The following is a 57,671-nucleotide window of genomic DNA, read 5'->3' on the forward strand; positions in this document are numbered from 1 at the left end:
GTCGTGCCGCCGCCGCCGGTGCGAAGGGGCGGCAACGTACGGCATCACAAGGCAAAGTTCAACCGGAGAGCAGCTCGACCGGGCGACCGACAGGTTCGCGGCGGATAGGACGGGCCCCGGCACCAGGGCCGAGCTTTTCTGCTATCGGTGTTCTACGACGTGCGGTTCAGGACCCTCCTCTGCCTAGCCGCCGCCTCGGTGACCGCGTGCGGCGCGAGCATCAACGCGGTCTACGAGGGGGACGTACGCTTCGAGCACTGCATGGCGCTTGACTCGCTGGCCGACGTCAAGCCGACCCTGCGGCGCGCGTGCTGGGACGAGTGGCTTCAGTTCTGTACGTTCGGCCAGACGCGCGACCGTGTGGAGTACGCCACGCTGCGGGCCGGGCAGCTCAGCCACGCCAGTGATTTTGACGAAGGCGAGTGGACTCCGCCGAGCAGCCGAGCCCCTGCCGTGCCTGAGCCGACCAGCGCGCTCGCTCCGCCGCCCAGGCTCCTGACCGCCGACGTGGCCGCGCCGGCGGCCATGGCAGAGGCCCACGCAGACCCAGACGCGAACGACGGCGGCGCTGCGGCCTCGGCGTCGAGCACCGCGGAGGAGGTTGCACCGCCGGGAGCGAAGTGCAGCGCGTCGTGTCAGACGGACTGGAAGGAATGCCAGGACGACTGCAAATCCGCCGCCTGCGAAAAAGGATGCTCCGGCAAGTACACGCGGTGCATGCGTCGCTGCTTCTGATCGACGTCGTCTGCTCTCCGCGCAGATGCCTCACCTTGTCACACCAAGATGGCCTGGAATCTTGACCCGCGATCGAGCGTAGGGCTATCGGCGTACACGATGTCCGCTTCGCACGCGCCCAAAGAGCTCAGCAGCACGACTCCTGATCGCAACGGCGCGGCGTCGCCCCTCGAGGGGCTCGGCGCGAGCGCAGGTCCCATGCGGGTGCTGCGGCCACGGCGAGCGGCGCCCGCGGACGCCGTGCGGCCGACCCGCGCCGAGGTGAACCTCGCGCACCTACGGCACAACCTGCGCGTCCTCGAGCGAGGGCTGACCGGCGCGACGAAGCCGCAGATCTGGGGGGTGCTCAAGGCCGATGCGTACGGCCACGGCGCGCCAGCGGTCGCACGGACGCTCGAGCGCGCAGGGATCCCCGGCCTGTGCGTCGCGTTGCTCGAGGAGGCCATCGAGCTGCGAGACGCCGGCATCCGGCTGCCCATCCTCGTCATGGGCGGCTACTACGGCCCGCGGCGCGACGGGTTCGAGGAGATCATCGCGCGCGATCTCGTGCCCGTCGTCTACGACGCCGGCCAGATCGAGCGCCTCGCGAGCGTGGTGCGGATCGAGCAGCGCGGTCGCGTGGGCGTCCATCTCAAGGTCGACACCGGCATGGGACGGCTCGGGGCCGCGAGCTCGGAGATCGAGGCGGTGCTCGCGACGCTCGCCAAGCACCCGGAGGTGAAGCTCGACGGGCTCATGACCCACCTCGCCTGCGCGGACGCCGACGATCTCGGCGTGACGATCGAGCAGATGCGCCTCTTCGGGGAGATCGAGCAGCGAGCGAAGAGCTTCGGCCTCACGCCGCGGGTGCGGCACGCCTCGAACAGCGCGGCGATGCTGCGCCTCCCTGCGGCGTGGCTCGACATCGTCCGTCCGGGGGTCGCGCTCTTCGGAATATCGCCGTGCGCGGGGCTCGCGCCCGACCTCAAGCCGGTCATCCGGGTGCGCAGCGAGATCGTCGCGCTGCGCACGATCGCGAAGGGCGACAGGATCGGCTACGGCCACACCTGGCAAGCTTCCCGGGAGAGCGTCGTGGCCACCGTGCCGATGGGGTACGCCGACGGCCTGAGCCGCCAGCTCTCGAACCGCGGGGCCGCCCTCGTGCGCGGTCAACGCGCGCCGATCGCGGGCGCCGTGTCGATGGATCTCACGATGCTCGACGTGACGGATGTACCGGGAGCACGCCTGGGAGATGAGGTGGTGTTCCTCGGAACGCAGGACGGGCCGCTCGGGCGCGGCACGATCAGCGCCGAAGAGATCGCGGGGCTCACGGGGACGATCGCCTGGGAGGTGCTGACCAGCATCTCGCGCCGCGTGCCCAGGTTCTACCGCGAGCCCTGAACGCGCGCGGCGGCGCCCGCGCTGGCGCTGCCGGCTCGAGCGGGCGTGATACGCTGCTCGCCATGAAGACGGCCGTGAAGCAGCGAGCCGGCGCCAGCGGCGTGCTCTTCTGCATCGGAGCCGCGCTCGCGCTCGGCGGCGCGGCGATGACCGCATGCGAGGACGAGGTCACGAAGCAGCGTCCGCGCAGCGGCGCCGGTCAGGAGGCGCAAGAGCCGGAGGACGGGTTCGATCCGGACACCGAAGACCCGAGCGGACCACCGGCCGCGGATGCGGGTGGGCTCTGCGGCAACCGGATCCACCAGGTCGAGATCGCCGAAGCGCCGAACATCTACTTCGTCCTCGATGCGTCGGGCAGCATGCTCAGCCCCGCCTCCTCGAGCTCGAACGCGACCCGATACGACCGGGTCCGTGACGCCGCGGTCGACCTCGTGCGCAACCTGGGCCCGCTGATCAACGTCGGCGCCGCCGTGTTCCCCCTGGACGCGACCGACGAGGCGCCGTGCAGGCCAGGCGGCGAGGTGTTCGCTGTCACGCCGGGGGCTCCCTTCGCAGAGGGACAGGAGGGCTCGACGACGACATCGCGGTTCCGCGCGGCGACGCGGGCCGCGCCCCTCGGCGGCACGCCTACCGCGGCGACGCTCGCGGCGCTGACGCCGAAGCTCGTCGAGCTCCCCGGCAAGACCATCGTCGTGCTCGCGACCGACGGCGGTCCGAACTGCAACAGCTCGGCGAGTTGCGAGGCGGACGGGTGCATCGCCAACATCGAACAGCAGTGCCCCGACCCCGAGGAGAACTGCTGCTCGCCCTTGGGCCCCTCGGGCCCCGAAGGGTGCCTCGATCGCGACGATACGGTCGCCGCGATCGAGCGGCTCGCGGCGAGCGGGATCGAGGTCTATGTCGTCGGCATCCCGGGGAGCGAGTTCTACGGCGATGTCCTCGACCAGATGGCGCTCGCCGGCGGCGCGGCGCAGTTCGTGAGCCCGTTCTACTTCAAGGTGGACAACCTCGACACGCTGGGGAACGTCCTCTCGAAGATCGCCAGCATCGTCGTCTCCTGCGAATTCGACCTGGTCGATCCGCCTCCCGAGGCAGGACAGACGAACGTCTACCTGGACGACGAGCTGGTCGCCTACGACCCGGAGAACGGCTGGCGCTGGAAGTCGCCCGCGGTCGTCGAGCTCCTCGGGGGAGCCTGCAAGAAGCTCAAGAGCGGGCGGGTGGGGCAAGTCCAGATCGTCTCCGGCTGTCCCACGGAGGTGGCGAGGTGAAGCGCGACGCGACGAGGCCCTCGGCCTCGCTGAGCCAGCTGACGGCCGACGCTGCGGACGACGCTGCGCTCGACGAGATCGACGCGGTCGCGTCCGCGGCCTTCGACGTGCCGCAATTCTCCGCGCGAGAAGAGCTGCGCCGCCCCTGGACGCGCTGCTGGGTCGCGCGCGAAGAGCGGCGCGCGCTCGCGTTCCTCATCGCGTGGCACGTCGCCGACGAGCTCCACGTGCTGAACGTGGCCACCTGCCCGGCCGCGCGGCGGCGCGGGCTCGCGACGGCGTTGATGAATCGATCGCTCGAGTATGCACGGCAGCAGCAAGTGCGGCTGATCCTGCTCGAGGTGCGCCGCTCGAACCGGGCAGCGATCCGGCTCTACCGGAAGCTCGGCTTCACCGCGATGGGGGTGCGCCCTCGGTACTACAGCGACAACGGCGAGGACGCGATCGAGATGGTGCTCACGCTCGATCCAGCGACCGGCGCGGTGCAACCAGGCCGGGACGAGATCCGCATCGAGATCTGAACCGCGCCGCGTGGCTCAGCGCGGGCCCGCAGCAGGCGCCGCCGCGGGAAAGCGAGACACCGCGGCGAGCGGCGGCAGCCGCGCCGCCACCACCTGCATCGGGGTGAGCAGCAGCGGCCGGAGCAGCGTCTTGGCCCGCTCGTCGAAGGGCTGGAGGAGCGCGTCGGCCTGTCGCGTCGCCTCGACCAAACGATCGGCCATGAGGCGCGCGTCGACGTTGGGGTTCAGATCCTCGAGGCGCTGGATCTCGTCGCGAAGAGCGCTGAGCAACGAGATGTACCTAGCCAGGGGCGTGTCCGTGATCGGCGCCGAGCCGCTCGGCGCGGCAGGCACGCCGAACTCGACGGTCCGCTTGAACTCATCCGGCACCGAGCTCGCTCGGTTTCTTATGAGCTTCACGTTGACGGGGACCTTCAGCCTCGTCTTCTGCTCGATCTTTCGATCGAGGTACTCCTTCCCCCGCTTGGCCAGGGCCGAGTCCTCGATCGCGCTAAGATCCCGCTTCCACTGCGTGTTGTCCTCGAGAGCGCGGAGGATGCGGAGGTAGGGGTAATCCGCCTGGGTGAGCGCCTGGTACGTCTCCTTCGCCTCCTTCAGGTTGGCCGGGACCCGCACGGTGAGGTCCGCCATCCAGTCGGTCCACTGGGCGATGTAGCTGACGTCGTAGTCGGCCGCGAGGCCGTCCAGGTTCTTGTTGATCGAGGCCTCCTCGCCGGGCGCGAGGTCCACGACCCACCGCTCAGCCATCAAGCTGTCGGCGCCGCTCTCGAGCCTCTCGAGCACCGCGAAGTGCCCCCTCTCGGTGTACGGACCGTCCACCTCCTTCCAGCGCTTCTCCTTCGCGTACAGCTTGCTGCCGATGATCTTCAGCACGGCGGGACGGTCGGCGAACATGTCGCCGAGCGTGTGCGGAGGGTACTTGCGGTTGGCGCGGCTGTTATCACCCGTCTCGTCGTACTTCTCCTCGATGATCGCGTTGACGAAGAAGTCGTAGTACCGCTTCCGCGGCGGCACGGCCTGGAGCGTCGCGCGCACGCTCGCGACCAGATCCTCCTTGCGCGCGATCGGCGTGACCCGCTTCTCCTTGATGAGCGTCAGGTAGTACTCGACGTGCCGCTCGAGCTGCTTCTTCAGCTCGGTCTCGGTGAGGTTCGAGGTCGCCCGCAGCACCTCGGCCCAGAGCGAGGTGAACCTGTCCTTCGCCCACGGAACGTCGAGGTGCTCGACGTCGCTCAGCATCAGGTAAAGCTTGAGGTCGTTCCGCTCGCGGAGGTAGTGGTCGCCCTTCGCGAGCTTGAGGCGATCCTCGAGCCGCTGCTTGCACGGGATCACGAAGCCGTTCTGGAGGCTGGCGACGTAGACGTGCACGAGCGGCGGGTACACCGTCTCGCCCTGGAACATCGTCCACCCCTTCCCGTCCGGCGGCCCCTCCTCGCGCGCCTTGTCGATCTCCTTCAGCCGATCCAGCGCAGGCCGCAGCGCGGCGAGCTTCTCCGAGAGGGGTCGCGTGTCCTCCCATCGGAGCGCGCTGACGGTGCGCGCGTCCGCCTCCACGTCGCGCAGGAACGCGCGGTTGTTGGCGAACGACACCACGCTGGGGATCGCGAGGATGACCCCGAGCGCCGCGGCCGCCGCGCTGATCGCGCCGCGAACGAGCCGCTGACGCCGGATCTCGCTCGCGCTCCTGGCGGCGATGTCCCCATCCGGGAAGACGACGTTCATGAAGACGTCGTGGAGGAAGTAGCTCTTCGACTCCACGTTCTGCTGCGCCGCGGCCTCGTGCGTGCGGATCCCCATCGCCTGGCCCATGCGCTGGAGGACCCTGTCGAGCGGCCTCCCCTCCTGCGTGCCGCTCGTGAAGTAGAAGCCGCGAAAGATGGGCGTCCCCTGGAACGCGTTGACCATGAAGACGGTCGAGACCAGATCGGAGAGGTTCCGCCGGATACCCGAGAACTCGAGCGGGAACTGGTAGACGCGCTCGCGCGCCTCGCGGCTGCGCTCCATCACGAGCCGCTTCAGCGAGCGGGCGTGGATCTGCCTCGCCAGGGCGTCGAACTCGGCGTCGAAGAGCCTCCCCGGGTCGGCCTTGTCCGCGCTCAGCTTGAGCGTCGCTCCCCACGCCTGCGCGCGGTCGCTCTTGCGCATGTCGCCGAAGAACTCCGAGAAGCCCGCGATGAGGTCGCACTTCGTGAACAGGAGGTAGACGGGCAGCACCATGTGGAGCTGCGTCATCACCTCGTCGATGCGCGCGCGGAGCTTCTTCCCCATCAGCTCGACTTGCTGCTCGCTCGCGTCGATGAGGTCCGCCACGCTCACGGCGACCAGGATGCCGTTGAGCGGGCGGCGGGCGCGGTGCTTGAGGAGCATCTGCAGGAACGCGATCCACTCCTCGTGGTCGTCCTGCTCCGTCGTGTAGCGCCCCGCGGTGTCGAGGAGGATCGCCTCGTTGGTGAACCACCAGTCGCAGTTGCGCGTGCCGCCGACGCCGCGCACGCCGCCGCCGTTGCTCGGGTGCGCGTACGGGAAGACGAGGCCGGAGTGCTTCAACGCCGTCGTCTTCCCCGCCCCGGGCGGGCCGATGATGACGTACCAGGGCAGCGAGTAGAGCGCGGCGTTGCCGTGCTCCTTCCCCTTGCCGAGCTTCGAGCTCTTCAGGGCGCTGATGCCGCCCTGGACCTGCCGCTGGAGCTCCTGGATCTCGGCGCGGCGCTCGGGCCGCGCGTTGAGCGCCTGCTGCGCTCCCTGCTGGACGATGGCCCGCTCAAGCGCAGACGCTGCGCGGCGCGCGTTGATCCGGCGGTACACGAAGAGCGCGATCGCGGCGAGCGCGATGACGACGCTCGTCGCGATCGGGATCGCGGTGGGCAGGTCGAACGTGAAGTACGCCGCCCACGAGATGAGGAACAACAGCCCGAAGAGGACCCACAACACGGAAGCGACGATACCACCGGTCGCCGCTTCCGGAGCACGTCCACGCGGCGCCTCCGAGCGAGCGTGGGCGGACCGCGCGCCGCGATACCCGCGTCAGTCGCCGCCGCGCTCGTAGTCGCTCGGATCGAGCGCGGTGTCGGTCTCCTCGCCGGCCGCGAGCCGACGCGAACGGATCGCGTCCACGGCGATGTCGATCACCTCGAGCCGCGTCGAGGGGGCGTAGTACTCGTTTTCCGAGACCGACGGCAGCTCCGCGAGCCTGGCCGCGACCGCCTCGCGATCGTCGTCCTCCAGCTCCAGCGCCGCCGGATCGCCGCTCAGGGAGTCCTCTGCAAGGTCCAGCGCGGCGTCGGCCCGATCTCCGCGTGTGAGCGCCTCGCGCACGAAGAGGACGGGGCTGAACGCGAGGTAAACCGAGCCGAACTGCACCTGCCAGTAGGTCGGATCCTCGCCATCCAGGCGCCACCACGACGCGTGCCGGCGCCGGATCACCTCGCCGAAGTAAGCGCCTGCCATGTGCGCGATCATCGGCAAGGCCTCGACCCGCTCCGACGTCGCACCACGCGCCTGCTCGAGGTAGTGGTCGAGCACGGGCAAGGTCTCCGGCCGATAGTCAAGCCGTACGCCGAGGGCGCGCTCCACAAACCGCACGCACCCCTCGGCGAGATCCTCCACGGTGGACGGCGGCGGCGCGACAGGTTCGACAGCTGCAGCGGACAGCGCAGACTCGGCCGGCCGCTCCGCAGAAATCGGAGACGTCCCTGCACCGTTCTGTTTGGTATTCATGGGCTCCACGCTATTCTTCTCCGGTGCGGGTGGCCGCTCGTCAACGTGCTCGTGCTGGGAGCGCCTCGGCAAGCTCCGCAAGGACCGTGTCCGGCCCTCGATCGTCCTCTGCAGATCCCCGGGCGCAGCGGAAGCACGCTCCGTCGGAGCGGACAAAGCTGACGAGATCGACGGAATTGGCGGAACTTACGGAACTGACGGACCTGCTGGTTCCGCCGGATCCAGCGGAACCAACGAGCCAGCCGACACAACGCCAGCGAGCCGACAAAGCTCGGTGCCGGTCCGACCAGCCCATCCGTGGCTCCAGGTTTGAATTCCTAACGGAAGTCGAGGCCTTCGTGCTAAGCTCCGCCCTCGCGTCGAAATGAGACTCGGGATTTTCAGCGATACGCACGCCAACTACGAGGCGCTCAGCGCTGTGCTCGAGTCCTACCGCCACGAACGTATCGACGTTTACTACTGCCTCGGGGATACGGTCGGCTACGGCGGCTCGCCGAACGAGTGCGCCGATCTCGTCCGCAAGGTGGCCAAGAAGACGATCCTCGGCAACCACGACGCGGCCGTCGCGGGTCGGATGGATTACTCGTATTACTACGAGGCCGCCCGGCAAGCGCTCGACACCCACGCTGCGATGCTGTCCTCCGAGAACGCAGCCTGGCTCCGGAGCCTGACGTACCAGGAGAAGTTGACGGACATCAACGTCGACCTCTGCCATGGCTCGCCCGTCCGGCTCGAAGAGTTCGAGTACATCTTCGCCCCCGAGCAGGCGCGCGAATGCCTCCCGATGTGGAACGAGCTCGGTCACATCACGCTGATCGGCCACTCCCACCTCTGCAAGGTGTTCGCGCTCACGCCGAACAGCGTCGAGGAGCTCCCTGCGGTCGACTTCCAGCTTGAGCAGGGTCGCAAGTACATCGTGAGCGTCGGCTCGGTGGGACAGCCGCGGGACTACGACAACCGCGCGAGCTACACGGTCTACGACAGCGACACGAAGCGCTTCGAGTTCAAGCGCGTCGAGTACGATATCGAGACAGCGGCGGAGAAGGTGCTGCGCGCCAAACTCGAGCGCAACTTCGCCCACCGCCTCTACATCGGCGTCTGAGACTCCAGGCAACGGCGGCACTGGCGCACGCTCGGTGCGGCAGCACCAAGGGGCACGCGCGCGCTCGTGCGCGGACACGTCGCGCATGGCCTGATGCCGACCGGGCGCCACCACACGGCGGCGCGAGGCGCAGCAGGCGCCGAGCGTTTGCGCGCCGGTGCCGCGCCCCTTCAGCGGCCCCCGTCATGTCCAGGGCGGCGAGCCCTGGCAGAACGGCGTGGCCGGCAATGATAGAGCAGCATGCTCGTCTGGTTGTCGGGCGGCTCCGCGGAGAAATCGCTGCGGAGCTCCGTGAGCTCGAAGCCGTTGTAGTGGAGCAAGGCTTCGAGCTCCTGCGGGTAGAACTGACGATGGGCGAGCGGCGTCATCCAGCGCTCGCCGCCGTCGACGGGCGAGAACTCCATGGAGACGAACAGGATCTGCCGGACCTTGTCGTAGTCGAACCGCTCCGTGTACCGGACGAACTCGCCAGGGCCATCCTTCGTGGGGTACCGGAACCGCGGCGTGGCATAGGCGCGATCCGGATCTCGCGCGAGCTCTGCCGGCTCGGGCATGGAAACGTCGAAGACGAGCTCGCCCTTCGGCGTCAGATGCTCGCGCGCTCGCGCGAGGAACCGCTCCACATCGACGCGCGTGTACAGGTGCAAGAAGGCGTTGAACGGGCAGATCACGAGCGGAAAGCGGCGCCCCAGCCGCAGCGCCCGCATGTCGCCCCGCCGGAGGCTCACGCGAGAGGAGACACCGCGCGGCTCGCGTCCAAGCTGCGCGCGCAGATCGCCGAGCATCGGCGCCGACAGGTCCACCCCGGTGATCTGGACCCCCGCCCTCGCGACAGGCAGCGTGATCCGCCCGTTGCCGCAGCCGTACTCGAGCACCGGCCCCGCAGACGCGACGGCGAGGTCGACGTAGTAGCGGACGTCATCCTTACGGCGCGCGTACGTCTTCGCGTAGTACGCCGGATCCTCGTAGTGAGCCGACGTCCCTGCTTCGAGCTCCGGATCGCGACGCTGGCCGGAGCCCGAAACGCGCGCCGGCCGCCTCGTGGCCATCCCGCTCATGCGAGGCAACAGATCAAGCGCAGCGCTGGCACGGTGACGGGAGCGAGCTGCGGAACCGAGCCCCTACGGAGGCACGCATCACCGGACGCGCGCCCTTCCGATGCGGCATCAGCGCTGGCCGCCAGCGTTCATCTGCTGGAGCCACTCGGAGACGACCTCGTGGGAGCTCCGGTGGAAGTGCACCTTGCCTGCCGCGATCTCTCGGAGGCTGGTCACGGCAGGCTTGTTCTTCGTCTTCACGAGAGCGTCCGAGCCCTTCATGAGCTGCCGCGTCCGGTTGGCCGCGAGCACGACGAGAGCGAAACGGTTTTCCTCGCGCTCGAGGCAGTCTTCCACAGTCACACGCGCCATAGGGGGCCCGAGACTAGCTCCCCGCCCCAGCAAGCGCAAGGCGCATGCCGCCCCGGCAGGCCTTCCTGCTCCGTTGCCTCTGCTTCCTCTGCTTCCTCTGCTTGCTCTGGTTCTGCCTCCCGCTCTTCCTCCTTTGCGGCGCGCGCTGCCGCTTCGCCCGAGCGATGGTTCACGTTGTTCGTTGCCCTCCACGCAGGTCCCGGCTACGAGGTCGCACCGTGGCCGCTGACCAGGACTCTCTCCTTCCCCCTCCCCCTCGTCCGGCCCCCGGGCTGAAGTACCGCCGCATCGTGCTCAAGCTGAGCGGCGAGGCGCTCTGCGGCGAGGAAGGGGGGTTCGGCATTCGTCCCGAGACGCTCCACCACGTGGCCGGCGAGGTCGCCGAGCTCCAGCGGATGGGGGTGCAGATCGGGGTCGTCGTGGGCGGCGGCAACATCTTCCGCGGGCTGAAGGGCGCGAGCGCGGGGATGGACCGCTCCCAGAGCGACTACATGGGCATGCTCGCCACCGTCATCAACGCGCTCGCCCTCCAGGACGCGCTCGAGAAGACGGGCGTGCCGACGCGCGTGATGACCGCGATCGAGATCCGGCAGGTCGCCGAGCCGTACATCCGCCGCAGGGCGATGCGGCACCTGGAGAAGGGCAGCATCGTCATCTTCGCCGCGGGCACGGGCAACCCGTTCTTCTCGACCGATACGGCGGCAGCGCTGCGGGCCATGGAGATCCAGGCGCAGGCGCTGTTCAAGGCGACCAAGGTCGAAGGCATCTACGACCGCGATCCCGTGCGCCACGAAGGCGCGCAGATGTTCGCGCACCTGAGCTACGACCGCTTCCTCGCCGACAGGATCGGGGTCATGGACTCGACGGCGGTCACGCTCTGCCGCGAGAACAAGATGCCCATCCGGGTGTTCAAGCTCATGACCCGCGGCAACATCCTCCGCGTCTGCAGGGGCGAAGAGATCGGCACGATCGTCGACTGAGCGCGCGTTCGAGCGCTCAGCGCGCGCGACGACCCGAGGCGTCCGCCGACGCGCCAGCCCGAACGAGGCGCTGCGACCTCGAGCCACGCGGAAACCGTGCTAGACCCCGAGCCAGCAATGACCCGAGCTCCGGTGCGCCGACCCCTGCTCGCCATCTCGCTCGTCGCGCTCGTCGCGGGCTGCGATGAGCCCGCCCTCCAGGTCCCCTCGGACGCGGGAGATCCGGTCTTCGGCCTCACCGCCGAGCAGTCGGCGCGCGTGCTCGCGAAGGTCGGGGACCGGGTGATCACGCTGGGCGACTTCGGCAGGACGCTGGAGCGAATGGACCAGTTCGATCGGCTCCGGTACCAGACGAAGGAGCGGCGCCGCGAGCTGCTCAGCGAGCTCATCGACGCGGAGCTGCTCGCGCTGGAAGCCCGGCGCCGAGGCCTCGACAAGGACCCCGCGGTCGAGGACACGATCCGGCAGATCCTCCGCGAGGCGATGATCGCCCGGGCGCGAAAGGGCCTGCCCGCGCCGGCCGACATCCCCGCGTCCGAGGTGCGCGCGTACTACGAGGCGAACGCCGACAAGTTCAGCGAGCCCGAGCGCAGGCGCGTCGCCGCCATCGTCGTCGGCGACCGAGCGCTCGGGGAGAAGGTCCTCAAGGAGGCGCAGAAGGCCGGGAGCAGCGGCGCGTGGGGTGAGCTCTTCCTCAAGCACTCGCTCACGGCGCCGAAGGACAAGAGCGCGGCCCCGCCGCTCGATCTCGCCGGAGAGCTCGGCATCGTCAGCCCGCCCGGCGATCCGCGCGGCGCCCACCCCCGCGTCCCAGAGCCGGTCCGCGCGGCCACCTTTCGCATCGGCGGCGTGGGTGCGGTCGGCGAGGAGGTCGTCGAGGCCGACGGACGGTTCTTCATCGTCCGCCTGAACGGGCTCACCAGCGGGCACCGGCGCGAGTTCGCGGAGGCCGAGCGCTCGATCCGGGTCGCGCTCCTCCAGCAGAAGATGCAGGACCAGGAGCGCGCTCTCGAGGACGAGCTGCGGAAGAAGTTCCCCGTCGAGATCAATGAGGCGGCGCTCTCCTCCGTCAAGGTGCCGGAGCAGCTCATGCAGACCGGGAGCGCGGCGCAGCCCGATCCCACGAAGCCCCGCACGCCACAGCCGGAGCAGTCCGGCGCTGTCGCGGCGCCGTCGAGCGATGCGGGCAAGTAGCGAGCTCGTCGCCGCCGCGCGGCTCGCCCGGCGACCCGGCGAGGAAGGCGCGAACGCCCGCGCCGTCGCGCTGCCGGAGCGACCGGGGCCGCTCGCCGCGAGCGCGCAGCAGGAAGCGCGACCAGCCCGCGTGAAGACGCGGAAGAGCGACTGGACATGGCAGCTGCGTCACGCGCTCTCGAGCGCCGACGAGCTCCACCGGGCGCTGTCGCTGACGCCGGAGGAGCTCGCTGGCGCCAGGCGCGCCGAAAAGGCGGGGCTGCCCATCCGCGTCACCCCCTATTACCTGAGCCTCTGCGACAACGGCGATCCGGCGTGCCCGATCCGCCGGCAGTGCGTGCCGCTCGCCGACGAGGCCGCCGAGGTGCCCGGCGATCTGGTCGACCCCCTCGGCGAGGTCGCGCACGAGGTCGCGCCCCACCTCGTGCAGCGGTACCCGGATCGCGCGCTGCTCCTCGCGACCGACCGCTGCGCCGTCTACTGCCGCTTCTGCACCCGATCACGCATGGTCGGCGACGGCGGCGGCGCGGTGGCGCTCGAGCGCCTCGCGCCGGCGATGGCGTACCTCGAGGCGCACCCGGAAGTGCGCGATGTCATCGTGAGCGGCGGCGACCCCCTCGCCGTCTCGACGGACCGCGTGGTGCGGCTCATCGCGCGGCTGCGGCAGATCCAGAGCGTGGAGACGATCCGGATCGCGACGCGCGTGCCGGTCACGCTGCCGCAGCGGATCACCGCGGAGCTCGTGCGCGCGCTCAAGCCGTATCACCCGCTCTGGGTGATGACGCACTTCAACCACCCGAAGGAGCTCACGCCCGCCGCCGAGCGCGCGTGCAAGCGCCTCGCGGATCACGGCTTCCCCGTCATGAACCAGACCGTGCTGCTGCGCGGCATCAACGACGACGCGACGACGCTGGCCACGCTCTTCCGGGGTCTCGTGCGCTGGCGGGTGCGCCCCTATTACCTGCTCCAGATGGACCCCGTGCGCGGCACGGCGCACCTGCGCACGCCGCTCGCGACCGGCGTCTCCCTCATGGAGCAGCTCCAGGGCCGGCTCACCGGCATCGCGCTGCCGAAGCTGATCGTGGATACGCCCGGCGGGATGGGCAAGGTGCCCATCGGGCCCGACTACGTCGTCGACCGTCGGCCGGGGCGCACCGTCCTCCGCACGCACCGCGGCGTCGAGGTCGAGTACGTCGACCCCCCGGCGGGGTCTGGCGGCTGAGCCGCCCGCTCAGCGACCCGGGCCCCGCGAGAGCGGCTTCGCGACCCGGAACGACAGGTTCAGCGCCCGCGCGATCCCGAAGAAGCGGGTGCGCGACGCGCTCCTGCACTGCTGCGAGTCCGCGGCCCAGCTCCCGGAGCGGGCGATGCGCCAAGGCGGCGCGTCTCCGCCGGCGTCGGCGGCCGATTCGAGCTCACCCGACGTCTCCGCCCACGATCTCTCGCCGTTCACGTCGGCGACCCACTCGCGCACGCCGCCCGCCATGTCGCGCACGCCGTAGGGCGAGCTGTCGATGGGAAAGGTCCCTACCGGCTCTGGCTGCGCCAGGAACGGCCGCGACGAGCGCATCAGACAGAACGTCGGGTCGAAGTGATCTCCCCACGGGTAGAACCGGCCGTCGGTCCCTCGAGCCGCCTTCTCCCACTCCAGCTCGGTGGGCAGTCGGATCTCGATCCCGTCGCGCTCGCTCCGGAAACGGCAGTAGGCCACGGCGTCGAACCAGTCGATGAGGATGACCGGCAGGTTCCAGAGGTGCCCTTCCTCCGCCGGGAACCGCTTCTGCGCGTCGCCCTCGACCACGCTGGGCAACGGCTCCCAGCCGCCGCTGCTGGCGGGCCGCGCGACGTAGCCCTCGGAGCCGCGCGTCCCGTGCGGCGCGCGCTTGAGCGCGAGGTCGAGATCGCGCGTCTCGAGCTCGTTCAGGAACTCGCAATACTCGCGGAAGGTGACGGGGAACTTCGCGATCGCGACGTCGGGGACGTGGAGCTCGGCGCGGCGGAGCGGATCGTAGGCGTGCGCGTCGCCGCCGGCGATGAAGGTCCCCCCCGGGATGTACACGAACCCCTCGCCGATCTCCGCGTCGGTGTAGAGGTTCACCTCGACGCGGTGGTGGGTGCCCCGCTTGAGCAGCAGCGGGTAGCGCACGTCCCGGCAGCCGGCGCGCTTCAGGATGAAGAGGTAGCTGCCGGGCTTGAGGTGCACCTCGCGGAGCGGGGTGCGGCCGAGCGAGCGCTCGTCGCTCGCCACGAGGATGCGATCCTTCTCGACGTAACGGTACGCGACGACGCTCGCGCCGGGCGGCGACGAGTCGAACGAGAGGACCGAATCGGCGGTGAGCAGCGCGGCGTAGCGGCCCACGTCGAACTCCGCCACGAGCGCCTCGTGGTAGATGCGCGCCGCGTGCTGGTGCTCCTGGTCCGCCCGCACCGCGCGCGACCAGTAGAGGTCCGCGAGCCCGGCGCGCGCCTCGACCAGGTCCGGATCGTACGCCAGCGCCTTCGTATAGAGATCGATCGCCTCCGCCGCGGCGCGCGCCTGCTCGCGCTCGACCCCGGCGGCCCTGTCCTCGAGCTGCCACCCCGCCCGCTTGCGCTCGATCGCCTCGTACTCCTTCACGTCCTTGAGCAGCCGCCGCGCCTCCTCGACGAGCCGCTCGCGCTCGCCGTCGAGCCGCCGGTCACGCTCGAGCGGGGCCTTGGCGAGCTCACAGAGCTTGATGGCCTCCTCGCGGCGGCGCATCCGCTCCTTGGCGCCCTCGAGGAACGCCTCCGCCTCCGCCGCGACGCGGTCGGCGGTCGGCGGCCGCTGATCAGGATCCTTCGCGAGCATCGCCAGGCAGAGGTCCTCGAGCAGCAGCGGGCAGCTCGGCGCGATCGAGCGCGGCGGCCTGGGGTCGCGCGTCTGCGTCGCGAGGATCACGGCGAGGACGGTCGGCGCGTCGAACGGGTGCTCGCCGGTGAGGATCTCGTAGAGCACCACGCCGAGCGCGAAGATGTCCGCGCGGTGATCGATCCGCGCGTGGTCCCCTCGGATCTGCTCGGGCGCGATGTAGCCGGGCGTGCCCGAGAGCGCGCTCGCGATCGCCTCGTGCCGCCTCCGGCCGAAGTCCTGCCCGCTCGGATCGATGGAGATCGGCTCGCTCACCTCCGCCCTCGCGAGCAGCTTCGCGTTGCCCCAGTCGCCCAGGTAGACCTCGCCGTAGTCGCCGAGCAGCACGTTCTCCGGCTTGATGTCGCGGTGGGCGACGCCTCGCCGGTGCGCGTAGGCCAGCGCCCGGGAGATCTGCACGAACGCGCCGATGAGCCGGACGAGCGGCCATTGCCTGCGGAGCTCGGGGTTCGTCAGCACGTTCTGCAGGCTCTGCCGCTTGACGACCCGCATGGAGTAGTACGGCTGGCCGTTCGGCAGCGTGCCGAGGTCGTAGACCGGGATGATGTTCGGGTGCTCGAGCTGGGCCGTGATCCGCGCCTCGGTCCGGAAGCGGTTGCCTACCGCGGAGTCCTCCTCGGCCCCCGGCTTCAAGGTCTTCAGCGCGACAACGCGCCCGATCTCCCGATCGCGCGCCTTCACCACCTTCCCGGCGCCCCCGGCCCCGAGCGCCTCGCCCACCTCGTACCGGGTGCCGCCGGAGTTCACGGCGCGCGTGGCGGAGGTCGCGAGCGTCGGGAAATCGGCCCCGACGTCCTCTCCTGGCAGGTCGATCTCCCGCTGCGTATCGAAGCGCAGCGCGTCCTCGTCCTCGCTCTGCGGCGAGAGGGCGCGCGCGACGGGCGGGCTGCGGCCCTCCTGCGCGAGCAGCTCCGGCAGCGCCGCCAGCTGCTCCGGCGTGAGGATCCCCTCGAAGAGCTCCTGGGGCGTCGACGCGCCGCCGAGGGTCCATCGGCAAGCCATATCCCAAAGGGCGTTGGGCTCGATGAGCCCTCGCGCCACGGCGGCGACGGCCAGGGCACGAGCCTCACGAGTCTGAGCGAGCTTCACTCGAGCGACCTCTCGTCCGAAACGATCTCACCCTGCGACGCGAGGCGGAAGGCCACGCTGAGGCCGTCGAGCGCAAGGCGCCGCGAGCCAGGAGCGCGTGGCGCTCCCGCGAACGATCGAGGGCTGCCGGTGACGCTGTTCCGTGCGCATCTCACGAGGCGCCGCACGTCAGTTGCCGTGGCAGGCGACCGCTCTGCTGCCACGCCGGCCCGAGCTGCCCCGTTCGAAGTCGCGGCGCGGCGGGTCCGCAGCGGCGATGGCGGCCCCCGCGTCCCGGTCTTCAGATGGTCTACGTATCGGGAATTCCTGCATTTACCATCGGCAGCTGAGCGCCGCTCAGCGTACGTGGTGTCCCCTCGCCCGCGCAAGAGAGTAGGGCGGAGCCGCTCGAGGACCGCGGTCACTTTTCGTCGCAGATCCCGCGCGCCTCGCACGTCCCCAGGTCTCCACGTCGCGCGCGTTTCGCATGTTTCGCACGGTTCGCACGTTTCCGCCGGCCTCGCTCCCTTGTCGTACAGGCTGCAAGGGGTCGTCGCCCTGCCATGGCTGCGCGCGGTCGCGCGCGGCGGGATCTCGATCCCTCCGGGGGGCATGGTGGGGCGCCGGGGTCGACGACGGCCGCCGCCTCGAGATCCACGAGCGCTTTGCGCAGAACATCGTGGTCGAGCTCGCCCGGATCGGGGACACGCCCATCGGTGTCGCGAACCAGCCTCAGGTGCTCGCCGGCTGCCTCGACATCGAGGCGGCGCGCTTCGTCCGCTCCTGCGACTGCTTCATTATCCTGCTCGTCACGTTCGACGTGCCCGGCTTCCTCCCGGGGCTCGACCAGGAATAGGGCGGGATCATCGCTCATGGAGCGAAGCTCCTCTATACGTTGGCCGGAGCCACCGCGCTCGAGGCGACGGTGATCACCCGCAAGGCCTGCGGCGGCGCTTACGACGTCATGGCCTCCAAGCACATCAAACATCCCGCTTTAGCAGAATTTTGCGGTAGCTGGGAGCTCGCGAGAGCCGTGCTCTTGGAGAGATCGGCGAGCAAACCGCTTAGAGCGCCACGGCAGGTGGGTGCTGGGGCGAGCGACGCCGTTGCGCGGCCGATCCCGAGCGTGTAGAAACGACTTGCGTGGCTGTTTTTCTTTGAACTCCACGCGCGATGCTTCTCTCTGACCGACGATCTGCACAGGTGCACCCGGGGACCGGTCGCAGGAAACGGGTGGTTTGGCAGGCATGCCGAGCGTTGGGGGGGCGCCGAGTACACGAATGAAGGGTCGGTTGGGTTCTGTGGAGGTATTGAGCATGAAATCTTGGGTATTCGCTGCGGTTTTGATTTCCGGCTGCGCCCTCGTGGCCTGCGGTGACGACGGCACCACGTCGTCGGGCTCCAGCACCACCACCAGCAGCAGCGGGAGCAGCAGCTCTGGCGGCGGCGGCGGCGGCAACGGCGGCGGCAACGGCGGCAACGGCGGCAATGGCGGCAGCGGCGGCGCCGGCGGAGAAGGAGGCGCGAGCGCCACGAGCACTTCCTCGACGGGTACCCCGACCTGTGATGACACCGAGGACACGTGCGGCCGCGACACGAATAAGGGCTGCTACAAGTGCGCCGTCGATGGGCCGTGCAAAGAGGTCCACCAGGGCTGCGTGGACAGCGACGATTGTATTGACGTGGTGGTGTGTATCGCTGAATGCGCCGCGGAGGAAGACCCGGCCACGTGCATCGAGACGTGCCGCACGGACAACGCGGCCGGGGTCGAGGCCTACGACGCCCTCATCACGTGCACTGTTTGCGAGGAGTGCGCCGAGAGCTGCGATGCCGCCGGAGAGCCGGTATGTGGCCTGTGAGCTTCTGACAACAGCAGCGCATCTCCGAAGGGGGCGCCAGATGGCCGCCCCCTTCGGCCTTTATGCGGGCCGAGCCGCGGCGGACGGCTCGCTCGCGCCAGCCGTCGCGGCTTGACAGCCGGCGCAGGGCGGCGCGGGGCACGTCACCGGCGGCTCCGGAGCAGCACGGAAGCGGCGGCGTGCCAGCGGGGGCGAGGGAACGGGGCGGTTCGGGTCCCGAGCGATGGCCGGGAGCGCCTCCTGAGGGACATCGCCCCAGCTCGCGCGCCCTCGCTGCCGTGCGGGCGCCTCGACCCGGCGCTCCCGGCCAGCCTTCGCCCAGCGGCAGGCGCCGCCGGTCCGCGGGCCAGGCGGCAGGCGGCGTCGAGGCAGAGCGGCGGAGACGCGAGGTAGCTCACGCGCTGGCGGCCGGCCTGCCTCGGCGACCTCCGGTCCCGGGCCCCCAATCGCGCAGCATACTCCGGGTTGCGCCTTCATGGGCCGGGCAACCCGTGGTAACGCTTGGCGGCGCCGCCGATGTGCGGCATCCGACATGGGAAAGAACCTTCTCGTCATCAATGTGGACATCCGCGAGACACGCGTCGCGCTGATCGAAAACGGGATCATCGCTGAGCTGCATCTCGAGCGGGAGAGCTCCAAGGGGACGCTCGGAAACATCTACCTCGGCAAAGTCAGCCGCGTTTTGCCCGGAATGCAGGCCGCGTTCATCGACGTGGGGCTCGAGCGAGCAGCCTTCCTGCACGTCGAGGACCTCATCCGGCCCGACGATTTCGAGGCGTACCTGGCTGGGCACCGCCGGACTGTCGAGGAAGAGCGCGCCTCCTCGCGAGGCCGCGCCGCGCGTGGCAGCGAGGCGCCTAGACCTGACGAAAGCGAGGTGCATGAGCTATCGGGCGCAGAAGCCGCGCCCGAGAGCCCCGACCTGACGCCCGGGCGACACGAGCTGCGGGAAGGAGGGGACTTCGGGGCGGAAGAAGGGTTCGAGGCCGGCGGCTCCGTCGATGCCGGCGGCTCGCTCGACGAAGGGAGCGACGTGCCGATCGAGCTGCCCACGGCGCTCGATGTGCTCGGAAGCCCCTCCGGCCAGGCGTTCGCCGGCGTGGGGACGATGGTGGCGCTCGACGAGGCCGACGACCCGGAGCCGGAGATCGACGACGGGCACGAGGACGACGACGAGGAGCTGGTCGCGCCAGGTGGAGGCAGCGACGCCGACGAGGCCAGCGACGAGGAATCCGGTCCCGACGAGGCGAGCATCGAGGACGACGACGAGCTCGACGCGCCCGGCTACGAGGTCGAGCCTGCCTCCCCGCCACCGGAGGATGCCGCGGACGCGTGGAGCGCGGCCGAGGAGCATCCGGAAGCGCTGAGCAACACCGCGGACAGCGGCGAGACGGGAGCGCAGGAGGCAAGCGCGCCGCCGGTCCCGGAGGCCGCGGCGGCGGCCGAGGGCGATGACGTCCCGCCGGCAGCGCGTGCGCGCAGCGGACGCACGCGCGGACGGCGCGAGGCGCGCGTGCGCCGATCGGGACGGACGCGCGACCGGCGCGCCAACCTCGAGGGCGGCGCCGCGCTCGCGGAGGCGGCCCCGGCGGAAGCACGCGAGGCGCCGCGCGAGGGGCGCGAAGGCCGCGAGGCGCCGCGCGAGGGACGCCAGGCCCCGCGCGAAGGCCGCGAGGCGCCGCGCGAGGGACGCCAGGCCCCGCGCGAAGGGCGCGAGGCGCCGCGCGAAGGGCGCGACCGGGGCGGCAAAGGACAGGGCGGACGCGAGGGGCGCGATCGCGAGCAACGCGGGCGCGAGCAGCGGACGCGAGAGCGCGGGCGCGAACAGTCGCGGGACGGCAAGGGCAAGAGCACCGCGCGGGGCCAGCAGAGCTCACGCAGCTGGCAGAACGAGCCGCCGCGGATCTCGAAATCGACGCCGATCCGCGAGGTCGTCCGCGAAGGGCAGGAGGTCATCGTCCAGGTCTCGAAGGAGCCGATCGGGACGAAGGGCGCCCGGGTCACGAGCCACATCTCGCTGCCCGGCCGCTATGTCGTGTACCTGCCGACGGTCGATCACATCGGGATCTCCAAGCGCATCGGCTCGGAGAAGGAGCGATCCCGGCTGCGGGACGCCATCGAGGCGATGAAGCCTCCGCAGGGCGGGCTCATCGTGCGCACGCTCGCCGAGGGCCTCACGAAGAAGCAGCTCAAGGCCGACGTCGGCTACCTCGTGCGCCTCTGGGGCGAGGTGGCGAAGAAGCGGGAGAGCGGCGTGAGGGCGCCTGCGGTGCTCTACACCGAGCTCGACCTCGTGCTGAAGACCGCCCGCGACCTCTTCACCGACGACATCGAGAAGATCGTGATCGACGACCGCGAGGAGTACATCCGGCTGCGGCGCTTCGTCGAGATGTTCATGCCCGAGCGCGCCGACGCGGTGGAGCTCTACGAGGGGACGGAGCCGATCTTCGACGCGTACGGGATCGAGGACGAGATCCAGCGCGCGCTGTCGCGGAAGGTCCCGCTGCCCTCGGGCGGGCACCTGATCATCGACCAGGCCGAGGCGCTCACCGCGATCGACGTGAACACAGGGCGGTTCGTCGGCAAGGGGTCGAAGGATCTCGAGGAGACGATCCTGACCACGAACCTGGAGGCGGTCGAAGAGATCGCCTACCAGCTCCGGTTCCGCAACATCGGCGGGCTCATCATCCTCGACCTCATCGACATGGAGCGCGCCCAGAACCGGGAGAAGGTGCGGCGCCGCCTCGAGGAGCTGCTCTCCAGGGACAAGGCGAAGACCACGCTGAACCGGATCTCCGATCTGGGCCTCATCGAGATGACCCGGAAGCGGACGCGCGAGAGCCTCGGGCGGACGATCCTCGAGCCGTGCTTCTACTGCGACGGGACGGGCCAGCTGCAATCCAAGCAGACCGTCGCCTACGAGATCCTGCGGCAGATACGGCGCGAGCGGATGAACCTGCCCGGCTACTCGGTCGTGGTCAACGCGCACCCGGCCGTGATCGACCTGCTGAAGAACGACGAGCGCATCGCCGTGCAAGAGGCGGAGCGGCTGTTCCAGCGCCGGATCGATCTCGTGCCCCGGAAGGAGTACCACCTCGAGCAGTTCGATCTGCAAGGCAGGTAAGGCGTCATGGTGGACGATCAGGGTTCTCCGGAGAGCAGCGACGAGAAGACGGGACGCAAGGAAGAGCGCGTCACCATCAACAAGGAGTTCGAGTCCTACGACGCGTTCATCAACGAGTACGTGACGAACATCTCGCGGACCGGCGTGTTCGTGCGCTCGAAGACGCCGCTCGCCGTCGGGACGAAGGTGAACCTGCGGTTCACCGTGATCATGGACGACATCGAGACGGTCGAGGGCGTCGGCGAGGTCGTGCGCGTGCACGACGATCCGCAGGGGATGGGCGTCGTCTTCACCGAGCTGTCGGGCTACTCGCAGGGGCTCATCGACAAGCTCCTGACCAGCCAGGGGCACCGCACCTCGAAGGGCTAGGCAGAGGGGCGTCGGCGATGTTCACCGGGCTTGTCGAGACGATCGGGGTCCTCCGCCGCCGGAGCGGCGGCGCCGTGGCCCGCGCGCTCGTGGAGGCGAGCCTCGGGCCGCTGACGCTCGGCGAGTCCGTGAGCGTGAACGGCGCCTGCCTCACGGTCGATCGCATCGCGCCCGGCGGCTTCGAGTGCGACATGTCCGCCGAGACCCTCGGCCGCACGACGCTCGGCGCGCTGCCGGTCGGCGCGCGCGTCCACCTCGAGCGCGCGACGCCGCTCGGCGCGCGGATGGGGGGGCACGTGGTGCTGGGACACGTCGACGGGCTCGGCCGCGTCGTCGAGCACGCGCGGGCCGGCGACGCGATCCGCCTCCGGGTGAGCGCCCCGCCCGAGCTCGCGCCGTACCTCGCTCCCAAGGGCTCGATCGCCGTCGACGGCGCGAGCCTCACGCTCAACGCCGTGTCCAAGCCGGGCGCCGCCGAGATCTGGTTCGAGGTGATGCTGGTGCCGCACACCATCGGCCGGACTCTCCTCGGCGAGCTCCGCCCCGGCGCGGCCGTCAACCTTGAAGTTGACGTGCTCGCGCGCTACGTGGCGCGGGCGCTCGAGGTCGCATCGCTCGCCAGCGTGAAGGGCCGATCGAGCCAGGACGCGCTCGGCGGCGATGCCTCCACCGAGCGCGACGAAGAGCGCGGAAATACGGGAGAGCATGCGGATCACGACGAACGACTCCTCGCAAAGCTGCGCGCGGGGGGATTCTGGTGAGGCTGTGTCAGCCTCGAGCGGCAGGCTCGACCAGGACATGACCTCCGGGGGCCCGATGCCTCATCGGCTGACCATCGACAAAGCGGTCCTCGACCGGGTGAACACCGCGCTCGATCACATCCGCGCGGGCAAGATGGTGATCCTCGTCGACGACGAGGATCGCGAGAATGAGGGGGATCTCTGCATGGCTGCGGAGGCGGTCACCCCCGAGGCGATCAACTTCATGGCGATGCACGGGCGCGGGCTCATCTGCCTCGCCCTCGACGAGGAGCAGGTCGCGCGCCTCGAGCTGCCGATGATGTCCGCGCCAGGGCGGAGCGGACCGCCGCTCGGCACCGCCTTCACCGTCAGCATCGAGGCGCGCACCGGGGTGACGACGGGGATCAGCGCCGCCGATCGGGCGCACACGATCCGGGTCGCGATCGCGCGCGACGCCGCGCCCGAGGATCTCGTCACGCCGGGGCACGTGTTTCCGTTGAAGGCGCGCCGCGGGGGCGTGCTCGTGCGGACAGGGCAGACCGAGGGGTCCGTGGATCTCGCGCGCCTCGCCGGGCTCCGGCCGGCGGGCGTGATCTGCGAGATCATGAACGACGACGGCAGCATGGCCCGCATGCGGGATCTCGAGGTGTTCGCCGCGAAGCACGGCCTGCTGATCGTGACGGTGGCGGACCTCATCCAGTACCGGCTCCAGACCGAGCGGCTGGTCCGCTGCGTGGGCGAGCGGACGCTGCGGCTCGATCTGACGGGCACGGAGTGGACCGTGTACGTCTACGAGGTGATCAACGAGCAGCGGCAGTTCCTCGCGCTGACCAAGGGCGCGGTGGCGACGCCGGACCCCATCCTGTGCCGCGTGCACTCCGGGTCGACCATCGCGGACCTGTTCAGCTCGACGCCCCTCGACGGCGGCTCGAACCTGCGCGAGGCGCTGCTCGCGATCGAGAGCGCCGGCGTCGGGGTGGTCGTCTACATCCCGTCGCGAGGGGACCTGGGCCGCGAGCTGGAGCTGCTGAAGGGCTCGGGCTCTGACGAGACGCTCCCCGTCGTGAAGACGCAGCAGCCGTGGACGCTGCGGGAGTTCGGCCTCGGCGCGCAGGTCCTCGCGGACCTCGGGGTGCACCAGATCCGGCTCCTCACGAACAGCCAGCCGAAGATCGCAGGGATCACCGGGTACGGGCTCACCGTGATCGAGCGGGTGCCGCTCGTCTCGATGAAGGGCGACGCCTGACAGACGGGCGCGCTCGTTCGCTGGTAAAAGGACGCTCGGACAGGATCGCGATCGCGACGATCGCGCATCCCGCGCGGCAGGAAAGAGGAACGGCGGATGGCAGAGCAAGCGGTCGGGCAGGCACAGGCGAGGGTGATCGAAGGGAACCTGGTGGTCCCGCCGGGGGCGCGCTTCGCGCTCGTGGCGAGCCGCTTCAACCACTTCATCGTCGACCGCCTGGTCGAGGGCGCGCTCGACGCCATCGCGCGGCACGGCGGCGCGCTCGGCCGGACGTCGATCGTGCGCGTCCCGGGCGCGTGGGAGATGCCCACCATCGTGGGGAGGCTCGCGCACAAGAAGAGCGTCGACGCGATCATCACGCTGGGCGCGGTGATCCGGGGCTCGACGCCGCATTTCGACTACGTGGCGGCCGAGGTCACGAAGGGGATCGCGACCGTGTCGCTCCAGACCGGGGTGCCGGTCACGTTCGGGGTGCTCACGACCGACTCGATCGAGCAAGCGGTCGAGCGGGCAGGCACGAAGCATGGCAATAAGGGGTGGGAGGCCGCCGTCAGCGCGATCGAGATGCTCGCGCTCGGCGCCGCGCTGGACACCGCTGGCCTGTAAACGAAGGTTCTGAGAGATGGGTGCGCGCTCTACCGGCCGCGAAGCGGCCTTGCAGATGCTGTTCGCGGTGGAAGCCGGCGGGAGCTCGGCGCCCCGCGTCGTCGCGACCTTCTGGCGCGAGACGCCGGGCGATCCCGAGGGACGCGCCTACGCGGACGAGGTGGTGGTCGGGGTCGCCGAAGATCTCGCGGCCGTGGACGAGGCGATCCGGAAGGCGAGCACGAACTGGCGCCTTGAACGGATGGCGCGCGTCGATCGGAACGTCCTCCGGCTCGGCGCGTGGGAGCTCATGAACCGCCCGGAGGTGCCGCGCGCGGTCATCCTCGACGAGGCGGTCGAGCTCGCCAAGCGCTACGGCAGCGAGGAGAGCGGCGCCTTCGTGAACGGCGTGCTCGACCGGATCGCCGAGAACCTCGGCCGCGTCGACCGGGATCGCTGAGCGTCACGGCGCGCCGTCGCTCGGGCGCGCGCCTCGCTCACCACTTCAGCCAGGCGACCGTCACGCCGTCGCCGCCCTCGCTCGGGCCGCCCGGGCGGAGGCGCGCCACGTAAGGGCTCCCGCGCAGCGCCTCGCGGACGGCATCGCGCAGGGCGCCCGTGCCGTGCCCGTGGACGAAGAACGTGACCTTGCGGCCCGCGCCGAGCGAGCGGTCGAGGAACTGCTCGGCCATGGCGACCGCCTCGTGCGCGCGCAGGCCGCGGAGATCCACGGTGTTGTCCGCCGTCTGGATCGGGACGTCGGGGTCGGCGGCGGCGTCCAGATCGACGCGGCGCTGCGGGGGCGCCGCGGCGGCCGGCGGCGCGCCGGTGCCGCGCAGCTCGGCGATCGAGGTCGTGAGCTTGAGCGAGCCGGCGGTGACCCGCAGCTGGCCGCCCGAGAGGATCTCCACCACCTCGGCCTCGGCCCGCAAGCGAGGCACGTAGACGCGGGCGCCGACGCGGATGGCGGCCGGATCGATCGCCGGCCGCGCCTGCGGCTCGTCCTTCGGGCGCAGCTCGAGCTCGCCGCCGATCGACGTCTTCTGCCCGACCGCATCCATGGCCCGAGCGGCCGCGCGCACGTCCTCCTCGGTGGGCTTGCCGCGCAGGCGCGCCTGCGCCGCCTTGAGGTCCTCGCGCGCGCGCCGCAGGCTGGCGAGAAGCGCCTCCCCCTCCCGCGTGATCACGCCGCGCTCCTTGTCCCGGAGCCGCTCGATCTCTGCCTCGAGCTCCCGCCGCTTCGCGCGGGAGGCGGCCGCCTCGCGCTCGGCGTCCTCGCGCGCGAGCTCGAGCGCGCGGCGCTCGGCCGAGAGCTTCTCGACCATCTGCTCGAAGGTGACCGTCTCCTTCGTGAGGAAGCGCTCGGCCCGCTCCAGCACGGCGCCCGGGATGCCGAACCGCCGCGCGACCGCGAGCGCGCTCGAGGCGCCGGGCACGCCGACGACGAGCCGGAAGGTCGGGCTCATGGTGGCGAGATCGAAGCCGACCGAGGCGTTCTCGAAGCGCTGATCCCCGAGCGCGAGCGCCTTGAGGCCCTCGTAGTGCGTGGTGCTGGCGACGGTGCCCCCGCGCGCGCACAGCGCGTCGAGCACGGCCGCGGCGAGCGCCTCGCCCTCGCGTGGATCGGTGCCGCCGGCGAGCTCGTCGAGCAGGACGAGCGCGCCGGGGCGCGTCTCGCCGAGGATCCGCCCCAGGTTCTTCACGTGGGCGCTGAAGGTCGACAGGTTCTTGTGGAGGTTCTGCTCGTCGCCGACGTCGGTCAGCACGACGTCGAAGAGCGCGACGCGAGAGCCGTCCCTGGCCGCGACCGGCAGCCCCGCGCGGACCATCAGCGCCGCGAGCCCGAGCGTCTTCAGGGCCACGGTCTTGCCACCGGCGTTCGGTCCGGAGACGATCATCGCGCGCCCCGCGCTCATCGCGAGGTCGCTCGCGACCACCTTCACGCCGTCGAGCGCGAGGAGCGGGTGGCGGCCCCCGATGAGCTCGATGGAGGTCGGCCTCGATCCGCCCTCCGAGGCGCCCCGCCCGGCCCCGAAGGCGTCCTCCGGGACGTCCGGGAAGGTGAGGTCGAGGTCCTCCGCGAGCCGCGCCGCCGCGGCCCGCACGTCGGCGTGGGCCAGCGCGCGGGCGGCGGCCGCGACGCTCTCGACGTCCTCGGCCACGCGGGCGGTGAGCGCCGCGTAGATCGCCAGCTCCTCCCGCGCGACCTCGGCGTCGACCATCTTCATCCGGTTGCCCGTCTCGACGAGCACCCGGGGCTCCACGAACACGGTGGCGCCGCTCGCGCTCGTCGCGTGGACGATGCCGGGGAAGCGCTCGTGCGCGTCGGATCGCACCGGCAGCACGTAGCGCCCGTCGCGCTCCGTCCAGTAGCGGTCCTGGAGGATGTCCTCGTGCTTCTGGATGAGGTCCTCGAGGCGCCGGACGAGCCGCTCGCGCACCGCGCGCCGCTCCGCGCGAAGCGCCTCCAGGCGAGGCGACGCGCGATCGGCGAGCGTGCCGTCCGGATCGAACGCCGCCGCGAGCTCGCGCGCGACGGCGTCGAGCTCGGGGTTGGTCGCGCACGCGGCGTGGAGCGCGGGCGCGATCTGACGCCGGCTCTGCAGGTACTGCCGCGACGTCCGCGCGGCCTCGAGGAGGCCGAGCACGGCGCGCAGCTCCTCGTTCGCGAGCGCCGCGCCGATGCGGGCCCGATCGAGCGCGTCCTCGAGCTCCGCGACGTCGCGCGAAGGCACCGGCTCCCCGGCCCGGGCGAGCTCCACCGCCTCGCGCACCTCCGCGAGCGCGGTGAGGGCCTCGGCGCGCGTCGACGCGAACGGCAGGGCCCGGGCCAGCCGCTTCCCGCCCCGGGACGCGCATCGCTCCGCGAGCGCCTCGAGGACGCGATCCCACTCCAGGTCGGCGCGCGTCTTGGTGGGACAGGGATCTGCGAAGGGCCCTTCGGGGTGGTAGTCCATCACGCTTCGGTCGGATCGCGGGCCACGCCGCCGGCCCCGCTCGGCATCGGGTTCTGCTCCTTCTCGAGGTAGCGGAAGATGGTGCGCGGGTCGACGCCGAGGTCGCGGGCCGTCTGCGTGCGGTTGCCGTTGTTGCGCTCGAGCGCCTCCAGCACGTACCGCCGCTGGAACTCCTCCTTGGCCTTCTCCAGCGGCATGATGGCCGTCTCGGCGCCCGGGCCGAGATCGAGGTCCTCCACGGCGAGGAGCGCCTGGTCGCAGAGGACGAGCGCCTTCTTGATGCGGTTCTCGAGCTGCCGGATGTTGCCGGGCCAGGGGTACTTCTTGATCGCGGAGAGCGCGGCCGGGCTGAAGCCTCGCACGGCGCTGCCGAGCTCGTCGGCGTACTTCGAGAGCAGGACCTTGGCGATGATGAGCACGTCGTCGCCGCGCTCGCGGAGCGGCGGGAGCCACAGGTTCACGACGTTGAGCCGGTAGTAGAGATCCTCCCGGAAATTGCCGGCGCGGATCTCCTCCTCGAGGTTCCTGTTCGTGGCGGCGACGATGCGGATGTCGACCTTCTCGGGCTTCGAGTCGCCGACGCGGAAGACGACCCGCTCCTGGAGCGCGCGGAGGAGCTTCACCTGGAGGTTCAGCGGCAGCTCGCCGATCTCGTCGAGGAACAGCGTGCCCTTGTCGGCGACCTGGAACTTGCCCGGGCGGCTGGCGATGGCGCCGGTGAAGGCGCCCTTCACGTGGCCGAAGAGCTCGCTCTCGATGAGGTTCTCGGGGATCGCGCCGCAGTTGATGGTGACGAAGGGGCCGCCGTCGCGCGGGCTGCGCCGGTGCAGCTCCCGCGCGATGAGCTCCTTCCCGGTCCCCGTCTCGCCCGTGATGAGCACGCTGATGTCCGTCGCCGCGACCTTCTGCAGCTTGCGGAACACCTCGAGCATCGACGGGCAGGCGCCGATGATCTCGCCGAACTTCTTGTCGTGCAGCTCCGCGACGAGCTTGGCCTTGTCGGCCCTGAGGGCGTTCAGGAGCATCGCGTTCTGGAGGATGAGCGAGGCCTGGGACGCGAAGATGCTGAGCAGGTCGAGCTGGGCGCGGTCGAAGAGGTGCTTGATCTTGTCGTTGCCGACGTAGAGCGCGCCGATGATCTGGCCCTGCGACAGGAGCGGCGCGCACATCACGCTGGAGAGCTTCATCGCGATGACGCTGTCGCTCCGGCCGAACTGCGTGTCGGCGAGCGCGTCGGAGACGATCACCGGGCGGCCCGAGACGATGACCTGACGCACGATGCTGTCCGAGATCCCCCCGGCCGCGTCGGTGATGGCCTCCTTGCGGATGTTGCGCGACGCGCGCACCGCCAGCTTGCGGTCGCCGCCCGCGGCCGGCGCGGTCGGAGCGCCGCCGCTGACCGCCGTGTCGGCCGCCGCCTCCGCCCCCTCGAGGAGCAGGAGGAAGCCCTTGTCGGCGTGCGTCAGCTCGATGACGTCGTCGAGCATCGCCTCGAGGAGCTCGTCGACGCTGCGCCGGTTGATGAGCTTCTCGCTGAAGGCGAACAGCTTGCGGACGCCGGCGAGCTCCGACGAGCCCTGCAGCGGCGCGGGCCGCTCCGCCCCGCCGTCGCACGCCGGGAGCCGCTCCTGGACGGTCGGCGCCTCGGCGAACATCGAGAAGCCGACCTCGACCGTGCCGAGCTGGAGCCGGTCGCCGTGCACCAGGCGGGCGCGCCGCTTCTTCTTGCCGTTGATCGCGATCTCCCCGTCGCGCTCGCACTCCTCCAGCACGAAATCGCGTCCGTCGAACACGATCTGCGCGTGATGGTCCAGCACCCCTGCCCCCGCGACCGCGACGTCGTTTCCGAGCGCCTTGCCGATCGTCGTGACCGGCTTGTGGACGCTGTACAGGCGTGGCGCGCCCTCGGAGGGGAAATACTTCAGGGTCGGCATCGAGGGCAGCATAGCAGGCGCGCCGCGGCCTCATGCAGCCGTGTTGGACGGCACACCGCGGCTTACCAAAGCTCTCCGACGACGACGGCGCCGAGCCCGCCTCGATAGGGCGTGAGGCTGCCGCCGAGCACGCGCGCGAACGGGGGACGGCCACGATCTTCCTGGTCGTCCAGGGCGACGGAGGCGCTCGAGTCCGGCCTCCCGAGGAACAAGGCGCCCGCGACGAGGCCGAGGGTGCCCGCCGCGCCCTGGGCGATGAGGCCGCGGCGGGGGTCGTGATCGCTCCCGATGTACGCGAGGTAGATGGGCAACGACACCACCGTGCCGATGCCGAGCCCGCCCCACATCCACGCGAGCTGGTTCCACGACGGCGTCCACGCGACGGACAGGCCGACGGCGCCCGCGGTCGCGACGTTGAACCCGATGAGGCCCCCGAGCGAGATGCTGTCGTTCGACTCGCTCCAGTCGCCGTTGCTGGCGGCGGCCCCGAACGCGCTGCCGATGAGCGAGCCCCAGACGGCGCCCGAGGCGAGGAACATGTTGGTCTGCGGCTTGGGCCGGAGGAGATAATAGAAACCCCAGCCCGCCGCGCCGCCGACGGTGGAGCCGATCACCTCGGCGGTCGCGAGCCCGAGGAAGCCCCACTCCTTGCCCTTCCGGGCGCTGACGTACTGATAGGACGCGATGCCGAGCCCCTCGCCCGCGCCGATCACCATGCCCGTGGCGATCGCGGACGGCATGCCGCGCGGCATCGGCGGCGAGTCGAGGAAGTAGACGCCGACCGGCGCCGCGACGCCGAGGAGCGCGGGCGCGATGAACTGCGCGCCGGGATCGTCGATGCCGGCGAGCGCGTCGATCCAGATGCCGGTCCCCACGCCGTAGGCCACGGAGGTGGCGTAGAGGTAGCCGACCTCGAGCGGCGTCGATTTGGGCTCGCTCTTCTTCTGCGGGGCGTACCCGTAGCCGCCGTACTGGCCTCCGTACCCGCCGCCGTACTGACCGCCGTACGCGCCGCCCTGCTGACCACCGTAGGGCGGCGCGCCGTACTGGGCAGCGGCCGTCGAGCTGACGCTCGACAGGAGGAGCGCGGAGAGGAGACTCATGAGAGGTCGCGTGTGCATCGCGCCGCCACTTTACACGCTCGCGAGAGGCGAGGCGCGCGGCGGCGCGAGAAAGTCCCTTCCCGCGAGCCGGCCCCGCGTCTCACTCTCTCGTGAGGGCGCGGGTCATGAGGTCCACGACGGCCTGCTGCGGCGGCTTTCCCTCGTACAGCATCCGGTACACCTCGACCGTAATCGGCGCGCTCACGCCCAGCTTGTCCGCGAGGTCGTGCGCGCTCTTTGCGGTCTTCACGCCCTCGGCGACATGGCCGAGGCCGGCGAGGATCTCGTCGAGCTTCCGTCCCCTGCCCATCTCGATCCCGACGGTGCGGTTGCGCGACAGCTCGCCCGTGCACGTGAGCACCAGGTCGCCCATCCCGGAGAGGCCGGCGAGGGTGAGCGGGTTCGCCCCCTTCGCCGCCGCCACGCGGCCGATCTCCGCGAGGCCGCGCGTGATGAGGCCGGCGCGCGCGTTGTGGCCGAAGCCGAGGCCGTCGCAGATGCCAGCGGCGATGGCGATGACGTTCTTGAGGGCGCCGCCGACCTCGACGCCCACGACGTCATCGGACGAGTAGACCCGGAACCTGTCGGTCGCGAACATGCGCTGCACCGCGTGCGTCTCGCGCTCGCTCCTGCCAGCGACCACGACCGTGGTCGGCTGGCCGGCCGCGACCTCGCGCGCGAAGCTCGGGCCCGACAGGTACGAGAGCCGCGGCTCGGCCTCGCGCCCGAGCTCGTCGACCAGCACCTCGCTCATCAGCATCAGCGAGTCGTTCTCGATGCCCTTCGTCGCGCTGCACACGAGCGCGTCGCGGGGGATGTGGCGCCCTGCCTCCCGGACGACCTCGCGCAGCGCGTGCGACGGGACGACCACGACGGCGAGCTCCGCGCCGCGGAGCGCGTCCTCGAGATCGCCCGTCGCCCGCAGGCTCGCGGGCAGCTCCACGCCCGGCAGGTACCGGTCGTTCTGGCGCTCGCGGCCGATGCGCTCGGCGAGCTCGCCGTGGTGCGCCCAGAGGGCGGTGGGGTTGCCCTTGTCCGCCAGCAACTTCGCCAGCGCCGTCCCCCACGCGCCGGCCCCGATGACTGCGACGTTCGCCATGGCAGTGACCCTATCACCACCCGCGAGCGGGGGCCGACGGCGGCGCGCCGCTCGACCCGCCGGCGCGCCGCTCGACCCGCCGGTGTTTCGACTATGCTGCGCCCATGCTCTTCCGCACCGCCGCGCTGCGCGCGCTCGGCCTCGCGCTCTGCCTCTCGCTGCTCGGAACGGTGTGCGGCGCGTGCGGCCAAGGCGCGCTCGGCGTGATGCCCGGCGTCGTGAACGATCCGGGAAACCTGTCCCTCCGCAGGGCCATCCTCGCCTTCGCGACGAGCCAGCTGTGCACCGAGATGCGGAAGCGGAGCGTGCCGCTGCGCCTCCGCGACGAGGATCCGGTGACGGGCCGGTTCTACCCGGGCTCGTGCGTCGCCCAGGAGCTCGCGAACGGGCACCTGTTCCTCCAGTTCGGGGGGAGCGGCGTCGTCTGGACGAACCTGACGAAGCGCATGAGCTTCGATGCGAGCGCGGCCGTCGAGTACGACCACGACTTCCTGATGGATGGCGACACGATGTACGTGTACTTCCGCCAGCGCTCGACGACGGCGGCGAGCTTCACGACCAAGCTCATCGAGCAGCCCGCCGCGATCTCGCTCGGCGGCGTGTCGCTCGCCCAGGGCGGCGCGTACGCGAACGCGCTCGGCGCCCAGCTCCTGAAGACCGAGATCGCCCGGGGGTTCACCGTCATCCGCGACGACGACGGCGCCGTGCAGTTCGGGCTCGGCATCATCGAGAAGGGGCAGCGGCCCAACGCTCCGTACCAGCGCCGCGACAACGGCAAGCTGCTCCTGGCAAACGAGCGCACCGAGGTGCACCAGGAGCAGCGCGATTACATCGGCCCGCTGGAGATCGCGGGCAGCGACGAGGCCCTGACGCTCACGGTCGCCGTCGAGGGCGCGCCCGGCGTGGACGTCATCCTCGTGCCTCAAGGCGCCGGGGAGCCGTGGCTCCAGGCGTACCTGACGCAGCCCGCGCCGGCGCCCCTGACCGCGGCGGCCCTGCTCGACGAGCCTGTGTACTCCGGCGCCCCCTGGCGGCGAACGGTGCCGCTGCCCAAGGGGCAATACTACCTGGTCATCGACAACACGAGCGCCGCGGGGCGGACGCAGCCAACGACGTACGCCCGCGACGACCGCGCGGCCCTCGTGAGCTACGCCGTCGAGGTCGGAGACGCGCCCTGACGAGGGCGAACGAGGGGCGAACGAGGGCAACGAGGGCGAACGAGGACACGCGGGCGACGACGCCGACGGACCGCGCGTCGCCCGCCACGCCTGCGCACTTGCCGCGGCGAGGGGCGGCGTATACATAAGCTCTCTCTTGCCGCCGCGCCCCGATGATCAACCCCAGAGCGTCCCGTCGGTCGCGGCCAGCCGGCCCGCAAGCTCGGAGTTCAGACCCTCGATGAGGGGCAGCGCGAGCTCGGAGCCCCGCGCCAGCGCGGCCAAGGCGACAGGCGGCGCAGACCCGCGCTCGACGGGCAGCTCTCCTCCGCCAGGGGGCAGGGACGGCCGGGCGCCGCTGCGCTTCCTGTTCCACCTCGTGTGGATCTGCATCGTTCCCTTCGCGCTCGCGGTCCTGAACGTCTGGCTGCTCACCCCGCCGGCCCAGGGAGGGAGCTCCCAGCCGCTCCGGGTCTTCGTCGGCGAGCAGCAGATCCCGGCGGGCATCGTGCTCTTCACGATCTTCGCGATGATCCTCTGGCGGTTCCGCCACGAGCTGCCGTTCGCGTCGGCGATCGGCGTCGGCGGCCGCCGGGACATCCCGCCGAAGGCGCGCGCTCGCTTCGAGGACGCCGCGGCCCTCCTCGAGGAGGCCCACCGGATCCTGCGCGGCCGCAAGCGTGACGTCGAGCGCGAGCTGACGAGCGGCGAGCGCGAGCAGGTGACGCAGGCGATCGCGGCCCTCGAGCGCGCGATGAGCGCCGAGACGTTCGACGCCGACGAGTTCGACGCCGCCCACAGCCGCGCCGATCGCGCGGTCGGCGAGCACCTCGGCCGCTGGCGCAAGGGCGAGATGCGCGAGTACGCGGAGTCGATCGGCATCGCCGTGGCCGTCGCGCTCCTCCTGCGCGCCTTCGTCGTCGAGGCGTTCAAGATCCCGAGCGGCTCGATGATCCCGACCCTCATGGTCGGCGACCACATCTTCGTCAACAAGTTCACCTACGGCCCGCTCATCCCCTGGACCGACCAGCGCCTCTTCCCTCGCCTGCCGCCGTCGCGCGGCGACGTGATGGTGTTCAAGTTCCCCGAGAACAAGGAGCAGGACTTCATCAAGCGGACGATCGCCATCCCCGGCGACACGCTGGAGGCGATCAACGGCCGCCCCGTCATCAACGGCTGGCTCGTCCCTCACTGTCACGTCGGCCCCTACCACTACGAGGGCCGGCAAGCGGAGCTGTTCGTCGAGTACCTCGGAGACAAGTCGTACTTTTCGCTCTACGAAAAGAACCCCGACGGCATGATGTGCGTGGAGAGCGACGACTGCACGCCGGGCTCCACGTGCCGGGGCGGCATCTGCGGCGATCTCCAGGGCCCCTTCAAGGTGGCCGCCGACGAGGCGTGGGTGATGGGCGACAACCGCAACAACAGCCACGACTCGCGCAGCTGGCGCGGCGGGCTCGGCGCGGGCGTGCCCTTCGATCACATCAAGGGACGCGCGATGTTCGTGTGGATGAGCTTCGGCCCCGGCGGCGGCATCGCGCAGGATCGCCTCTTCGTGAACGTCATGGGGCGCCCGAAGCTCCCCGGCGCCCACGAGGCGACCCTGCACGACGGCCTCGAGAAATGCCTCCGCGAGCGGCCCCCCGTCTCCGAGACGACCCCGCCGCCCCCGCCCGCGCGCCCTCCGTCGAAGCGCCGCTGAAGCCCTGAAGCCGCGCCGACAGCGCGTGGGAGCGCAGTCTCCCCGACAGCGCGTAGGCGGTCTTGTCCCCTCGATCTCGACGCGGCGAGTCATCCTCCGGTCCAGGGCGACGGAGCAGGCGGTGCGCCCGGGGCGCCACGGGATCGAGCCGAAGAGGCCGAGGAGAGACGCCGGTAGACGTGAGCAGCCCGAGCGCAATTTTCTGATGGGCGCTCGGTCGTTCACGCGCCACGCTTCCCATGCCCGAGGCGCCCGTGCGCCAGCTGCGTGCGCCTCGAACCCCGAACAGGAGCCAGGTGCATGAGCGACGCGATGTGGGCGCTGACGTACAACCGCGAGAAGCAGCCGTGGGAGTCCACCGTCGGGCTGTCCAAGGATCAGGTCGAGCGCCCGGCGATCGACGAGGCCAGGGACTACCACGACCGCGCGAGCGTCCTCGTCAAGCCGATCATGACGGGCTTCTGCGGCTCGGATCGCGGCATCTGGTTCCGCAGCGCCTTCAAGGACATGATCCTCTCGTCGCTCGATCGCGATCGGAAGGCGACGCGCACGATCGGCCACGAGCTGCTCGGCCGCGTGGTCGACCTCGGGACCGACGCGCGCCGGTCCTTCGGGCTTCAGATCGGCGACATCGTGTCGACCGAGAGCCACATCGCCTGCGGCGCTTGCTACCAGTGCCGCGTCGGCGACACCCACGTGTGCGCGGACGACAAGATCATCGGGATCAGCGAGGACGGCTGCTTCGCCGAGCTCGTCAAGCTGCCGGCGAAGAACCTCTGGCGCACCGACATCGCGAAGATCCGGCCCGAGGTCGCCGCGGTGCAGGAGCCGTTCGGCAACGCCGTGCACGCGTGCACCAAGGTGAACCTCCGCGGCAAGCGCGTGGCCATCTTCGGCTGCGGCACCATCGGCCTGTTCGCGATCGCGATCGCCCGCGCGATGGGGGCGATCTACGTGATCGGCGTGGAGCCGGCGGAGCGGAACGCCGAGATGGCCCGCCGCCTGGGCGCCGACGCGGTCCTGCGCCCGCACCGCGCGAGCCCCGAGCGGCCCCACGCGAGCGATCCCGAGCTGACGGAGCGGGTCCGGAAGCTCACGGACGGCGTCGGCGTCGACGTCGTGCTCGAGATGAGCGGCGTGAACAGCAGCGTCAACAACGCGATCCACGCGGCGAGGCGCGGGGGCGACGTGATCCTCTTCGGCCTGAAGAGCGGTGACGCGGTGATCGAGAACTTCGACCGCCTCATCGTGGACGGCATCAGCCTCCACAGCGTGATCGGCCGGCGCATCTTCGAGACGTGGCACATCACGCGCCACCTGCTCGAGTCGCGCGATCCGAACATCCACGACCTCATCTGGGAGGTCATCCTGAACCGGGGCGAGGGGACGGTGTTCGACTTCGAGGACTACGACGCGGCGGCCTTCCAGGAGGCGATCTCGAGCCACCCGAAGGTGATCCTCCGGTACTGAGCCGCTCAGGCGACGACGCCGAGGCGCCGGCCGACCCGCCGGAAGGCGTCGATCGCCTGATCGACGTGCTCGGGCTCGTGCGCGGCGGAGAGCTGCACCCGGATGCGGGCCTCGCCCTTCGGCACGACGGGGTACGAGAAGCCGATGACATAGATGCCCTCGGCGAGCAGCGCCCTCGCCATCTCGTTCGCGAGCTGCGCGTCGCCCAGCATGATGGGCACGATCGGGTGGACGCCTGGCTTGATGGTGAAGCCGGCCTGCGTCATCCCCTGCCGGAACCGGCGCGCGTTCTCCATCACCCGCAGGCGCAGCGAGGGCTCCGCGTCGATGAGGTCGAACACGGCGATCGAGGCGCCGGCGATCGCCGGGGCGAGCGTGTTGGAGAACAGGTACGGCCGCGATCGCTGCCGGAGCAGGTCGACGATCGGCTGCCGGCCGGTCGTGAAGCCGCCGCTCGCCCCGCCCAGCGCCTTGCCCAGCGTGGAGGTGATCACGTCGACGCGGTGCATGACCCCGCAGAGCTCCGCGGTCCCGCGCCCCGTCGGCCCGATGAACCCGGTCGCGTGCGAGTCGTCGACCATCACCATCGCGCGGTACTTGTCGGCGAGATCGCAGATGGTATCGAGCTTCGCCAGGTACCCGTCCATCGAGAACACGCCGTCGGTGGCGATGAGCCGGAGCCGCTTGCCGGCCGTCGCGCGGAGGATTTCCTCGAGGGCGGCCATGTCCCCGTTCGGGTAGCGGTGCCGCTCGGCCTTGCAGAGGCGGACGCCGTCGATGATCGACGCGTGGTTCAGCGCGTCCGAGATGACGGCGTCCTCCTCGCCGAGGAGCGTCTCGAAGAGGCCGCCGTTCGCGTCGAAGCACGACGAGTAGAGGATGGCGTCCTCGGTGCCGAAGAAGCGGGCGATCCTGGACTCGAGCCGCCGGTGAAGGTCCTGCGTGCCGCAGATGAAGCGCACGCTGGAGAGGCCGAAGCCGTGCGTGTCGATTGCCTCCTTCGCCGCCGCGATGACCGCCGGGTGCGACGACAGGCCAAGGTAGTTGTTCGCGCAGAAGTTGAGGACCCCGGCGCCGCCTTCGGTCCGGATCACCGGCCCCTGCGGCGTCGCGAGGATCCGCTCTTCCTTGTAGAGACCCGCCGCACGGATGTCCTCCAACGCCCGTACGTACAGTGACCGAGCGACATCGAACATGACGTCGTTATAAAACGGGGCTGTCAGCCGGTCGACGGGGGAACGCCGTCCGGACACCCAGGGCGGCGCTGCTCATGGGCCTGAGCGCCAGCAGGCGACCCCGGACACGAGAGGCAGGGTGCACGCCGCTTTGTCGCGCGCGGCGCGGCCGCGGCCTACTCGATCCGGGAGGCACGTGGCAGAACGGGCAGCGTCCAGCGCCGCGCGATCGCCGTGCGGCTCGCGTCGCGTGCGCCACCGCGGGCCGAGCGCACGAACGGCGCCCTCGGGAGGAGCAGGCATGACGGAAGCCAGGGGGGACTTCCGGCGAAGCGCCGGTGTGCTGTGCGCTGTCGCGTCGCTCGCGGCCGCCGCGAGCAACCCGGGCTGCAGCCGCGCGGAGGATCCGCCCGGACGGACCAGCGCGGGCTCCACCGGCGGAGCGCCAGGCACGACCGCGGCGAGCGGAACGGGAGGCGGGGGCGGCGCGGGGGGTGATGCTCCCTATGCGGCTTTGCCGCTCGTCCCGGCCATCGCGTTCGACGCGACGCCGGATGTCACCGGGGCTTACGTGTACTTCACCGCTCTTGGCGCGGACGGCAGGGCCGGGGTCTTCAGGATCGGCGCGCAAGGCGGCGCGGGCGCCGCCGAGATCGCGGCCGGTCCGCCGCTCGTGGCGCCGCTCGGGATCGCGACGAGCGCGGACGGCGGTCGCGTCTTCGTGGCCGACCCAGGCGCGGGCGACCCGGCGCTCGACGACGCGGGCGCCCTCTTCGCGATCGACCTGCCCGGCGGCGCCGTCGCCCCGATCGACGGAGGCGCGGGGCTGCGCGCGCGCGGCCTCGAGGTCGCCCGCGGCGCGGACAACGAGGAGCGGATCATCTTCTCGGGGCGCGATCGCGACGATGGCCAGCCCGGCGTGTTCTCGCTGCCGGCGCGCGGCGGCGAGGCGTCGGCGCTCGCCAAGGGGAGCCCGCTCGTCGACCCGAGCGGGATCGCGGTCGCCGGCCGGGGCGCTGTCTTCGTGTGCGACACCCTCGCGAGCCCCGACAAGACGGCGACCATCTTCAGGATCGAGGACGGCTTCGTGAGCCCGTTCGCGACCGGGCTGCACGTCGGTACTCCGTGCGGCATCGCGCTGACGCGCGACGACGCGGCGCTGCTCGTGCTCACGCGCGACCCGACCCGAGGCGCCGACGAGGTCGTGTGGATCGAGGTGGCGTCGGGAGCGCGCTCGGCGACGGCCGCCGGCGCGCCTGGCCACGACGAGCCCGGGGGGCTGCACCGGGCGAGGGGCGCCGACGTCTTCGCGTTCGTCGATCACAGCGCCCAGAAGCAAGGCTCGGTGTTCCTGCTCAGGCAATGAGCCGCAGAGGAGCGATGGAAGGACCCGCACGCATGATTCACCGACCGTCGCGCGCCGTCGCCGTCTTCACGGCGTCCGTCGCGCTCAGCGCGCCCAGCCTCGCCGCAGCGTCGAGCCACCGCGAGGCGCCGGCCATCGCGAGGGATCCGGCCGCCGACAACACCGACCTGTATGCGTGGGTGGAAGGCGGCAACCTCGTGATCCTCGCGAGCTACATTCCGCTCGAGGAGCCCGCCAGCGGGCCGAACTTCCACGGCTTCTCGGACGACGTGCTCTACGAGGTGCACATCGCGCGCGGGCCGTCGAGCCTCGAGGACGCGCTGACCTATCAGTTCCGGTTCTCGACAAGACCGTACGTGGCGGCGGATCCGGCGGGGCTCACGCCGGCGCCGAGCGGCGGCAACGAGTTCTTCTCGCAGCTCGCCGGCGGGGAGCAGACGTACACCGTGACGAAGATCGAGGGCGGCGCGTCGACCGTGCTCCTGAGGGACGCCGCGGTCGCGCCGCCGAACATCGGGAGGAGGACGAACCAGCTCGCCTACCGGATCACCGGCGGCGGCTACCCGGCCTTCGCGACGTCCTCGAAGTTCCTCAAGCAGATGGCGGGCGGCGCGGGGCGCGCCTGGGCCGGGCCGCGCGACGACGGGTTCTACGCGGATCTCGGCCGCGCGTCCGATCTGGCGGGGCTGTGCCCGCTCCTCGCGGCGCCGAACCCGTCGTGCACCGCGCGCGACAACCTCGCCGGCTTCAACGTCCACACGCTCGCGCTCGAGCTCCCGCTCGCCGCGGTCAACGGCGGCGCGGAGCCGACGCCGGGGCCGAGCGACCGGCAGACGCTCGGCGTCTGGGCCTCCGCGAGCCGCCGCAAGGTGCGGATCCTGCGCGCGAACGGCAAGGAAGATGGCCTCGGTCCCTGGGTCCAGGTGTCGCGCGTCGGCCTGCCGCTGATCAACACCTGGATCATCGGCCTGCAGGACAAGGACAAGTACAACCGCGCGCACCCGCGCGACGATCTCGCCAACTTCGGAGCCTACTTCCTGAACCCGATCCTGGTGCGGGACGCCGAGTTTGCCGGGCTCTACCAGGCAGGCCAGCCGCTCGCGGCCTTCGATCCCGAGGCGCTGAAGCAGAGCCGGAGCGACCTCATCGACGCCTTCAACCTGAAGCCCGCGAGCCTCGGAGGGCACAGCCTGGAGACCGTCGGCGACGTGCTCCGGATCGATCTGGGCATGCCGTCGGGCTTCCCGAACGGCCGCGCGCTGGTCCCCGGCGCGGATCACGAGCAGACCGACGTCACCGACGCGCTGCTCACGCTCGTCCTGACCGGCGCGCTCGGCGCGACGGCGGGCGACGGCGTGGGCGCGAACGACGCGCGGTTCCTCCCGGCCTTCCCTTACCTCGCGACGGCCTGGGAGGGCGCGACCCAGGGCCACTTCCGGCCCTGAGCCGCCCGGCGTGGCGCAGCGCGCAGCTCGCCTGTCACGGCGCAGCGCACCGCATCCCGCACACGCCGCCCGCGGCGCCCCCGCGCCCTCGTCGAACACACGCGGCGCGGCACTCGCCGTCGCGCGTGCAGGCCTCGCCCTCGGCCTTCGGCGCCGCGCAGCGCCCGTCCACGCAGCGCGCGCCGGCCGCGCAGAGCCCGCCAAGGCAGGCGGCGCCGGCGAGGGGCAGCGCCGCCTCGCTGCAGCGCGCGTCGACGCAGCGGCGGCCCCGCCCGCAGGCCGCGTGGGCCTCGCAGCGGCCGCCGAGCGGGAGGTCGTCCGCGCACGCGCGCCCGGCGCAGTGGCCGCGGCACTCGGGGTGCGCCTCGGCGTAGCGCGTCTGCCGGGTGACCGCGGCCAGCGCGTCGACCGAGAGGCCGCAGGGCCCCGCGGCGCGCGGGGCGCGGCAGGTGCCCGCGTCGGTGGGGCCGGCGCCTTCGCAGCGCAGCCCGCCCGCGCACTCGAGCGACGACCGGCACCGGGCCCCCTCGTCGAGCGCGCCCAGCACGATCCCCTCGCACGCTGGCGGGACCGGGGCGGCGAGCGGAGAGACCCAGTCGCATCCATCGAGCGACCGTTCCATCGCCTCGACGCAGCGGTCCACCTCGTCGGTCGATAGCGTCACCGCCCGCGCGCGCACCGCGACGCTCAGGGCGCGCGCGCACTCGGCGGCGGCCTGGAAGCCCGCGGCGCCGCCGCAGCACGCCGCCTTGCGCCGCGCGGGCAACGCGTGAAGCGCGTCGCACAGCCGGGCCGCGAGCGGCTCCGGCGCGCCCTCGGCCTTCCCGTAGACGGGGGTGATCTCGTCGCCCGGCAGGTTCTCCGCGGGCCCTGCCGGCGAGGGCGCCGCGGTCGCGCCCGCCTCCGGCGAGGGCGCCGCGTCCGCCCCTGGCGAGGGCGTCGCGGTCGCGCCCGCCTCCGGCGAAGCACGGCGAGCACACGCGGCGCAGAGGTGCACGATCAGCGCCGCGGCGCAGAGCCGCTGCAGGCGGTCGCCATCCGTCTGGACAGGCAATGCGATCTCCTCCGCGCTGCGCGCTGCTGGTCGATCGAACGATGCGCTGGAGCGGCGAGCTTGCCGGCGCAGGCCGGCGAGGCAAGCTCTTTCGCGATCGGCTCGAGCCTGTGACGCCCCTGGGAGAGCCACGGCGCACCCAGGGCGGAGCTCCGGCGCGAGGGGAGGTCAGCGCTCCGATGCTGCGACGAACGGGTTGCCTCTTCGCCTGCGCTGCCCTGAGCGGAAGCCTCGGTTGCACCGAGCGCCCGCGCGCAGAGGCCGTCCCGACCGCGACGGTATCGACCGGGCGCCCCGCCGAGGCGCCGGCGCCCTCGAGCCTCGACGCGGCGCGCGCGCTCGCGCTCGCGGCCCCGGCGGGCGCGAGCGCCGTCGATCGCGAGATCGAGGCGCTATCCCGGCGTATCGCGAAGGCGCCCGACGGCGCGGATCTCTGGAGCGCGCTCGGCCACGCGTGGCTCCGAAAGGCGCGCGCCTCGGGCGATCCGTCGCTCTACGGCCGGGCTCACGCGTGCGCGGAGGTCGGGCTCGCGCTGGCCGCAGGGGATCGCGCGTCGCTCAACCTGCTCGGCCTCGCGCTGATCCACGAGCGCAGGTTCACCGAGGCGCGCGACGCGGCGGAGCGGGTCCTCTCGCGGGACGAGGGCGACGCGCTCGCGCTCGGGACGCTCAGCGACGCCGCCCTCGCGCTCGGCGCCTTCCAGGTCGCGGCGTACGCAGCGCAGCGGATGGTCGACCAGCGGCCCGGCCTGCCGTCCTACGCGCGGGCCGCACACCTCCGGTGGCTCCAGGGCGACGCGGCGACGGCGAAGCGGATCATCCGCCTCGCGATCGACGCCGGCGACCCGGGCGAACCCGAGGCGCTCGCGTGGACCCTGACCCAGGCGGCCATGATGTTCTGGCACGAGGGCGACCACGAGGGCGCAGACCTGGGCTTCGAGCGGGCGCTCGCCGCGCAGGCCGGGTATCCGCCGGCGATCGCCGGCAGGGCGCGCGTCGCGCTGGTCCGCGGTGCGTGGGGCCGCGCCGTCGAGCTCCTCGAGCGGGCCCACCAGCAGCGCCCGGACGCGGAGACCGCGTGGCTGCTCGGCGACGCCAGGATGGCTGCAGGCGACCACGCCGGCGCAGCGCGGGCCTACGCCGGAGCGGTCGACGCGGGGCAGCGGTCGGACCGGCGGACCCTCGCGCTGTACTACGCGACCAAGGGCCTGGAGCGCGACGAGGCGCTCCGCCTCGCCGACGCGGAGCGCGCCGTCCGCGCAGACATCTACACCGAGGACATTCACGCCTGGGCGCTGTACCGCGCGGGCAAGCTGGCCGAGGCGCGCGCGGCCAGCGACAGGGCGCTGGCGCTCGGCACGAGGGACGCGCGCTTGCTCTACCACGCCGGGGCGATCCGGATCGCCCTGGGGGACCTGGCGCGAGGCGAGCGGCTCGTGCGGGACGCGCTCGATCTGAACCCCAGGTTCGACATGACAGGGGCCGCCGAGGCCGAGCAGCTCCTCGCGCGTCGCAAGGCCCCCCGCGGCCCGGCGCGCTGATGGCCTGATCGAGGAGCAGCGCGCGAGGCGCGCTGAGGGTGAGCACGCGAGGCGTGTCTTGTTGTGAAAGCTCGGGAGTCCGGCCGAGGGGGGACTCGACCTCAGGTGTCGTATTTCACGGTCGACGGGACCACCATCGGTGGAGGAGCGATCGCAGGTTGTGACGGCGCCGGGGCGGGCTCATCGGTGGGGTCCGAGCCTGGCTGGCTCTTGGGTGGCTGACCATGGAGCTCTCGCAGCCGGGCGGGCGCGGGCTCGATCGCTGTCGGGGCCTCATCTCCTCCCGTCTCCCCCGCCGCGACGGGGGGCACGCTCACCGCGGGCGGCGGCGGGACGAACATCCTCGGCACCTGGATGGAGCGGGCGATCGACGCGACCTCCGGGAAGCTCATGGCCATCCGCTCGACAAACGCCGCACGGGCCGCATCATCGGGGGCGCTCGCCGAGGCCTTCGCGACCCGCAGGGCCGACCAGAGCTCGTAATACCAGGCGGAGAGGGAGGCATGCGCTTCCAGCAGGTCACGAATGGTATCCTCGGAAACGATGATGTTCTTGCCCATGGGCGAGAGGATACATGACCGAGCGACGCCTCCCACCTCGTTCGAGCGGCACAACACCTGAGGAGCGGGCACCGGACCCGACCTCGACGCGCGCGGCGCCCGGCGCTCTACGCGGCCACGGGACGCCGCGCGACGACGCCACGGCGCTCAGGATCGTCACCTATAACGTCCGCTACTTCGGGCACGGCTTGCGGGGCATCGCCTCGACCAGCGCCGCCATCACCCGGATCGCGACGACGCTCGCGCGGATGTCCCCGCTGCCCGATCTCGTGTGCCTCCAGGAGGTCGAGACCCAGTCGCTGAGGTCCTCGACGATGAACCCGCGCTGGCACCCGGAGGAGACCCAGCTCGATCGCCTGATGACGGAGCTGCACGCGGCGCTGGCGCAGGCAGAGCGGCGCGAGCGCTACGTCGCCTACTACTTCCCCGCGCACACCTACAGGCTTACCTCGCGGACGAACATCTACACGACCGGTCTCGCGGTGCTCGCGCGCGACACATTCCACATCGGACACCACAACGCGGAGCGCCCGCACGACATCACCCATCGACGGGGGGTCAAGAGCCTGAAGCAGACGCGCATCTGCGCGCACGTGTCGTTCGAGCACGAGAGCGGGCAGAGCTTCGATGTGTTCAACACCCACCTCAGCCTGCCGAGCGTGTTCTCGCGAGAGTTCTGGACAGGCGAGGCGCGGATGGGGTTCGGGCCCAATCAGATCGAGGAGGCGAGGGTGCTCGCCGACTTCGTCCGCCGCGAGCGCCGGAGCGACAATTTCGTGGTGGTCGGCGATTTCAACTCGCTGCCAGGCTCGCCGGTCGATCGCTTCCTGCGCGAGGAGATCGGCTTCGTGGACGCGTTCGCGAAGGTCCGCTGCCTCTCCGAGACCGAGGCGCGCGCCTTCCCGACGGCCGGCTTCATGAACCTCCGCATGCACCTCGACCACGTCTACTCGTCCGAGCGCCTCCAGTGGCTGGACTTCACGGGCACGCACCCGTTCGGGCACAAGGGCGCGTTCGCGGGGCTGTCCGATCATGTCCCCCTGATCGCGCGCTGCCGCCTGCCGGGCTCCGCCGGCTGACCGCCGCGCGGCGCCGCCGCCCTCTGGGCGCGGCGGAGCGCGGCGCGGCGGCCCTTCACCCCGGCAGCCAGAGCAGGTCGTCCATGATGGGCTCGAGGCACGCGGAGATCTGGGGGCCGAGATCGGCGCCACACGCGAGCTTGCCGAAGCAGGCGCGGACCTCGTGCCGGCCGCGGCTGTTCATCGCGCCGATGGCTCGCTCGAGCTGCGGGCCGAGGCCGTCCTCCAGGCTCTGCCGGCAGGTGTCGTAATCGAGGTCTCCGCACCCCGCGAGGCGGCCGCAGAGGACGGCCATGTACGGCGCCAGGTCGGCGCGCGGGAGCGTGGTGGCCGTCATGGCCTCGGAGCCGCAGCGGCTCACCTCCTCCGCATAGGCGGCGGTGAAGGGATCGCCCTCGAAGCGCCGCAGCGCTGCCAGCGAGCACTCCGAGGTCGCGCGGAGCATCTTCGGCGAGGCCATCGTCGTCATCTGCGTGCACTGGTCGAACTTCGGCCAGCCCTTCGCCTGCTCGGTGGCCCGCTGGTAGAGCGCCTCGAGGTACACGCACCAGGCGCGCTGGGCCTCGCGCTGCTCGCGCTGCTCGACGCTCGCCCCCCGCGCGCCCTGCCCGTCGGGCGATGCCTGCGCGGGTCGCGCGGGCGCCTTCGCGGAGGCGGCGGGCGCCGACGCGCCGCCGCATCCCGACGCGAGGGCCGCGGAGATCAGCGAGGCTGCGCCGAGCATGGAGGCGGCGGCGCGGAAGCTGCGTTCATGGATTGTGCCTTTCACGGGAGCCCCCCTTCGTCGAACAGGCTGCGCAGCAGCTTTCCTGGCCCATCGAGGCCACGCGCGTGCAGAACCGGCCCAGCGACGTGCACGTGCACAGCCCAGGCCACACGCGCGCCGGCCGAGGCGGCGTCGAGCGAGCGGAGGCGCTCGGGGCGCGCGGCGGCGGAGCGGCGCGCGGTCTTTGCTCGATCAGCGGCCGGACCGGGAGCCGGGCCGCTGGCCGATGAGCAGCTTGAGCTTGAAGAGCGCGCCGATCTGCCCGCGGTCCATGGCGATGCGCGGGAAATTCAGGGGGTCGAAGGACGAGAGCATGCAAAGGCCGGAGTTGTTGGTGAAGCCGATCTCGAAGCCGGCCTCCTTCACGGCGCGATGGAAGGCGCCGCACAGGCTGTATCCGACGGGGTACGCCACCGCGTGCACGGCCTCGTTCAGGGCGTCGGAGAGCACGCGCCGGGAGCGCGCAAGATCGCGAGTGGCCTCTTCCGGCGAGAGCGTCTGGAGGACACGATGGCTGTGCGAGTGCGACTGCACGTCCATGCCCGCCCGGCGCAGCGCCCCGATGTGGTTCCAGTCCATGATCGTCCTGGTCGCGAGCGCGCGCTCCTCGCCGAGGTCGATCGACACCCCTGTGGCGCGCTCGATCTCGTCCCAGAGGCGCCCGATGTCGACGCCGGAGGTGCGCTTGATGGTCTGGCAGACGAGCATCGCCGCCGCGATCGGGTCGCGCAGCGGCTCGAGCACGAGGGTCGCTGGGTAGGCGATCTCGACGCGCGCCCGACGGCACCGGTGCATGAGGAGCGCGACGCGATCCCACCAGAAGAGGCGGCCCCTGTCGGGGTACCCGGTGGCGATGAAGAACGTGGCCGTGACCCCCGCGCGCTCGAGGAGGGGCAACGCGACGTCGTGGTTGTCACGGTAGCCGTCGTCGAACGCGACCATGACGGGGTTCGGCGGGAGCTTCCGCCCCTTCGCGAGGAGCCGCACGTCCCGGAGGGACACCACGGTGCCGTGCGTCTTGATGACCGCGAGCTGCTCCTCGAACTCGCGCGCGCTCACCTCGGCGACCCCCGGATCGAGCTCGTCCACCTCCGAGACTTCCGCGATGCGGTGGTAGGTGAACACGGAGAGCACGGGCAGCCGAAGCTTCGCGCGCAGCCAGAGGAAGCGATCCAGGAGCCCGAGGGTGTCGAGCACCCCGGCGGCGAGCACACGACGACCGCGCGGCAACCTCCTGCGGATCCACGTCAGTGGATGTGCGACGACGTACACGGATGTATTCCAGCACACATCCGACGTTCGTGCTTGCTCTCGAGACCGGCTCCGACGGCGAAGCTCCTGCGCTTCCGGCGGGTGGGCCGCCGACCGGGGAATCCGGGGCGGCAGCGATCCCGCTAAAGTGGCGCCCGATGTTCTCGACGGACGCCCCCCAACCTGGGTCGGACGCCCCCCAACCTGGGTCGGACGCCCCCCAACCTGGGTCGGACGTACCTCAACCTGGGTCGACGGGCGTGGACGTACCTCAACCTGGGTCGGGCGATGGCCCCCCCTCGAAGCCGCCCTCGCCCCAGCCTGGTTCGGTCTCGCCTCAACCTGAGTCAGTCGCGGCGCCTCTGTCGAAGCCGCTCTCGCCGCTCGGCACCGCCGGAGTTGCGCTGGCGACAGCAACCATCCTGTTTGCGCTGGGGGTGTACACCGTCGAGACGAGCCTGCCCGAACTGGCGGCACGCAGCCGAGCGCCTCGACCGGCGATCGTGACCACCGGCGGTCCTGTAAGCATCACCGCTGTGGCTTCAAAGCAAGCAGCCGTCCCCGTGCAGCTGGCGAGCGCGACCGACGCCACGGCACAGCCGACGCCGACCGCATCCCCGACGCCACGTGCTGAGGCTGCGCCACCGCCAGTACCGCCAAGCACCGAGGCCGCGGCACCTCCAGCACCATCAGCCATCGAGGCCGCGGCACCTCCAGCACCATCAGCCACCGAGACGGCAGCCCTTCAACAACAGACATCCGTCGACGCTGCAGCGACGACTCCGCCGACCCCGCGAAAGGGCCACGGCCTGCTCAAGCTCAACTCCTCCCGGAATGCGACCGTCTACGTGACGGGCGTGCCGGTGGGACCCAGCGAGCGACCCGTCGAGGTGCGTTGCGGGCGCTTTTTCGTTCGACTCGGCGAGCCGACGCGCGACGGCACGCGATGGCTCACCGAGGGCAGGACCGTCCGCGTCAAGTGCGGTGTGCTGACGGAGGTGAGCTTCTGAGCTCGTCCGCCCCGCTCTCGGCCGTCGCGAGGACGAGGTAGATCACCGAAACGGCGCCCGCGCCGAGGAGCGCATCTCGACACGCCTCGAGCGTGGCCCCCGTGGTCGCCACGTCGTCGATGAGCGCGACCCTCCGGCGCTGGACGCGCTCGGGCGCGTGCACGCGAAACGCACCTGCCACGTTCTGCAGGCGGAGATCGCGCGGGAGCTGCGCCTGCTGCGCGGTGGGACGGACACGGCAGAGGGCCCGTGGGGCGAAGGACACCGCGAGTCCGTCAGCGACGTGCGCAGCCAGCAGGGCGGCCTGGTTGTACCCGCGCTCGGCGAGACGACGCGGATGCAGCGGCACCGGGACAACGAGGTCGACGCGCACCTCCGCGTCGCGCGCCGCGCAGAGCATCAACCGGCCGAGCGGGCGCGCGAGATCCGGACGATCTCCGTACTTGAAGCGCCGGATACCTTCCGCAACCGCCCCGCCAAACGGAGCGAACGCGACGAGAGGTGCTCCCGCCGCGGAGCGCGTGCCCGCGCCTCGTCGCGGCGCCCCCCCTGCGTAAGGCACGGAGGTCCGCGCGCAATCGGCGCAGAACACCGAGGCACCGGCGATCGGGGTGTCACAGCCCGCACAGGCCGGCGGGCTGAGCGTGCGCGCAGCGGCGGCGACCACGGAGCGGACTGCGGCGACGAGGGCGCTGGAAAGGCTCATGAGCTACCAGCGCGATCTTCGTCGTGAGTGGACGTGCGGTTGCGTGGGCGCACGAAAGAAGATCTCTTTGCAAACGACGCGCGGTACGATCGCGATCATCGTGGTTCACGTCCTGAAATTCCGGCGCTCTACCAGCTGGCGGAGGGGCCCCCGTTGAGCGCGTGGAGATGGACGGATGAGCGTGGCGTCCAGCGGAGCCTGGGCACCGCCGAGCTGCGCAGCGCGCTGGCTGCCGGGATCATTCCAGGCTCCACGCTCGTCTGGCGCAAGGGCATGGACGCCTGGGCGCCCGCGTCCAGGCAGCCGGAGCTCGCCGACGCCGCCCAGCTCCGGCGCAAGCCCGAGGCGCGCACCGCTGCGCCCGAGGGGCCGGCCGCCGGGGTTGAAGAGGCCGCTCGCGAGGACGGCGCGGCGCTGGAGCTCGAGCTCATCGAGGATCTGGGTGCGGCGCCCACCCGCAGCGGGCAGCCCGTCGGCCCGGCGCCCGCGGAGAGGTCCTCGAACGGGCGGAGGCCCGCGGCGCCGCACGCGAGCCGGGCGACCACGCGACCGAAGCCGCCTCCCCTGCCGCCGCGCAAGCGAGAGTCCATGAGGACGCTCACGGGCGTCGAGGCGCCGGCAGACGCGCCGGCCAGCGGACAGAACGCGCCGATCGTCGTGCCAGCCGCGGGCGGGACGTTCGATGCGGGGGTCGCCCGCGCGATCACCCAGCTCCCCCGTTACGACGGCCCCTCGCCCGACGACCAGGGACCGACCGAGATCCCGCGCGCGCCGAAGCTCCCCTCGGGGGCGGAGGAACCCGAGGAGACCTCCGCGGGTCAGCGCCCTGCCGCAGACGCAGGCAGCGCCACGGGAGGCGCCGGCGCGACGGCGGACGGCGATGAGCCGGCGCCGCCGAGGCGCGCGGCGGGCGCGGCCGCGCCCAGCAGCCCGGGAACGGCGCCGAGAGCCGCGGGCGGTACGACGTCGCGCGCGGAGGCGAGACCACCCCGGCCGCCGCCTCTCCCCGTCGATCGCGACGCGGCGCCGGCGGGCGCTGCACCGCAGAACGATGGGCGCGGCGGAGCGACGACCGGCGCGGATCAGGGCGCCGGCAAGCCTCTTTCGGCGGGGCCACCGGCGCCGTCGAGCCCCGGTCGCGCCACGAAGCGCCCCGCGCTCACGGGGAAGCGTTCCGTGCCGCCACCTCCAGTTCCGGTCCGGTTCCCCGCGGTCGCCGGGAAGCGGCCTGCAGGCCCGCGCGCGCCTGACGCGTCGGATCAGACGGCGGCCGGCGCAAAGGCCCTCGTCCGTCTCGGAGCGCTCCCCGCGCCGCCGCCGCGCCCCCCTGCGGACGCGCCCCGCGCCACGCCCTTGATCGCAGCGCCCCCCGCACCGTCGGCCCCGCTGGCGACGCCGACCTTGCCCCTCGCTGCGCCGGCCCCGCCGGCCGAAGCGGCGCCTGTCACGGTCGCCGGCCCCGCGGCGATGGCGTCGCCTGGCTCTCGCCCTGCGAGCCCAGTGACGTCCGCCGACGGTCCCTCGCCCCGCAGCGCCGAGGACACGCCGGCCGCCGACGGCCGCGATCCCGCGGCGAGCCGCGATCGCGGCGACGCCCCGGAGCCCTCCACCACGGTGCTGCGCCGCGAGAGCCCGGAGCTCCCCGCGCCGCCCGTGCCCAGCGAGACGAAGCGCTCTCCTCTGGCCGCCGAGGCGCCGATGGGGCGCCGCGAGTATGCGACGATCCCGTCGGTCGGCGTCGGATCGAGCGCGTCGCAGGGGCACCCGGCGATGCGCTCGTGGCCGGGGCTGCCGGGGCTGCCGAACCCGCAGCGCAGCGCGACGGCTGCCGACGCGCTGCAGGCCTCGGGCCAGCGATCGGATCGGGGCTCTGTCCCCGGATCGGGCAACGGCCCGCCAGGGCTCAACCCGCGCGCGCTCGCGGCGCGACGCGGCGACGGCAAGGGGCTCTCTGCAGCGGTGACCGTACCGGTCTCGTCGCTCGTCGGCCTCTGCGGGGCGGCGCTGCTCATGAGCGTCGTCGCCTTCTTCGCGGGCCGCCGCTCCGTCACGACCGCGCGCCAGTCGCCGGTCGGGACGGCGCGCACGACGCTCGGCGCAGCGCAGGACGCCGCGCGCTCGGCGATCCCCGTCCCGCCGAAGCCTTGCTGGGTGGCGCGTCAGCCCCAGCCATGGGCGCCGCTCGTTGCGAAGAGCATCCCCTTCGAGGTCACGGCGACGAAGGGCGGCAAGCTCGTGGTGGGGTACGCGAAGAGCCCCATGGAGGCCGTCGGCCTCGAGATCGATCCCGCGACCGGGGAGCGGAGCGAGCGGTTCTCGAACCGAGAGGCCGCCGACATCGTGAGCATCTCGCCGGTCGAGGAGCGCTTCACCGTCCTCACGGCAGCGCAGCAGGCCATCCGCTCTCCCGTCAGCGTGCCGGGGCCGAGGTCGTTCGTCGTCGGTCTGGCGGACGGCGCTCTGGTGGCGGCCGATGCTCCCGACGCCGCCCCCTCCCCGCTCTGGCCGGTGCAAGGGGATGAGCCGCTCGAGGCGCCGCGCGCGCTCGCGGCCGGCGCCAGCGGCTACGCCGTCGCGTTCCGCCGCGAGAAGGCCGTGTGGGCAGGCTGGCTCGACGCCGAGCGCAAGCCCGTCGGTGAGCTCACCCGGGTGATCGGCTCCGGAGGCTCGATCGGCAAGCCATCGCTCGGATGGAACGAGCGCGCGCTCGCCGTCGTCTTTGCCGATCGGCCAGCGGACGGGCGATGGGAGATCCGCGCCGGGCAGGCCGCTCCGGGCACCATCCCCAGGTCGACCCAGGTGATCCCGCTCCCCTCCGGCGGCCCCGGGGGGGACGCCTTCGCGCCGGATATCGCGGGGCTCGGCGATGGACGCTGGCTCCTCGTGTGGACCGAGGGCCCGCCGGGGAGCCGCGCCATGCGCGCGCAGACCCTGACCGCCAACTTCTCCCCCATCGGGGATCCGATCGCGCTCTCGCCGCCGGCCGGGAACTTCGGGCAAGGCGTGCTCGGCGTATCGTCGCGCTCGGGTTACGTGGGCGTGGTGTTCCTCTCGAAGCCTGCCGCGAGCTACGAGCTCTGGGGGGTCATCCTCCAATGCGGGTGACGAGGCCGCCGGGCCGCGCGAGCCGGCTCCGCGTGGCGGCGCTCGCGCTGCTGCTGGTCGCGCCGCACGCGCCCCTGCTCGCCGCGTGCACCGCGCAGGTCTCGCTGCTCGATCAGGGACAGGCCCTGCGCACGGGCAAGCAGCCCTACGACGAGTTCTTCGAGGCCACCCGGGCGCTCCGCGACGAGTCGCTGAAGGCCGAGGAGCTCTCGAACACAGCGCCGGCCGAGCTGTCGCGCGCGCTGGGGCTCGATCCGAAATCGGACAGCAAGGCGGCGCTCGAAGCGGCGCGCGCGCGCGCGGCGGAGCTCCGCGCGGCGGGTGTGCTGCTCCAGGTCGAGCTCGTGCCAGAGGCGCGGATCGCGAGCGCCCGAGGCGGGCGCTCGCTGGACGCGGAGGACAGGGACACCATCGCGGCGTTCGAGGCGTCCTTGAAGAGCTCCCTCGCAACGTCGAAGCAGCTCGGCGAGCTCTCGAACCGCGCCGCGGAGCTCGAGAAGAAGCGGGCGTCGCTTTCGGCCACGTGGGCAGAGGCGCTCGCGGACGATCCGCAGCGTCGCGAGGTGAAGCACGAGCTCGAGGCGGCCGAGCGCGTGATCGCGGAGGCGGGCGCGGCCGCGGATCGACACGCCGGCAGGGCGTCGAAGCTCGCGCTCGATCTGGTGCTCGCCGTCGATTCGGGCGACGCTCCGGCGCGGCGGGGCGCGGCGAGCCGACCGCCGACGAGGCAACCCGCCGCGAGCGTGAAGGCGCCGCCGCGGCGCGGGAGCAGCACGGGGGCCGCCCCGAAGCCGCCGAAGCCACCGACGTCGCACGGCGAGGACGATTTCGATCCCTGACGTCGTCGGCATCGCGCACCGCGCACGCCGCACGCCGCACGGCGCGCGCTGGCCCCGCTGGACGCTGGGGCCGCCGGGGAGGAGCGGAGCCGCTTCCCCACTTGTCCGACGCGCATCGAGACGCCTATCCTCGCGCGAGCGATCCAGGAGCGCGGCCCGCCTGAACGCCGCGGCCCTGGCCGCACATGTGCAGTTCGACGCCCCCGCGCTCCGGCCCTCCTCGCTGATGATCCGATCCCTGCCGTTCGCCTCCATCGCTCTGGGATCGGCGCTCCTCGCGCTCACGTTCGTGCCCAGGAGGGCGGCGGCGCAGGCGTCGCCGCAATCGGAGGGCTTGGCCGTCGGCGGGTTCACGTTCCGCCCCTCGGTGGAGCTCCGTCTCCGCGGAGAGTTCCGCCGGTACCCGGTCGACACGGGCGGCGACGTCTACAGCTCGAACGCGGTGCTCGCCGAGGGCTTCGGAGGCGCGCTGCCGCCGCTCAGCGACACGGGCAACGTCGTCAAGACACAGTGGTTCTTCGCCCAGCGCGCGCGCCTCGGGCTGAGCGTCGAGCGCGGCCCCGTCACGGGCGTCGTCACGCTGCAGGACGCGCGCCTCTGGGGGAACGACGACGCGATCTTCGTCGGGCCGGGCGAGCCGGCCCTCCCGGAGACGGCGCCGTACGAGGCGTACATCGATCTCCGCGCGCGCTCGGGGCGCCGCGCCTTCATCCGGCTGGGCCGGCAGCGGATCGCGTGGGGGGATGGCCGCCTCGTCGGAGCGGACGACGAGACGCTCACCGGGCGATCGCTCGACGCGGTGCGCGCAGGGCTGCAGCTCGGCAACGTCGACCTCGAGGCGATGGCCGTGCTCCTCGCCGCGCCGGGAGGCGCTCCGCCCGAGGTGGCGGGGACGCGCAAGCCCATCGCCGCCGGGACAGGGGCCCAGCTCTACGGCCTGAACGCGATCTGGCGGCTCGCTCCCCTGCTCCACCTCGAGGCCACGGCGCTCGCGCGCATCACCCGGGAGCCGCGCCCGACCTGGCTCACCCCCGGCGACACCGTCGTCCTCGACGCGCGCGTCTCCGGCGACCGCCGGGGCTTTCGCTACGCGATCGAGGGGGCGTACGAGCTCGGTCGTGTGGCCACGTTCGCGGCCGACCGCGCTCTCGGCGCGTTCGCGGCCGCAGCGCGGGCAGAGCTCGAGACAGCGCTCCCCGCCCACCTCACCTTCAGCGCCCGCGGCGCTTACGCGACGGGCGACGATGGCGCGCTCGCGGTGGGCGAGACGCAGCGCCGCTTCGATCCGATCCTGCCCGACGCGCAGAACAACCACGGCCCCATGGGGCTCTACGCGTGGTCCAACGTGATCGAGGGGGGCGGAAGCGTCCGCGCCTCGCCCTTCGACCCGCTGACCGTCTCTGCCGGATACACGTTCGTCGGTCTCGCCTCTCCAACAGGCAGGTGGGTGACAGCGCGCCTCCTCCCTGTCGGCGCCGCCAGCGACAACGAGAGCCGGACGCTGGGCCACGAGATCGACGTCTCGCTCGCCTTGCAGCCGTGGGAGCCGCTGCGCCTCGCGCTCGGCTACGGCCTGTTCATCTTCGGTGACGGCGCCCAGGCGATCTTCACGAAGGCGAACCGCGCGCACGACGACGGCCGCCCGGCGGATCTGCAGCAGTGGGCGTTCCTGCAGGCAACGCTGACCGCCCCCTGAGGCGATCCCGGGAGCGCGCCGGGTGCGCGCGCCGCTTTTCTGCTGGGGAAGGGAATCGAGGGGCTCGAGGCGCCGCGCCGTCCCGCGTGGCGCCGCAGGTGCGCGGGGGGCCGCCCGAGGCATCGGGCGCCGCCCCGCGCTTCGTGATCAGGTGCTCGGGGCGGGCTTCGGGGTGCCGAAGATGCTGGCCGCGCGGCGCTTCTCCTTGGCGGCGCGATCCCGGTCGCTGTAGCTCGGGATCACGACGCGCTGGCGCTGCGGCAGCTCGCGGCCCCCGACGATGGCGTCGACCTCCTCGGCGTCCAGCGTCTCGCGCTCGAGGAGCGCAATGGCGAGCCGCTCGAGGATCTCGCGGTTGTCCGTGAGGAGCTGCCGCGCCTCGGCGTGGGAGTCGAGGATGAACCGGCGCACCTCGTCGTCGATCTGGTTGGCGATCGTCTCCGAGTAGTCGCGGCGCCGGCTCGTGAAATCGCGCCCGAGGAACACGCTCTCCTCGTCAGCGCCGTACGAGATCGGCCCGATCACGTCGCTCATGCCGAACTCGGTCACCATGCGCCGCGCGAGGTTCGACGCCTGCTTGATGTCGTTGCCCGCGCCCGTCGTGAACTGGCCGAACACGATCTCCTCCGCCACGCGGCCGCCCATCAGCACCGACAGCCGCGCCTTGGCGAAGTCGCGCGACATGCTGAGCCGGTCCTCCTTCGGCAGCTGCTGCGTGAGGCCGAGCGCCGGGCCGCGCGGGATGATCGTCACCTTGTGGACCGGATCCGAGAACTTCTCCAGGAGCTTCGCGACGAGCGCGTGCCCGGCCTCGTGGTAGGCCGTGGTCCGCTTCTCCTCGTCGCTGATGACCATGCTGCGGCGCTCGGCGCCCATCAGCACCTTGTCCTTGGCCATCTCGAAGTCGACCATCGAGACGACGTCCTTGTCCTGACGCGCCGCGAGGAGGGCCGCCTCGTTGACCAGGTTCTCGATGTCGGCGCCGACGAACCCGGGCGTGCCCCGCGCCAGGATCTCCATGTCGACGTCCGGACCGAGCGGGACCTTCTTCGTGTGGACCCGGAGGATGCCCTCGCGGCCGCGCACGTCGGGGCGGTTCACGACGATGCGCCGGTCGAAGCGGCCAGGCCGCAGGATCGCCGGGTCGAGGACGTCGGGGCGGTTCGTCGCGGCGACGATGATCACGCCCTCGTTCGACTCGAAGCCGTCCATCTCGACGAGCAGCTGGTTCAACGTCTGCTCGCGCTCGTCATGACCGCCGCCGAGCCCCGCGCCGCGGTGGCGCCCGACCGCGTCGATCTCATCGATGAAGATGATGCACGGCGCGTGCTTCTTGCCCTGCTCGAACAGGTCGCGCACCCGGCTCGCGCCGACGCCGACGAACATCTCGACGAAATCCGAGCCGGAGATCGAGAAGAACGGCACGCCCGCCTCGCCGGCGATCGCGCGCGCGAGCAGCGTCTTGCCCGTCCCGGGGGGGCCCATCATCAGGACGCCCTTCGGGATCCGGCCGCCGAGCTTCTGGAACTTCTTCGGGTCCTTGAGGAACGCGATGATCTCCTCGAGCTCGTCCTTCGCCTCGTCGATGCCCGCGACGTCGGCGAACGTCACCTTGTTCTGCGCCTCGCTGAGCAGCCGGGCGCGCGACTTGCCGAAGCTCATCGCCTTGCCGCCGCCAGCCTGGAGCTGACGCATGAACAGATAGAACATCACGAGCAGGAAGACCGTCGGCAGGAGGTACATGATCGCCCCCGGCCAGAACGGCGACGTGTCTTCCTTCTCGAAGAACACCGCGACCTTGTTGTCGACGATCGTCTTCGTGATCTCGTCGGCGTTGTCAGGCCCGATCGTGACCTTCTTCGTCTTCGTCCCGCTCTTCGGATCCTTGACCCAGAAGGTGTACTCGCGGTCCTTGATCGTGACCGACTCGACGTGCGGATCCTTGTCCTTGGCCTCGACCTGGACCTGGGCCATGAACTCGCTGAACGCGACTTGTGTGGCGGGCCGGGAATCCGGGCTCAAGAACTGCCAGATCGCCAAGAACATCATGATCAGCAGAACCCAGAGCAGCAGCGTCTTGTGCGATTGCTTCACGAGGACCCTCTAAGCTCGCGCGGCGAGCCGGCGTGTACTGAAATTGTACGCGTGTTCCAGTCAGCATGCCACCCGTCAGCTCGGTCGTCGACCGCGGGTCTCCACCGTGGTGACACGGCGAAAAAAGGGGGCTCGACAGGGGCCGCGGGTGGGGTGCATGCGGTCAGGTCCCGCGACGCGCAGACCCATCCTCGATAAGCACGCTGGACTCCTCTGGAAAGCCCACGGCGATCTCTTCGCCGCCGCGAACCCGGACGCGCAGCGGCCGCCCCAGCTTGCGAGCCCGCTCGATCGCGAATCGCTGCGCCCGACCGAGCGGAATCGACAGCGGCTCGCTGCCGTCGAGGACGTCTGGATCGCCGTCAGGCGGCCGATCTCGCCCGGCGACGAGCATGTCCGAGAGCGCGCAGAGGTGCTCGACGATCGCCGGCGACAGGTCCTCGAGGAGCGGGAGGAGCTCGCGGCGGACGCGGACGCGGGTGAAGCGGGGATCCCGGTTGCTGGGATCCTCTGCGAACGCCACTCGATGCCGGCCGAGGTGAGCCAGGATGTCTGCGCGGCGGGCCTGGAGTAAGGGGCGGATGAGCTCGATGCTCGCCGCCGAGCCCGGCTCCACGCCGCCGCACGCCGCGCCGGCGACGTCGGAAGGGAGCGGGGCGCGCGGCGGCAGGACGGCGAGCCCACGCGGCCCCGCGCCCCGCAGCAGGCGCAAGAGCACCGTCTCGGCCCGGTCGTCCGCGGTGTGGCCGGTCGCGATCGCGCGGGCGCCGTGCGCCGCCGCGGCGGCTGCCAGCGCGGCAAACCGGGCGGCGCGCGCCCTGGCCTGGAGGTTCGCGCCGGGCGCCACGTTCACGCGGGTCTCGGCGTAAGGGACCCCGAGCTGCTCGGACAGGTCGCGCGCGATCGCGAGCTCGGCCGCGGCCGCGGCGCGGAGGCCGTGGTCGACGCCGTGCGCGACCACCTCGTGGCCGATCCGCCGCCGGAGCAGCGAAAGGACGTGCAGCAGGGCGGTCGAGTCGGGGCCTCCGGAGCAGGCGCAGAGCACGACGTCGCCGCGAGCGAGCAGCCGCTCGTCCCGGATCAGCCGCTCGGCGAGGCGGATCAGCGACGGGGGGTGCGACCGGCCCCGCCTGGGCGGCGGGGGAGGTCCAGCAGGAGGGCTCATCGCAGCTCGAATGCTTTGCAGAAGATGATCTCGTCGCGATCCTCGAGTGAGGTGCTCAGGTGCGGCGCGACCGGGTAGCCAAGCGAGCAACGAGGCCCGCGGCCAGGCGACCCGGCGCCCCCCTCGTCGGGATCGGGGACCACCGGCTCGAACGAGGCGCAATCGGGGCAGGCGAACACGAGGCGATAGCGCCGCGCCTCTTCGCGGAGCCGATCGTCGAGGTGGTGAATCATCCCTGGCAGCGTAGCGCAAGCCGCCGGGCGACGGCGCCACGCGGCCGCGCGCGGCCCTCCGGCCGAGCTCGGCGGAGCAGCGCTCGGCGCGGCGAGCAGGCCGGCATGCCCGCGCGGATCAGCGCGCGTCAGCGCACGGATTTGCGGGCGCGGGAGAGCCGCACGATCGACTCGATATGGCTCGTCTGGGGAAAGAGCTCGACCGCCTCGATGTCCGTGATCTCGAAGCCGCCGCGGAGGATCCCGCCGAGGTCGCGCGCGAGGGTGGCCGGATCGCAGGAGACGTAGACGACCACGCGCGCGCTCGAGGCGGCGATCGCGCGCGCCGCGCCGGGAGCCCCGCTGCGCGGCGGATCCAGCACCACGACGTCGGTGCGCGCCGGGATCGGGTGCTGATCGGCGTCCGCCTCGATCGCCTTGCCGGCGAGGCCCCGAGCGGCGAGGTTCTGCCGCAGGCAAGCGACCGCTGCGGACGAGAGCTCGACCGCCGTGAAGGACGCGGGCCCCGGCGGGCCCGAGGCCGCGGCCCCGGCGGGCTCGGCGGCCGGGGAGGGTCGCTGCGCGCCGCGCGCGAGCAGCACGGAGAGCGTCCCGCTCCCGGCGAACAGCTCCAGGACGTGCGGCGGCCGGGTCGAGTCGAGGTGGGCAAGCTCGGCGGCGCGGCGGGCGAGGACGGCTGCCCCCTCCTCGGACGGCTGACCGAAGCCGCCCGGCGCGAGGAACAGCGGCAGGCCGTCTGCTCCCAGGATCGCGGGCCGCGGATCGCCGAACGACGCGGCCTCGCGCGCGCCGTCGAGCGTGACGCGGGCGCCGGCCCACTCACCGCGCGCCGTGCGCTCGTCCAGCCGCTGCCATACGGCCGGCGGCAGCTGCCCACGCCACAGGACCTCGACCACCGGGCGGCTCGAGGCGCCCAGCGAGATCAGGACATCGCCCTCCCCCACGGCTCCATGGAGGACGCCGGGCAGCTCGCC

Annotated in this window: 44 protein-coding genes and 1 pseudogene (1 of these 45 only partly in view); 26 read left to right on the top strand and 19 right to left on the bottom strand. The window is 71.8% G+C overall.

What is annotated here, in order from left to right:
- The first annotated feature begins 147 nt into the window (after window positions 1-147).
- From WME97_RS38625 to rimI, 4 genes are all read left to right on the top strand, one after another.
- Window positions 148-735 (top strand): hypothetical protein, encoded by a 588-nt coding sequence (locus tag WME97_RS38625; protein ID WP_437545112.1) that lies wholly within the window; start codon window positions 148-150, stop codon window positions 733-735.
- Between the two features lie 99 nt (window positions 736-834).
- Window positions 835-2,115, top strand: coding sequence for an alanine racemase (alr, locus tag WME97_RS38630; RefSeq protein WP_437545113.1), 1,281 nt, complete (start codon window positions 835-837; stop codon window positions 2,113-2,115).
- A gap of 62 nt (window positions 2,116-2,177) precedes the next feature.
- The gene (locus tag WME97_RS38635; RefSeq protein ID WP_437545115.1) at window positions 2,178-3,386 is read left to right on the top strand and encodes a vWA domain-containing protein; all 1,209 of its coding nucleotides are present in this window, start codon (window positions 2,178-2,180) and stop codon (window positions 3,384-3,386) included.
- Window positions 3,383-3,907 (top strand): ribosomal protein S18-alanine N-acetyltransferase, encoded by a 525-nt coding sequence (rimI, locus tag WME97_RS38640; RefSeq protein ID WP_437545117.1) that lies wholly within the window; start codon window positions 3,383-3,385, stop codon window positions 3,905-3,907. Before WME97_RS38635 ends, rimI begins: the two co-directional genes overlap by 4 nt.
- 15 nt (window positions 3,908-3,922) lie before the next feature.
- Here rimI and tssM read toward each other — a convergent pair whose 3' ends face one another.
- Together tssM and WME97_RS38650 are read right to left on the bottom strand one after the other, a co-directional pair.
- Window positions 3,923-6,838 (bottom strand): type VI secretion system membrane subunit TssM, encoded by a 2,916-nt coding sequence (tssM, locus tag WME97_RS38645; protein WP_437545119.1) that lies wholly within the window; start codon window positions 6,836-6,838, stop codon window positions 3,923-3,925.
- Between the two features lie 93 nt (window positions 6,839-6,931).
- Window positions 6,932-7,624 carry a hypothetical protein gene (locus tag WME97_RS38650; RefSeq protein ID WP_437545121.1) on the bottom strand — a complete coding sequence of 231 codons (693 nt, stop codon included), beginning with the start codon at window positions 7,622-7,624 and terminating at the stop codon, window positions 6,932-6,934.
- 364 nt (window positions 7,625-7,988) lie between these two features.
- On the opposite strand from WME97_RS38650, the gene WME97_RS38655 reads away from it, so the two are divergent.
- Window positions 7,989-8,726, top strand: a complete 738-nt coding sequence (locus WME97_RS38655; RefSeq protein ID WP_012239864.1) for a metallophosphoesterase family protein — start codon at window positions 7,989-7,991, stop codon at window positions 8,724-8,726.
- A gap of 170 nt (window positions 8,727-8,896) precedes the next feature.
- On the opposite strand, the gene WME97_RS38660 is transcribed toward WME97_RS38655, so the two are convergent.
- Both WME97_RS38660 and rpoZ read right to left on the bottom strand, forming a co-directional pair.
- The gene (locus WME97_RS38660) at window positions 8,897-9,784 is read right to left on the bottom strand and encodes a class I SAM-dependent methyltransferase (RefSeq protein ID WP_437545123.1); all 888 of its coding nucleotides are present in this window, start codon (window positions 9,782-9,784) and stop codon (window positions 8,897-8,899) included.
- Between the two features lie 108 nt (window positions 9,785-9,892).
- The gene (gene rpoZ / locus WME97_RS38665) at window positions 9,893-10,135 is read right to left on the bottom strand and encodes a DNA-directed RNA polymerase subunit omega (RefSeq protein WP_044966694.1); all 243 of its coding nucleotides are present in this window, start codon (window positions 10,133-10,135) and stop codon (window positions 9,893-9,895) included.
- Window positions 10,136-10,353: 218 nt separating this feature from the next.
- Between rpoZ and pyrH the strand changes: the two genes are divergently transcribed.
- From pyrH to WME97_RS38680, 3 genes are all read left to right on the top strand, one after another.
- Window positions 10,354-11,115, top strand: coding sequence for a UMP kinase (gene pyrH, locus WME97_RS38670; protein ID WP_080599110.1), 762 nt, complete (start codon window positions 10,354-10,356; stop codon window positions 11,113-11,115).
- A 117-nt stretch (window positions 11,116-11,232) separates the two neighbouring features.
- Window positions 11,233-12,309: a peptidylprolyl isomerase gene (locus WME97_RS38675; RefSeq protein WP_437545125.1), complete on the top strand. Its 1,077-nt coding sequence runs from the start codon at window positions 11,233-11,235 to the stop codon at window positions 12,307-12,309.
- Complete coding sequence (locus tag WME97_RS38680; protein ID WP_437545127.1) at window positions 12,296-13,531, top strand: KamA family radical SAM protein; 1,236 nt, start codon at window positions 12,296-12,298, stop codon at window positions 13,529-13,531. Before WME97_RS38675 ends, WME97_RS38680 begins: the two co-directional genes overlap by 14 nt.
- A gap of 9 nt (window positions 13,532-13,540) precedes the next feature.
- Here the strand turns inward: WME97_RS38680 and WME97_RS38685 are convergent, their stop codons facing one another.
- Window positions 13,541-16,201, bottom strand: a complete 2,661-nt coding sequence (locus tag WME97_RS38685) for a protein kinase domain-containing protein (RefSeq protein WP_437545129.1) — start codon at window positions 16,199-16,201, stop codon at window positions 13,541-13,543.
- 694 nt (window positions 16,202-16,895) lie between these two features.
- Between WME97_RS38685 and WME97_RS38690 the strand changes: the two are divergent.
- The 8 genes and pseudogenes from WME97_RS38690 to nusB form a co-directional block, all read left to right on the top strand.
- Window positions 16,896-17,309: pseudogene (locus WME97_RS38690) on the top strand (carboxyl transferase domain-containing protein); the annotation flags it as partial.
- Between the two features lie 274 nt (window positions 17,310-17,583).
- Entirely contained in the window at window positions 17,584-18,126 is a 543-nt protein-coding gene (locus tag WME97_RS38695; RefSeq protein WP_437545131.1) for a hypothetical protein, read from the top strand.
- A gap of 532 nt (window positions 18,127-18,658) precedes the next feature.
- Window positions 18,659-21,250, top strand: coding sequence for an Rne/Rng family ribonuclease (locus WME97_RS38700; protein ID WP_437545133.1), 2,592 nt, complete (start codon window positions 18,659-18,661; stop codon window positions 21,248-21,250).
- Window positions 21,251-21,256: 6 nt separating this feature from the next.
- Window positions 21,257-21,619 (top strand): PilZ domain-containing protein, encoded by a 363-nt coding sequence (locus WME97_RS38705; protein ID WP_437545135.1) that lies wholly within the window; start codon window positions 21,257-21,259, stop codon window positions 21,617-21,619.
- Between the two features lie 17 nt (window positions 21,620-21,636).
- Window positions 21,637-22,380: a riboflavin synthase gene (locus WME97_RS38710; RefSeq protein WP_437545137.1), complete on the top strand. Its 744-nt coding sequence runs from the start codon at window positions 21,637-21,639 to the stop codon at window positions 22,378-22,380.
- Window positions 22,381-22,435: 55 nt separating this feature from the next.
- Window positions 22,436-23,605 carry a 3,4-dihydroxy-2-butanone-4-phosphate synthase gene (gene ribB, locus WME97_RS38715; protein ID WP_437545139.1) on the top strand — a complete coding sequence of 390 codons (1,170 nt, stop codon included), beginning with the start codon at window positions 22,436-22,438 and terminating at the stop codon, window positions 23,603-23,605.
- 96 nt (window positions 23,606-23,701) lie between these two features.
- A complete protein-coding gene (gene ribH, locus WME97_RS38720; RefSeq protein ID WP_272102824.1) occupies window positions 23,702-24,211 on the top strand; it encodes a 6,7-dimethyl-8-ribityllumazine synthase in 510 nt (169 codons plus the stop codon).
- A gap of 16 nt (window positions 24,212-24,227) precedes the next feature.
- Window positions 24,228-24,650, top strand: coding sequence for a transcription antitermination factor NusB (gene nusB, locus WME97_RS38725; protein WP_012239877.1), 423 nt, complete (start codon window positions 24,228-24,230; stop codon window positions 24,648-24,650).
- A 37-nt stretch (window positions 24,651-24,687) separates the two neighbouring features.
- Here the strand turns inward: nusB and WME97_RS38730 are convergent, their stop codons facing one another.
- The 4 genes from WME97_RS38730 to WME97_RS38745 form a co-directional block, all read right to left on the bottom strand.
- Complete coding sequence (locus tag WME97_RS38730) at window positions 24,688-27,147, bottom strand: endonuclease MutS2 (protein ID WP_437545141.1); 2,460 nt, start codon at window positions 27,145-27,147, stop codon at window positions 24,688-24,690.
- Complete coding sequence (locus WME97_RS38735; protein WP_437545143.1) at window positions 27,147-29,081, bottom strand: sigma 54-interacting transcriptional regulator; 1,935 nt, start codon at window positions 29,079-29,081, stop codon at window positions 27,147-27,149. The genes WME97_RS38730 and WME97_RS38735 overlap by 1 nt, the downstream gene beginning before the upstream one ends.
- Window positions 29,082-29,143: 62 nt before the next feature.
- Complete coding sequence (locus tag WME97_RS38740; RefSeq protein WP_437545145.1) at window positions 29,144-30,184, bottom strand: hypothetical protein; 1,041 nt, start codon at window positions 30,182-30,184, stop codon at window positions 29,144-29,146.
- A 100-nt stretch (window positions 30,185-30,284) separates the two neighbouring features.
- The gene (locus WME97_RS38745; protein WP_437545147.1) at window positions 30,285-31,283 is read right to left on the bottom strand and encodes an NAD(P)H-dependent glycerol-3-phosphate dehydrogenase; all 999 of its coding nucleotides are present in this window, start codon (window positions 31,281-31,283) and stop codon (window positions 30,285-30,287) included.
- A 104-nt stretch (window positions 31,284-31,387) separates the two neighbouring features.
- On the opposite strand from WME97_RS38745, the gene WME97_RS38750 reads away from it, so the two are divergent.
- The 3 genes from WME97_RS38750 (at window position 31,388) to WME97_RS38760 (ending at window position 35,612) form a co-directional block, all read left to right on the top strand.
- On the top strand, window positions 31,388-32,461 hold the full coding sequence (locus WME97_RS38750; RefSeq protein ID WP_437545149.1) for a hypothetical protein: 1,074 nt from the start codon (window positions 31,388-31,390) through the stop codon (window positions 32,459-32,461).
- Between the two features lie 220 nt (window positions 32,462-32,681).
- Entirely contained in the window at window positions 32,682-34,142 is a 1,461-nt protein-coding gene (gene lepB, locus WME97_RS38755) for a signal peptidase I (protein WP_437545151.1), read from the top strand.
- A gap of 300 nt (window positions 34,143-34,442) precedes the next feature.
- Window positions 34,443-35,612, top strand: a complete 1,170-nt coding sequence (locus WME97_RS38760; RefSeq protein WP_437545153.1) for a zinc-binding dehydrogenase — start codon at window positions 34,443-34,445, stop codon at window positions 35,610-35,612.
- A 5-nt stretch (window positions 35,613-35,617) separates the two neighbouring features.
- On the opposite strand, the gene kbl is transcribed toward WME97_RS38760, so the two are convergent.
- Window positions 35,618-36,808, bottom strand: a complete 1,191-nt coding sequence (gene kbl / locus WME97_RS38765) for a glycine C-acetyltransferase (RefSeq protein WP_437545155.1) — start codon at window positions 36,806-36,808, stop codon at window positions 35,618-35,620.
- 280 nt (window positions 36,809-37,088) lie between these two features.
- Between kbl and WME97_RS38770 the strand changes: the two genes are divergently transcribed.
- On the top strand, window positions 37,089-38,153 hold the full coding sequence (locus WME97_RS38770) for a hypothetical protein (protein WP_437545157.1): 1,065 nt from the start codon (window positions 37,089-37,091) through the stop codon (window positions 38,151-38,153).
- A 32-nt stretch (window positions 38,154-38,185) separates the two neighbouring features.
- On the top strand, window positions 38,186-39,598 hold the full coding sequence (locus WME97_RS38775; RefSeq protein WP_437545159.1) for a DUF4331 domain-containing protein: 1,413 nt from the start codon (window positions 38,186-38,188) through the stop codon (window positions 39,596-39,598).
- Window positions 39,599-39,632: 34 nt separating this feature from the next.
- On the opposite strand, the gene WME97_RS38780 is transcribed toward WME97_RS38775, so the two are convergent.
- Window positions 39,633-40,652, bottom strand: a complete 1,020-nt coding sequence (locus WME97_RS38780) for a hypothetical protein (protein ID WP_437545160.1) — start codon at window positions 40,650-40,652, stop codon at window positions 39,633-39,635.
- 179 nt (window positions 40,653-40,831) lie between these two features.
- On the opposite strand from WME97_RS38780, the gene WME97_RS38785 reads away from it, so the two are divergent.
- Entirely contained in the window at window positions 40,832-42,193 is a 1,362-nt protein-coding gene (locus WME97_RS38785; protein WP_437545162.1) for a tetratricopeptide repeat protein, read from the top strand.
- A gap of 101 nt (window positions 42,194-42,294) precedes the next feature.
- On the opposite strand, the gene WME97_RS38790 is transcribed toward WME97_RS38785, so the two are convergent.
- Window positions 42,295-42,753, bottom strand: coding sequence for a hypothetical protein (locus WME97_RS38790; protein WP_437545163.1), 459 nt, complete (start codon window positions 42,751-42,753; stop codon window positions 42,295-42,297).
- Between the two features lie 14 nt (window positions 42,754-42,767).
- Here WME97_RS38790 and WME97_RS38795 point away from each other — a divergent pair, with 14 nt between their 5' ends.
- Entirely contained in the window at window positions 42,768-43,832 is a 1,065-nt protein-coding gene (locus tag WME97_RS38795; RefSeq protein ID WP_437545164.1) for an endonuclease/exonuclease/phosphatase family protein, read from the top strand.
- A 55-nt stretch (window positions 43,833-43,887) separates the two neighbouring features.
- Here the strand turns inward: WME97_RS38795 and WME97_RS38800 are convergent, their stop codons facing one another.
- From WME97_RS38800 to WME97_RS38810, 3 genes are all read right to left on the bottom strand, one after another.
- Window positions 43,888-44,601 carry a hypothetical protein gene (locus tag WME97_RS38800; RefSeq protein WP_437545167.1) on the bottom strand — a complete coding sequence of 238 codons (714 nt, stop codon included), beginning with the start codon at window positions 44,599-44,601 and terminating at the stop codon, window positions 43,888-43,890.
- 189 nt (window positions 44,602-44,790) lie between these two features.
- Window positions 44,791-45,828 carry a polysaccharide deacetylase family protein gene (locus tag WME97_RS38805; protein ID WP_437545169.1) on the bottom strand — a complete coding sequence of 346 codons (1,038 nt, stop codon included), beginning with the start codon at window positions 45,826-45,828 and terminating at the stop codon, window positions 44,791-44,793.
- Between the two features lie 996 nt (window positions 45,829-46,824).
- Window positions 46,825-47,565, bottom strand: a complete 741-nt coding sequence (locus WME97_RS38810; RefSeq protein ID WP_437545170.1) for a ComF family protein — start codon at window positions 47,563-47,565, stop codon at window positions 46,825-46,827.
- Between the two features lie 153 nt (window positions 47,566-47,718).
- Between WME97_RS38810 and WME97_RS38815 the strand changes: the two genes are divergently transcribed.
- The 3 genes from WME97_RS38815 to WME97_RS38825 all read left to right on the top strand — a co-directional run bounded on the left by WME97_RS38815 (window position 47,719) and on the right by WME97_RS38825 (window position 53,205).
- Window positions 47,719-50,670 carry a GYF domain-containing protein gene (locus tag WME97_RS38815; RefSeq protein ID WP_437545172.1) on the top strand — a complete coding sequence of 984 codons (2,952 nt, stop codon included), beginning with the start codon at window positions 47,719-47,721 and terminating at the stop codon, window positions 50,668-50,670.
- Entirely contained in the window at window positions 50,667-51,509 is an 843-nt protein-coding gene (locus WME97_RS38820) for a hypothetical protein (RefSeq protein WP_437545173.1), read from the top strand. The genes WME97_RS38815 and WME97_RS38820 overlap by 4 nt, the downstream gene beginning before the upstream one ends.
- 226 nt (window positions 51,510-51,735) lie before the next feature.
- Window positions 51,736-53,205, top strand: a complete 1,470-nt coding sequence (locus WME97_RS38825; RefSeq protein ID WP_437545174.1) for an alginate export family protein — start codon at window positions 51,736-51,738, stop codon at window positions 53,203-53,205.
- 147 nt (window positions 53,206-53,352) lie between these two features.
- Here WME97_RS38825 and ftsH read toward each other — a convergent pair whose 3' ends face one another.
- The 4 genes from ftsH to WME97_RS38845 form a co-directional block, all read right to left on the bottom strand.
- Window positions 53,353-55,299, bottom strand: a complete 1,947-nt coding sequence (ftsH, locus tag WME97_RS38830) for an ATP-dependent zinc metalloprotease FtsH (RefSeq protein WP_437545176.1) — start codon at window positions 55,297-55,299, stop codon at window positions 53,353-53,355.
- Between the two features lie 163 nt (window positions 55,300-55,462).
- A complete protein-coding gene (gene tilS / locus WME97_RS38835) occupies window positions 55,463-56,464 on the bottom strand; it encodes a tRNA lysidine(34) synthetase TilS (RefSeq protein WP_437545178.1) in 1,002 nt (333 codons plus the stop codon).
- Window positions 56,461-56,697, bottom strand: coding sequence for a hypothetical protein (locus tag WME97_RS38840; protein ID WP_437545180.1), 237 nt, complete (start codon window positions 56,695-56,697; stop codon window positions 56,461-56,463). Before WME97_RS38840 ends, tilS begins: the two co-directional genes overlap by 4 nt.
- A 128-nt stretch (window positions 56,698-56,825) precedes the next feature.
- Window positions 56,826-57,671, bottom strand: partial view of a class I SAM-dependent RNA methyltransferase gene (locus tag WME97_RS38845; RefSeq protein ID WP_437545182.1) — the 3' portion only. The gene runs 552 nt beyond the window's last position; the window shows 846 of its 1,398 coding nt (coding positions 553-1,398); its start codon lies beyond the right edge, outside the window; the stop codon is at window positions 56,826-56,828.

Source organism: Sorangium sp. So ce367 (genome assembly GCF_051520455.1).
Classification (GTDB): Bacteria; Myxococcota_A; Polyangia; order Polyangiales; family Polyangiaceae; genus Sorangium; species Sorangium cellulosum_B.

Bases quoted from the DNA above. Each gene is read 5' to 3' on its own strand.
- WME97_RS38710 (WP_437545137.1), top strand. From the start codon at position 21,637: ATGTTCACCGGGCTTGTCGAGACGATCGGGGTCCTCCGCCGCCGGAGC.
- nusB (WP_012239877.1), top strand. From the start codon at position 24,228: ATGGGTGCGCGCTCTACCGGCCGCGAAGCGGCCTTGCAGATGCTGTTC.
- WME97_RS38840 (WP_437545180.1), bottom strand. From the start codon at position 56,697: ATGATTCACCACCTCGACGATCGGCTCCGCGAAGAGGCGCGGCGCTAT.
- alr (WP_437545113.1), top strand. From the start codon at position 835: ATGTCCGCTTCGCACGCGCCCAAAGAGCTCAGCAGCACGACTCCTGAT.
- WME97_RS38740 (WP_437545145.1), bottom strand. From the start codon at position 30,184: ATGAGTCTCCTCTCCGCGCTCCTCCTGTCGAGCGTCAGCTCGACGGCC.
- WME97_RS38795 (WP_437545164.1), top strand. From the start codon at position 42,768: ATGACCGAGCGACGCCTCCCACCTCGTTCGAGCGGCACAACACCTGAG.
- tilS (WP_437545178.1), bottom strand. From the start codon at position 56,464: ATGAGCCCTCCTGCTGGACCTCCCCCGCCGCCCAGGCGGGGCCGGTCG.
- WME97_RS38635 (WP_437545115.1), top strand. From the start codon at position 2,178: ATGAAGACGGCCGTGAAGCAGCGAGCCGGCGCCAGCGGCGTGCTCTTC.
- WME97_RS38735 (WP_437545143.1), bottom strand. From the start codon at position 29,081: ATGCCGACCCTGAAGTATTTCCCCTCCGAGGGCGCGCCACGCCTGTAC.
- kbl (WP_437545155.1), bottom strand. From the start codon at position 36,808: ATGTTCGATGTCGCTCGGTCACTGTACGTACGGGCGTTGGAGGACATC.
- WME97_RS38705 (WP_437545135.1), top strand. From the start codon at position 21,257: ATGGTGGACGATCAGGGTTCTCCGGAGAGCAGCGACGAGAAGACGGGA.
- WME97_RS38680 (WP_437545127.1), top strand. From the start codon at position 12,296: ATGCGGGCAAGTAGCGAGCTCGTCGCCGCCGCGCGGCTCGCCCGGCGA.
- ribB (WP_437545139.1), top strand. From the start codon at position 22,436: ATGCCTCATCGGCTGACCATCGACAAAGCGGTCCTCGACCGGGTGAAC.
- WME97_RS38775 (WP_437545159.1), top strand. From the start codon at position 38,186: ATGATTCACCGACCGTCGCGCGCCGTCGCCGTCTTCACGGCGTCCGTC.
- WME97_RS38660 (WP_437545123.1), bottom strand. From the start codon at position 9,784: ATGAGCGGGATGGCCACGAGGCGGCCGGCGCGCGTTTCGGGCTCCGGC.
- WME97_RS38825 (WP_437545174.1), top strand. From the start codon at position 51,736: ATGATCCGATCCCTGCCGTTCGCCTCCATCGCTCTGGGATCGGCGCTC.
- rpoZ (WP_044966694.1), bottom strand. From the start codon at position 10,135: ATGGCGCGTGTGACTGTGGAAGACTGCCTCGAGCGCGAGGAAAACCGT.
- WME97_RS38745 (WP_437545147.1), bottom strand. From the start codon at position 31,283: ATGGCGAACGTCGCAGTCATCGGGGCCGGCGCGTGGGGGACGGCGCTG.
- WME97_RS38655 (WP_012239864.1), top strand. From the start codon at position 7,989: ATGAGACTCGGGATTTTCAGCGATACGCACGCCAACTACGAGGCGCTC.
- WME97_RS38770 (WP_437545157.1), top strand. From the start codon at position 37,089: ATGACGGAAGCCAGGGGGGACTTCCGGCGAAGCGCCGGTGTGCTGTGC.
- WME97_RS38685 (WP_437545129.1), bottom strand. From the start codon at position 16,201: ATGGCTTGCCGATGGACCCTCGGCGGCGCGTCGACGCCCCAGGAGCTC.
- WME97_RS38790 (WP_437545163.1), bottom strand. From the start codon at position 42,753: ATGGGCAAGAACATCATCGTTTCCGAGGATACCATTCGTGACCTGCTG.
- WME97_RS38730 (WP_437545141.1), bottom strand. From the start codon at position 27,147: ATGGACTACCACCCCGAAGGGCCCTTCGCAGATCCCTGTCCCACCAAG.
- WME97_RS38810 (WP_437545170.1), bottom strand. From the start codon at position 47,565: ATGAGCCTTTCCAGCGCCCTCGTCGCCGCAGTCCGCTCCGTGGTCGCC.
- WME97_RS38650 (WP_437545121.1), bottom strand. From the start codon at position 7,624: ATGAATACCAAACAGAACGGTGCAGGGACGTCTCCGATTTCTGCGGAG.
- WME97_RS38750 (WP_437545149.1), top strand. From the start codon at position 31,388: ATGCTCTTCCGCACCGCCGCGCTGCGCGCGCTCGGCCTCGCGCTCTGC.
- WME97_RS38675 (WP_437545125.1), top strand. From the start codon at position 11,233: ATGACCCGAGCTCCGGTGCGCCGACCCCTGCTCGCCATCTCGCTCGTC.
- WME97_RS38760 (WP_437545153.1), top strand. From the start codon at position 34,443: ATGAGCGACGCGATGTGGGCGCTGACGTACAACCGCGAGAAGCAGCCG.
- WME97_RS38785 (WP_437545162.1), top strand. From the start codon at position 40,832: ATGCTGCGACGAACGGGTTGCCTCTTCGCCTGCGCTGCCCTGAGCGGA.
- lepB (WP_437545151.1), top strand. From the start codon at position 32,682: ATGAGGGGCAGCGCGAGCTCGGAGCCCCGCGCCAGCGCGGCCAAGGCG.
- ribH (WP_272102824.1), top strand. From the start codon at position 23,702: ATGGCAGAGCAAGCGGTCGGGCAGGCACAGGCGAGGGTGATCGAAGGG.
- WME97_RS38695 (WP_437545131.1), top strand. From the start codon at position 17,584: ATGAAATCTTGGGTATTCGCTGCGGTTTTGATTTCCGGCTGCGCCCTC.
- WME97_RS38700 (WP_437545133.1), top strand. From the start codon at position 18,659: ATGGGAAAGAACCTTCTCGTCATCAATGTGGACATCCGCGAGACACGC.